Origin of the sequence: Kitasatospora sp. NPDC048545, from assembly GCF_040651155.1 — a bacterium.
Lineage (GTDB): Bacteria > Actinomycetota > Actinomycetes > Streptomycetales > Streptomycetaceae > Kitasatospora.
Map to the genome: position 1 here is coordinate 114,523 of NZ_JBEZIQ010000008.1, position 57,671 is coordinate 172,193.

The following is a 57,671-nucleotide window of genomic DNA, read 5'->3' on the forward strand; positions in this document are numbered from 1 at the left end:
TGAAGGCGGACGCGACGTTCAAGAACATCAACATCGGCCAGGACGCGTCCACCCTCAAGGGCAGCGCGACCCAGGGCTGGGCCCCCCACGCGGGCGTCCAGGCCGCGGGCGGTGGCAAGGGCCTGCCGACCGGCGCCACGGGCTTCGCCCAGGCAGCCGACTCGGCCATCCTGGACAACGTCCAGCAGACCGCGCGCGCCACCTCGGCCGGCAACTTCGTGCTCAGCGGCCTCAACCTGTCGCTCAAGCAGGGTGACGGTCCGGGCATCGAGTGCTTCTGAGCCCTGTCTGACGGTGCGCCCGGCGGCGTACCGGAGTGACGGGTCTCCCAGGGCCGGGGGCGGCGGACCGTTCGCCGTTCCCGGCCTCACGCCAATATGTTCTCCCCCTCGTAGAGACATCGAGGAGCTGCACCATGTCCAGCGCAACGGTCGAACCCCGGACCGGCCACCAGAACCCGATCAACTGGCTTTGGCGGCACTTCCGTGTCTTCCGCCGCACGAGGCCCTTCTGGGGCGGCCTGCTGGCCATGATCGCCGGCGTCCCGATCCTCTACTTCCCGTACGCGCACCTCTCGCTCGGTGGCGTGACCATCGCGATGTCGACCACGGCCGGTGCCGGGTCGATGATCATCGGGGTGCTGCTGATGATCCTCGGACTCACCGGGTGGTTCCAGCCGGCCGTCCGGGTGTTCGCGGGCATCGCCACCATCCTGCTGACTCTGGTCTCGATCCCGGTCTCCAACCTGGCGGGCTTCGGGCTGGCGCTGCTGCCCGGCCTCATCGGCGGCGGCCTGATGGTCTCCTGGGCGCCGCTGCCGGAGCCCGAGGAGGGGGCGCAGGCCAAGGCCGGCCGTCGTCGCCGTCGGGGTGAGGGTGCGGACGACACGACGGCGGAGAACGCCGTGGCGCAGAGCGTCGCCACAGCGCCGGTCACCGCCACCGAGCCGACGACCGCCACGGAGCCGACTGCCGAAGCTGCGGTGGAGCCCGCCGCCGAGGCGCCGACCGCCCAACTCCCCGCTCAGGCAACGCTGCAGGAGCCGGCCGCCGAGGCCGCCCCGAAACAGCCCGCCGAGGCCGCCGTCCCGAAGCAGGCCGGCGCCGCCGATCCGGAGGGGGCGCGGTGACCGGGCCGGCCGAGCAAGCCGACGGTACGGCCGTCCCGGCGCAGCGCGGCCGGCACGCGGCCCCGCGCACGCCCGTACGGGTCCGGCTGAGAGGTCGCGCGCTGGCGATGGCCGCGGTGCCGACCGCGCTGCTGATGGCCGCCGCCTACACGCCCAGCCCGGCGATCGCCGAGTCCGCGGCGGGCAAGCCCTGCGGCAACGCCCCGGTCGCCGTTCCGGACGTCGCGCCGATCGAGACGCCCGTCCCGAAGAGCGAGCTGCCCGAGCCGCCGCCGGGGCCGTCCCCCGAGCCGACCACGGCGCCGACCGGGGCGCCGACGGCCGGGCCCTCGACCGGCCCGACCGCGGTGCCGACGCAGGCCCCGACCCAGGCGCCGACCCAGCAGCCCACCTCGCCGGTGAAGCCGCCGGCCGCCGCGTCGCCGGCCGCCCAGCCGCCGGCCGCCCGTTCGGCCGCCACCGGCGGCGACGCGGTCGCGTCGGGCATGGACCGGCAGGGCGCCGGGAGCGGCCCGGGCGCGGTGACCCAGGCCGGGCTGATCGACGACATCGTCGGCGGTATCAACCACCTGCTGAACCCCACCGCCTCGCCGAGCCCCGGCCCGACCCAGACCCCCAAGCCGGGCGCGACCGCGTCGGCCACGACCCCGGCGCCTGCTACCACCCCGGCCGACCCGGCCTCGGCCCAGGCCCCGCGATCCGGCCCCCCGGCCCAGCCGCAGGCGGCGGCCGCCACCCCGGATGCCGCGCCGACCGCGGCCCGGCCGTCCGGCGGCGCGCCCTCGCCCGCCGCGACGCCGAGCGGGAAGGCGAGCCCCAAGGCGACGCCCTCCGCGGGTTCCTCCGGTACGGCCTCGCCCACCGCGGGCGCCACCGGCACCCCGTCGGCCACGCCGACCGACAACCCCAACTGCGCTGTGGACGCCCGGAGTCTGACGGCCGGCGCGGCCGCCTCCGGGCACGTCGTCCCGGAGCAGAACTGGACGCTGAAGACGAGCCGGCTGGCCCTGCACGGCGCGGCCTTCCACGGTGTCTACGACGTGAAGACCCCGACCGGCAGCAAGCGGGTGCTGAAGTTCGTCGTCGACAGCGTGGACATCGACAACCTCGACATGTCGACCCTGGAGGGCAACGGTGTGACCTTCCACGTCCAGGGCGCTCCGGGTTCCACCTCGACCATGCGCGACGGCCAGGTCACCATGTACGTGGAGCGGCTGTCCGGTCACCTCTCGAAGGTGCTGGGCCTGCCGATCCCGATCGACCTGGGCGAGATCACCCTCACCCCGGACACCCTGCCGCGCTGGCTGTACGACCTGATCGGCGCCATCCCGATCCCGCTGGACCTGGAGCTGACCGGCGTCACCGCCAAGCAGGCCGGCCAGTTCGGCGGCACCCTGCACATCCCGGGGATGCACCTGTTCAACGACGACGCGCCCTACAGCGACAAGTAGCGGTGCGGCGGACGCCGTGACGCCCGTGGGGCGGCCCTCCGTACGGGAGGACCGCCCCACGGGCGTTCTGACGGGCGGGTGCTCACTCGCCCCGGGTGCCGAGGTGGTGCACCTGCACCATGTTGGTGGTGCCGGGGATGCCGACCGGGACACCGGCGGTGACGATGACGGTCTCGCCCTCGGCGAGCCGGCCCAGCCGCAGCAGCTCACGGTCGACCTGGGCGACCATGGCGTCGGTGGTGGCCACCTGCTCGGTGACGTACGCCTCGACGCCCCAGCTCAGCGACAGCTGGTTGCGGGTCGCGGAGTCGGGGGTGAACGCGATCACCGGGATCGGCGAGCGGTAGCGGGACAGCCGGCGGGCGGTGTCGCCGGACTTGGTGAACGCGACCAGCGCCTTCCCGTCGAGGAAGTCGCCCAGCTCGCACGCGGCGCGGGCGACCGAGCCGCCCTGGGTGCGCGGCTTGCGACCCGGGTTGAGCGGCTGCAGGCCCTGGGAGACGAGCTCCTCCTCGGCCTTCTCGCAGATCCGGCTCATGGTGCGGACGGTCTCGACCGGGTACTTGCCGACGCTGGACTCGGCGGAGAGCATCACCGCGTCGGTACCGTCCAGGATGGCGTTGGCGACGTCGGAGACCTCGGCGCGGGTCGGGCGCGAGGCGTGGATCATCGACTCCATCATCTGGGTGGCGACGATGACCGGCTTGGCGTTGCGGCGGGCCAGGGTGACCAGCTGCTTCTGGACCAGCGGCACCCGCTCCAGCGGGTACTCGACGGCGAGGTCGCCGCGGGCGACCATGATGGCGTCGAAGGCGAGGACGATCTCCTCCATGGCCTCGACGGCCTGCGGCTTCTCGATCTTGGCGATGACCGGCACCCGGATGCCGACCTCGTCCATGACCTCGTGGACGTCCTTGATGTCGTCCGCGTTGCGGACGAAGGACAGGGCGACCATGTCGACGCCCAGGCGCAGCGCGAAGCGCAGGTCGTCCTTGTCCTTCTCGGACAGGGCGGGCACGTTCACGGCCGCGCCGGGCAGGTTGATGCCCTTGTTGTTCGAGAGCACGCCGCCCTCGACCACCACGGTCTTCACCCGCGGGCCGTCGACGCTGACGACCTCCAGGGCGATGACGCCGTCGTTGATCAGGATCGGGTCGCCGGGCTTCACGTCGCCGGGCAGGCCCTTATAGGTGGTGCCGCAGATGTGCTGGTCACCGGGGACGTCTTCGGTGGTGATGGTGAACTCGTCGCCGTTGTCGACGGTCACCGGGCCGTTGGCGAAGGTCGCCAGACGGATCTTCGGACCCTGGAGGTCGGCCAGGACGCCGATGGCCTTGCCGGTGTCCTCCGAGACCTGGCGGACCTTGTGGTACCGCTCTTCGTGGTCCGCGTGGTTGCCGTGGCTCATGTTCAGTCGGGCGACGTTCATGCCCGCCTCGACGATGGCCTTCAGCTGTTCGTAGGAGTCCGTCGCCGGACCCAGGGTGCAGACAATTTTCGCTCGGCGCATATGGATCAGTCTATCCGTTCGTGTTATGGGTGCATTCGGCACGGACCGGGAGGAATCGCCGACGAATAATTCCGAGGAGTGAGACGATTCCGTGTCAGTCCTCGGACCCCTGGTGTTCCCGGTGCACCAGTGCGAAGGTCTGCCGGGCGATCTCCAGCTCCTCGTCGGTGGGCACCACCGCGACCGCCACCCGGGCGTACGCGGGCGAGACGATCCGGGCCTCGCCGGAGCGCACCGAGTTCAGCTCCGGGTCCACGGCGATGCCCAGCTCCTCCAGCCCCGCGGTGGCCGCCGCGCGCACCGGCGCCGCGTTCTCCCCGACCCCCGCGGTGAACGCGATCGCGTCCACCCGGCCGAGCACCGCGTAGTAGCCGCCGATGTACTTGCGCAGCCGGTGGACGTACGAGTCGAAGGCGAGCTGCGCGTCCGCGTCCCCCTCGTCCGCTCGGCGCATGATCTCGCGCATGTCGTTGTCGCCGCACAGGCCGCGCAGGCCGCTGCGGCGGTTGAGCAGGTCGTCGATCTCGTCGATCGACAGGCCGCCGACCCGGTGCAGGTGGAACACCACGCCGGCGTCGATGTCGCCCGAGCGGGTGCCCATGACCAGGCCCTCCAGCGGGGTCAGGCCCATCGAGGTGTCCACGCAGCGACCGCCGCTGACCGCCGAGGCGGAGGCGCCGTTGCCCAGGTGCAGCACGATCACGTTGACCTCGGCCGGGTCCTTGCCGAGCAGCCGGGCGGTGGCCCGCGAGACGTACTGGTGCGAGGTGCCGTGGAAGCCGTAGCGGCGCACCCGGTGCTCGTCGGCGACGGCCTTGTCGATCGCGTACCGGGCGGCGGACTCGGGCATCGAGGCGTGGAAGGCGGTGTCGAAGACGGCCACCTGGGGGAGGTCGGGGCGCAGCGCCCGGGCGACCTCGATGCCGGTGATGTTGGCCGGGTTGTGCAGCGGGGCGACCGGGATCAGCCGGCGGATCTCCCGGAGCACCTCGTCGGTGATGACGGTCGGTTCGGTGAACCGCTTGCCGCCGTGCACCACCCGGTGGCCGATCGCGGCCAGCTCGGGGGAGTCCAGCCCGAGGCCGTCGGCGGCCAGTTCCTCGGCGACGGCCTTCAGCGCGGCGCTGTGGTCCGGGAAGACCTGCGAGGCCTCGCGCCGCTCGCCCGTGCGCGGGGTGTGCACCAGGCGGCCGCCGGCCTCGCCGATCCGCTCGACCAGCCCGGAGGCCAGTCGGGCGCCGTCCAGCATGTCGATCAGCTGGTACTTCACCGACGAGGAGCCGGCGTTCAGCACCAGGACGCGGGTGCCGTCACTCATGCGCCCACCTCCGCGACGCGCGCGGCGGTCGTTCCGCGGAACGTGCACCTGCCGATGGTCCTCCCCCAGCCCTCGGCCGGGGGGCCTCCACGCTCCGCTCACTCATGCCTGCGCCTCCTTGCGGTCCTGGGACTGAATGGCGGTGATCGCGACCGTGTTGACGATGTCCTGCACCAGCGCCCCACGCGACAGGTCGTTGACGGGTTTGCGCAGCCCCTGCAGCACCGGTCCGACCGCGACCGCGCCGGCCGAGCGCTGCACGGCCTTGTAGGTGTTGTTGCCGGTGTTGAGGTCCGGGAAGATCAGCACGGTGGCCCGACCGGCGACCGGCGAGCCCGGCAGCTTGGTGGCCGCGACGTGCTCGTCCACCGCCGCGTCGTACTGGATCGGGCCCTCCACCAGGATGTCCGGCCGCAGCTCGCGGACGAGCTCGGTGGCCTTGCGGACCTTGTCGACGTCCGCGCCCGAGCCCGAGGTGCCGGTCGAGTACGAGAGCATCGCGACCCGCGGTTCGACACCGAACTGGGCGGCGGTCGCGGCGGCCTGGATCGCGATGTCGGCCAGCTGCTGGGCGTCCGGGTCGGGGTTGACCGCGCAGTCGCCGTACACCAGCACCCTGTCGGCCAGGCACATGAAGAAGACGGAGGAGACGATCGAGGCGCCCGGCGAGGTCTTGATCACCTCGAAGGCGGGCCGGATGGTGGCCGCGGTGGAGTGCGCCGCGCCGGACACCATGCCGTCCGCGATGCCCTCCTGGACCATCAGGGTGCCGAAGTAGGAGACATCGGTGACCACGTCCAGGGCCAGCTCGACGGTCATCCCCCGGTGGGCCCGCAGCCGTGCGTACAGCTCGGCGAACTGGCGGCGCAGCGGGCTGGTGGTCGGGTCGACGATCCGGACCTGCGCGCGGTCGGCGGCCGGGTCTTCCCCGGCCCGGCTGCCGGCAGGTGCCCCCACCTGGGGCAGTTCGATGCCGAGGCCGGCGGCCTTGCGGCGCACCGCGTCCGGCTCGCCGAGCAGGGTGAGGTCGCAGATGTTGCGGCGCAGCAGGATCTCGGCGGCGCGCAGCACCCGCTCGTCGGTGCCCTCGGGCAGCACCACGTGCCGACGGCCGGCCCGGGCGCGTTCCAGCAGCTCGTGCTCGAACATCATCGGGGTGACCCGCTCGGACCGGCCGACCTCGATCAGGTTGGTCAACTCGGCGGTGTCGACGTGCAGTTCGAACAGGCCGAGGGCGATCTCGGCCTTCCGTGGGCTGGCCGCGGTGAGCTTGCCCTCCAGGTGGGTCAGGGTGGCGGCGGTGGGCCAGCTGCCCTCCGGGACGACCGCGACCGGGGTGCCCGGGGCGAGCCGGGCGGCCAGCGCCATCACGTTCGGGCCGGGGTGCTGGCCGAGTGTCAGCAGCACGCCGGCGATCGGCGGGGCGCCGGCGGCGTGCGCGGCCAGGGAGCCGATCACCAGGTCGGCGCGGTCCCCGGGGGTGACGACCAGCGCGCCCTCGGTCAGCGCGTCCAGGAAGGTCGGCAGCATCGCGCCGCCGAAGACGTAGCCGCGCACGTCCCGGGCCAGGCCGGAGGCGTCCCCGAGCAGCACCTCGGCGCCGGTCGCCTCGACCAGCTGGGAGACGGTCGGCGCGGCCAGCGCCGGCTCCTCCGGGATGACGTAGGCGGGGATGGGCAGCTTCTCGGTGAGTTTGCGCTGGATCCGCTGCTTGCCGCCGGGGGCGACCCGGTTGGCGATCATCGCCAGGGTCTCGCAGCCGAGGTCGGTGTACGCCCGGTGGGCGTTGCGCACCTCGGCGATCACGGCCTCCGGGTCCCCGGCGTGCCCGCCGACCACCGGCAGCACGGCGGCGCCGAACTCGTTGGCGAGGCGGGCGTTGAAGGCCAGCTCGTCCGGGATGTTGGTGTCGGCGAAGTCGGTGCCGAGCACCAGCACCGCCTGGCAGCGCCGTTCCAGCGCGCGGAACCGGTCGACCAGGACGGAGACCAGCTCGTCCTGTCCCCGGGCGGCCTGCAGGGCGGCGGCCTCCTCGTAGGTGAGGCCGTACAGCTCGGTGCCCGGCAGGTCGATCCGGTAGCGGCCGCGCAGCAGCTCGACCACGTGGTCCGATCCCGGCTGCCCGGGCGCGGCGGCGTGCACCAGCGGGCGGAAGACCCCGACCCGGTCCACCTGGCGGGTGAGCAGTTCCATGACCCCGAGTTCGACGGCCTGGCGGCCGTCCCCCCGGTCGATCCCGGTCACGTACACGCTGCGCGCCACGCGGATGTCTCCGTCCCGTCGTCTCGGTGGGTGGTCATCTCGACCATACCTTCGCACCGCGAACGGCCGTCCGCGAGCAGAGGCGGGCCGGGTGGGCAAGGGACGAAGGTCATGCCGGGAGGCGGCGGAGGTCGGGAGCGGGAGGCGACGGAGGCAGGGCCCGCGCCGCCGGGGTCAGGGCCGGGTGTCGGCGAGCTCCGAGCCGGACAGCTCCACGGTCACCCCGCCGAGGAAGACCTCCGACACGCGCCGGTCCACCAGCCAGCCGTGCGGATGCACGAGGGCGCTGCCTCGGCCGGGGGTCCAGCCGTCGGCGGCGAGCGCCGCCCGTACCCGGGTCTCCACCTCGGACGCCGGTAGCCCGGTGGTGCTGCGGAGGGTGAGGGTCCGGGAGCAGAAGTTCGAGCCGCAGTAGCCCTCGTCGACGTGGTCGAGGGTCACCCCGGGCGGCAGCGGCACCTCGGCCGCGCTCGGGAGGAAGGAGCCGTAGGCGACGAGCTGGTAGGCGAAGGCGATGACCATCCCGACGACGGAATGGGCGCAGATCGCGACGGCGGCCCCGCTGACCGGGTCGACGAACCGGTTTTTCGGCCGTGGGCCCCGCAGCCGCGTCTCGCCCAGCACGCCCACGAGGATCGCCAGGGCCGCGACGAACGGGTACCCGGCCTCCAGCTCGGCGGTGAACCGGACGAAGAACCACTCGCGCTCCAGGCCCACGATGGCGCCGGCCAGGCCCGCCAGGACGGTGAAGACCGCGGCGCCGATCGCCCGGGTCCGCACCACCACCGCCCAGCAGGCGAAGGGCACCAGGAGGTAGAGCCACCCCAGCAACGTCCACGGCCACACGAGCAAGCCCCCCGCCTGCCGGCGATCAGTTCCAGGCGGGGAGCTTAGGGCATGCCGTCGATCCGCGGGCAGGATTCGGCGACAGGCCCGGGCGCTCAGGCCGGGCGGAGCCAGAGGGTGGAGAGCGGCGGGAGGATCAGTTCGGCGGAGCGGGGCTGGCCGTCCCATTCCACCGCTTCGGCCTTGACCGGGTGGGAGTTTCCGATGCCGCTGCCGCCGTACTCCTCGGCGTCGGTGTTCAGCAGTTCCTCCCACAGCTGGTCCCGGCCAGCCAGCCGGGGCAGGCCGACCCGGCGGCCGTGCCGGACGACGGGGGAGAAGTTGCAGACCGCGACCAGCGGGGTGCCGTCGGCCGCGTAGCGGACGTAGGAGAGCAGGTTGTCGTCGGCGGCGCCGCCGTCGAGCCAGCGGAAGCCGTCCGGGGTGGTGTCCAGCTCCCACAGGGCGGGGGTGTCGAGGTAGCGCCGGTTGAGGTCGCGGACCAGGCGGCGCACGCCGCGGTGGTCCCGGTGGGCCGGCCACTGCTCGTCGAGCACCCACCACTGCGGGCCCTGCTCGTGGTCCCACTCCGCGCCTTGGGCGAACTCCTGCCCCATGTACAGCAGTTGCTTGCCCGGGTGGGACCACATGAAGCCCAGGTAGGCGCGGTGGTTGGCGCGCTGCTGCCACCAGTCGCCGGGCATCTTGGAGACCAGGGCCTGCTTGCCGTGGACGACCTCGTCGTGCGAGATCGGCAGGACGTAGTTCTCGGAGTAGGCGTACACCATCGAGAAGGTGATCTCGTTGTGGTGGTACTTGCGGTGCACCGGCTCCTTGGACATGTAGACCAGCGAGTCGTGCATCCAGCCCATGTTCCACTTCAGCCCGAAGCCGAGGCCGCCGGCGTCGGTGGGACGGGTGACGCCGTCCCAGGCGGTGGACTCCTCGGCGATGGTGATCACGCCGGGGCAGCGCCGGTAGACGGTGGCGTTCATCTCCTGAAGGAAGGAGGCCGCGTCCAGGTTCTCCCGGCCGCCGTACTGGTTGGGCGTCCAGGCGTCACCCTCGCGGGAGTAGTCCAGGTAGAGCATCGAGGCGACGGCGTCCACCCGCAGGCCGTCGATGTGGAACTCCTCGCACCAGTAGACCGCGTTGGCGACGAGGAAGTTGCGCACCTCCTTGCGGCCGTAGTCGAACTCCAGCGTCCCCCAGTCGGGGTGTTCGGCGCGCTGCGGGTCGGCGGGCTCGTACAGCGGCTCGCCGTCGAAGCGGGCGAGCGCGAAGTCGTCCTTGGGGAAGTGCGCGGGCACCCAGTCGACGATCACGCCGATGCCGTGCCGGTGCAGGGTGTCGACCAGGTACCGGAACTCGTCCGGGCCGCCGAGCCGGGCGGTGGGGGCGTAGTAGCCGGACACCTGGTAGCCCCAGGAGCCGCCGAAGGGGTGCTCCATCACCGGCATGAACTCCACGTGGGTGAAGTTCAACTCCTTCAGGTACCGGGGGAGTTCCTCGGCGATGGCGCGGTAGTCGGTGAGGTCGGGGCGCCAGGAGGGCAGGTGCAGCTCGTACACCGACATCGGTGCCCGGTGGTGCGTGGCGCGGGCCCGGCGGGCCATCCACTCGTCGTCCTGCCACGTGTAGGAGGAGGAGGTGACCACCGAGGCGGTGCCGGGCGGGCACTGGGCGGCCCGGGCGAGCGGGTCGGCCTTGTCGAGCACCCAGCCCTGCCGGGTGTGGACCTCGTACTTGTACGTGGCGCCCTCGGCCAGGTCCGGGACGAACAGCTCCCAGATCCCGGACGAGCCGAGCGAGCGCATCGGGTGCCCGGTGCCGTTCCAGTGGTTGAAGTCGCCGATCAGCCGCACTCCGACCGCGTTGGGCGCCCAGACCGCGAACGCGGTGCCGGCCACGCCGTCGACGGTGCGCACGTGCGAGCCGAGCGCCCGCCACAGCTGCTCGTGCCGGCCTTCGGAGATCAGGTGCAGGTCGAGGTCGCCGAGGGTGGGCGGGGTGCGGTAGCCGTCATGCTGGCGCAGTGGCTCACCGTCCGGGTAGGACACCAGCAGGGAGTAGTCCGGGAGGTCGCCGCCGACCAGCAGGCCGGTGAACAACCCGCTCTGCTGGTGGGTGAGTTCGGCCGGGCCCTCGGGGGTCTCGACGACCACCCGGTCGGCGAACGGGCGCAGCACCCGGATCGCCGTGCCGCCGTGCACGGGGTGCGCGCCGAGCAGTGCGTGCGGGTCGTGGTGCCGCCCGCCCACCAGCCGGTCCACCTCGGACGGCGGCAGCGGCGCCTCGGGCAGGCGCAGGGACCCGGACGGCGCGGTGGGCGGGACGGCGGGCGGCGAGGTGGCCGGCCCGCTCGCCGCCGGGGCCTCGGCCCCGGGCGGGAGGGCCTCCTGGTCCTCGGCCGGGGGCGTGCCCGGGCCAGCCGTGAAGGTGGCCGGAACTGGGCGGTTGGGGCGGCCGGTCGGGTCGAGCGGCGTCACGGCGTGGTCCTCCTGCGGCGGGGGTGGGCGAACTCCTGCGGGCGGTGCGGGGAACGGCGGTGCGGGGCGGGCGAACGGGGGCGGGCGAGCGGGGCGGCGGGGTCGGCGGTCAGACGGACAGGGCGAGCCGGTTGATCGCGGCCAGCGGGATCGGCAGCCAGCTCGGCCGGTGCCGGGCCTCGTACACCACCTCGTAGACCGCCTTGTCGATCTCCAGCGCCCGCATCAGCTCCGGCGAGGCCGCCGGGTCGGCGCCGCCCCCGGCGGTGTAGCCGGCGCAGAAGGCGGTGCGGTTGCGCTGCGCCCAGGCGGCGGCCAGGTGGGCGAGCTCCGGGTCGACCGGGCCGCCGGCCAGCAGGTGGGCGGCGGCGTAGTCGAAGGAGCGGAGCATCGCGGCGACATCGCGCAGGGCGGGCTGTGGTTCGCGCCGTTCGTTGACCGACTTGGCGGGCTCGCCCTCGAAGTCCAGCAGCACCCAGCCGTGCGGGGTCCGCATCGCCTGGCCGAGGTGGAGGTCGCCGTGGATGCGCTGGACCGGCAGGCCGTCCGGGTGGGCGTCGGCGAGTTGCTGGAAGGCGGTGCGCAGCGCGGCCCGGAAGCGCAGCAGTCCGGGGACGGCGGCGACGGCGCTGTCCAGCCGGTCGGCCATCGCGGTGGCGAGCCGACCGGTCTGGGTGCGGTCGAGCCGGGCGACCGGCATCGACCGGGCCAGGACCCGGTGCACCTCGGCGGTGGCCCGGCCGAGCCGGTGCGCCTCGATGGCGAAGTTGCCGGGGGAGCGGTCGCCCTTGAGTCGGCCGACCTGGTCGAGGGCGAGCTCCCAGCCGTCCTCGGCGTCCGGCAGGTAGCGCTGGAGCAGGCCGAGGGTGGCGGGTTCGGCGCGTTCCATCCGGCTCTCGAACCAGGCGGCGACCCGGGGGATCCGGGTGGAGCCGGCCCGGGAGAGGGCGAGCGAGAGTTCGAGGTCGGGGTTGGTGCCGGGGTGGATGCGCCGGAACAGTTTGAGGATGTACGAGGTGCCGTAGATGACCGAGCTGTTGGACTGCTCGGCGGTGGAGGCGCGGCCGGGGAGGTTGGCGGGCAGTCCGGAGCCGGGGGTGCGGCGGAAGGACAGCGAGCCGAAGCGGTCGCCGGTGGCCAGGTGTTCCAGCAGGCGGCCGGTGAGTTCTGGGTCGTGCACCGCGTCGTAGAGGGTCGCGCCGTCGTACGGGCCCTGGCTGAGCCGGCCGAGCACGGCGCCGGGCCCGATGTCCCCGAGCCCCTGCGAGCGGATGCCGAGCAGCAGCTGGTAGATGTCGCCGTGCGGGGCGCCGGCCGTCGTGGCGTGCTCGACCCGCAGCAGCAGGTGCAGCAGGGCCGGGTCGCCGACCTGGAGCGGGGTGCCGACCACGGGGGTGAGGCCGGTGATGGGCCGTCCCTTCCCGGCGTACCAGCGCTGGGTGGGCAGCCACGCGGCGATCAGCGGCAGCGCCGCCTGGACGAGTTCGCTGACCCCCAGGGCTGTTCTCCGGAGCCCGGAGCCCCGCGCGCCGGTCGGCGCGGTGGAGCCGGCCGGGGCGTCGTGCTGCACATGGGCTTGAGAACGGGAGGTTTCGGACATGACTCCCTTTCCCCGGAAGCACGCGGACTGCCCGACGGGTCGTGGCCGGGTCCGTCAGTCTTCCGGATTTCGGCGGCGCGGCGGTCGCGGCACGCGAGCACGGCTCGGGTGTCACGCCTTCGTGTGGGTGGCCGTTGGGCTGTTCTCCGTACGCGGCGGTGCAGAGAACTCCGGGGGCGCTGGGGTTCGACCGGCGCCCCCGGAGGGTTCGGTGGTGCGTCGTGCGGGGTGTGGCTGGGCGCGGCGGATCGTTACTTCGACCGCCTGGTCCCGCTCAGGCGCGGGGGCTGCCGGAGCTGGAACCAGTAGAAGCCGTGCCCGGCCAGGGTGAGCAGGTAGGGCCACTCGCCGATCGACGGGAAGCGCACCCCGCCGATCAGCTCGACCGGGTACCGTCCGCCGTACTGCCGCAGGTCCAGTTCGGTCGGTTGCGCGAACCGCGAGAAGTTGTTCACGCACATGACCAGGTCCCCCTCGTACTCGCGCACGAAGGCCAGCACGGCGGGGTTGCTGGACGGCAGTTCGGTGTAGCTGCCGAGGCCGAACGCCGGATTGAGCTTGCGGATCTCGATCATGCGACGCGTCCAGTGCAGCAGGGAACTCGAACTGCTCTGCTGCGCCTCGACGTTGGTCACCTGATAGCCGTACACCGGGTCCATGATGGGCGGCAGACTGAGCCTGCCCGGGTCGGCGGAGGAGAAACCCGCGTTGCGGTCCGGGGTCCACTGCATCGGCGTGCGCACGCCGTCCCGGTCGCCGAGCCAGATGTTGTCGCCCATGCCGATCTCGTCCCCGTAGTAGAGCACCGGAGAGCCGGGCAGGGAGAACAGCAGGGCGGTGAACAGCTCGATCTGGTTGCGGTCGTTCTCCAGCAGCGGGGCGAGCCGGCGGCGGATGCCCACGTTGGCGCGCATCCGGGGGTCCTTGGCGTACTCCGCGTACATGTAGTCGCGCTCCTCGTCGGTGACCATCTCCAGGGTCAGCTCGTCGTGGTTGCGCAGGAAGATGCCCCACTGGCACCCGTTGGGGATGTGCGGGGTCTTGGCGAGGATCTCGGACACCGGGTAGCGGGACTCGCGGCGCACCGCCATGAAGATCCGCGGCATCACCGGGAAGTGGAACGCCATGTGGCACTCGTCGCCGCCCGAGGTGAAGTCGCCGAAGTAGTCGACGACGTCCTCCGGCCACTGGTTGGCCTCGGCGAGCAGCACGGTGTCGGGGTAGTCGGCGTCGATCTCCTTGCGGACCCGCTTGAGGAACTCGTGGGTCTCCGGCAGGTTCTCGCAGTTGGTGCCCTCGCGGGCGAACAGGTAGGGCACGGCATCCAGCCGGAAGCCGTCGATGCCGAGGTCGAGCCAGAACCGGAGCCCGGCGATCATCTCGTCCTGGACCCGGGGGTTGTCGTAGTTGAGGTCCGGCTGGTGCGAGAAGAAGCGGTGCCAGTAGTACTGCTTGCGGACCGGGTCGTAGGTCCAGTTGGAGGTCTCGGTGTCGACGAAGATGATCCGGGCGTCCGGGTACTGCTTGTCGTCGTCGGCCCACATGTAGAAGTCGCCGTACGGCCCGTCCGGGTCCGTCCGGGAGGCCTGGAACCACGGGTGCTGGTCGCTGGTGTGGTTCATGACGAAGTCGATGATCACGCGCATGCCGCGGGCGTGCGCGGCGTCGGTGAACTCCATGAAGTCGGCGAGGTCGCCGAACTCCGGCAGCACCGAGGTGTAGTCGGAGACGTCGTAGCCGCCGTCGCGCAGCGGCGAGGCGAAGAACGGGGGGAGCCAGAGGCAGTCGATCCCGAGCCACTGGAGGTAGTCGAGCTTGGCCGTGAGCCCCTTGAGGTCCCCGACCCCGTCGCCGTTGCTGTCCTGGAAGGACCGCACCAGCACCTCGTAGAAGACCGCACGCTTGAACCACTCGGGGTCCAGGTTCTTCTTCGAGGTCTCGGGGAAGGTGTCGGGGACGGGCTCGTTCACTGTCACGCTGGGTTCCTCCGAACCGTGAGGAGGTGAGCCGGCTCGGCTGAGGGATCGAGCCGGACGTAGTTGTGCCGGCCCCAGGTGTAGACGGCGCCGGTGAGCTCGTCGTGCACCGCGTACGGGCCGTCGCCGTCGAGCGTCACGGTGGCCTCCTGGACGTGGTGCGGGTCGAGGTTCACCACGGTGATGACCTGGTCGGTGAGGCCCTCGGGGGTGGTCGCGGTCTTGGAGTAGGCGAGCACCTTGTCGTTGTCGGTGGGGTGGAAGCGCAGGTCGCGCAGCTGCTGCAGGGCGGGGTGGCGCTTGCGCAGCCGGTTCAGCACGGTCAGCAGCGGGGCGAGGGTGTCGGTGCGGTTCCAGTCGCGTGGGCGCAGCTCGTACTTCTCCGAGTGCAGGTACTCCTCGGAGCCCGGGTGGGCCGGCTCGTCCTCGTACAGCTCGTAGCCGGCGTAGACGCCGTAACTGGGGGAGAGGGTGGCGGCGAGCACCGCGCGGACGGCGAAGGCGGCGCGGCCGCCGTCCTGCAGGTAGCCGTGCAGGATGTCCGGGGTGTTGGCGAAGAAGTTGGGGCGCATGTAGGCGGCCGCGTCGCCGGTGATTTCGGTGAGGTACTCGGTCAGTTCCGGCTTGGTGGTGCGCCAGGTGAAGTACGTGTACGACTGGTGGAAACCGATCTTCGCCAGGGCGTGCATCATCGCGGGGCGGGTGAAGGCCTCCGCCAGGAACACGACATCGGGGTCGGTGCGGGCGATGTCGGCGAGCACCTTCTCCCAGAACAGCACCGGTTTGGTGTGCGGGTTGTCGACCCGGAAGATCCGTACGCCGTGGGACATCCAGAACCGGAGGATCCGGATGGTTTCCTTGACGATTCCGTCCATGTCCTGGTCGAAGTTGATCGGATAGATGTCCTGGTACTTCTTCGGCGGGTTCTCGGCGTACGCGATGGTGCCGTCCGTGCGGTGGCTGAACCATTCCGGGTGCTTGTTCACCCAGGGGTGGTCCGGGGAGCACTGGAGGGCGAAGTCGAGCGCCACCTCCAGGTGCAGCTCCAGGGCCTCGGCGACGAAGTGGTCGAAGTCCTCGATGGTGCCGAGGTCCGGGTGGACCGCGTCGTGGCCGCCCTCGGGGGAGCCGATCGCCCAGGGTGAGCCGACGTCGTGCGGACCGGCCGTCAGGGTGTTGTCCGGGCCCTTGCGGAAGGCTCGGCCGATCGGGTGGACCGGCGGCAGGTAGACCACGTCGAAGCCCATCGCGGCGACCGCCGGCAGCCGCTCGGCGGCGGTGCGCAGGGTGCCCGTGCGCGGCGGCTCGACGCCGCTCGGGTCCACCACCGCGCCCTCCGACCGGGGGAAGAACTCGTACCAGGAGCCGAACAGCGCGCGCTCGCGGTCCACCTGCAGCGGCAGCGGACGGGAGGCGCTGAGCAGTTCGCGCAGCGGGTGGCGGGCCAGCAGCTCCAGCACCTCGGGGGCGAGGGCGGCGGCCAGCCGCGACAGCGGCGGCATGGTCGGGTCGCGCAGCGCGTCGGCGGCGGCCAGCACGTCGGCGCGGCCGTCCTTCTTCGGCACGCCGGCCGCGGCCTGCTCGAACAGCCGGGCACCCTCCTCCAGGACCAGCGCGGTGTCGATCCCGGCGGGCAGCTTCACCGAGGCGGTCCTGCGCCAGGTGGCGATCGGGTCGCTCCACGCCTCCACCAGGTACGACCACCGGCCGGGCGCGGTCGGGGTGACGTGCGCGCCCCAGCGGTCGGTGCCCTCGGCGAGTTCGCGCATCGGCGTCCACGGGCCGCTGCGGCCGCGCGGGTCGCGCAGCACCACGTTGGCGTTGACGGCGTCGTGGCCCTCGCGGAAGACGGTCGCGGTGACCAGGAAGGTCTCGCCGACGACGGCCTTGGCCGGGCGGCGGCCGGAGTCGACGAGCGGGCTGACGTCCAGGACGGGGATGCGGCCGATCACGGTGTCGCTCTCTGTCTTGCGGGCGGCGGTCTTGGCGGTGGTCTTGGCAGGGGGTTTCGCGGCGGTCTTGGCAGCGGCCGTCTTCGGGGCGGCCGCCTTCTTGGCCGCGGCGGTCCGGCGCGGCGCGGCGTCGGCCTTCGGGGTGGCGGCCGACGCGGCGGCGGTGGTGCGGCGCGTGGTGGTGCGCCTGCGGGGTGCCGCGGTCCGGTCCTCCTCGGCCCCGGGTCGTCGGGGCGCCGCGGAGGGCGGTGCTGCTGGGGGCTGTGCTGCGGGGGGCCGGGATTCGGAGGATCCGCCACCGACCGCCCCGGACGCCCTGGGCGCAGGCATCGGCGGATCTGTCCGAGTGTCAGAATCCATCCGTCCGGCGGATTCCGCGACCGCTGAGTCGAGGCTTTCGGCCACCGGTGTGGACTGGTCCCGCGTGTCGCCGTGCATGCCAAACTCCTGCCCGAGATCGGCGGCAGCTCCCGCGGGCCGGGTTCGGGCCAGGGGAGTACCGGGAGGACTGCTGGGTGGGGAGGACGTGCGACCGGAAGCCTGCCCGCGCCGCTGTCCCCGGCAACCTGCCCGGCGCCCGCCGAACCGGTGGCGGAACGCCCCGGAGCCCGTGCGCGTCCCGGCGCACGCCTCCGGGGGCACGCCCCTGGGCGGCCCGGTCCACCCGTGAACGAGCGGGCCGGGCGCGAGGACACGCGTCGGTGCGCGGTGAGCGCCGAATGGGCTAAGGAGAGCGGGAACGGCCAACGTGAAAAGGATTCGGACGTGCTGCTTCGAGGGGGACGCCACCCGTCGCCGGACTCCCCACAGCATCAACGACCTTCGGTCATCCTCGCATCGGCGACAAGGTTTTTGCAGCGGTACGACAGTAGTTTCGGGCCTTCTCATGAGCGGATGCGCCGGCGGAAATGGATCCGTACCGCAGAGTTCACGTATTGGTAGCGCGGGCCCCCGAAATGTGCGCCTCGCGCGCCCCCCGTGCAGACCAATGCGCCGAATGCGATCTCATCAATAGGCCGAACGGATGCCCAATAGCCCACTTGACGCACTGTCGGGCCGACCGCCGAGGCTACGCTTCACGCCGTGAAGGCAATCCGCAGATTCACCGTCCGCACCGTCCTGCCCGAACAACTCCAGCCGTTGCACGAGCTGGCCCTCAACCTGCGCTGGTCCTGGCACCCCGAGACCAGGGACCTGTTCCGGTCCGTGGACCCGGAGGTCTGGGCCGCGACCGGCGAGGACCCGGTGCGGCTGCTCGGGGAGGTCCCGGCCGGCCGGCTCGCCGCACTCGCCGCCGACCGGCGGTTCCTGCGCAGACTCGGCGACCTCGCCGACGACCTGCGCGACTACCTGACCGGCCCGCGCTGGTACCAGACCCGCCGGCCGGAGTCCGACGCCGACCCGCTGCCCGCCGCGATCGCGTACTTCTCGCCCGAGTACGGCATCGCCGCGGCGCTGCCGCAGTACTCCGGCGGGCTCGGCATCCTGGCCGGCGACCACCTCAAGGCCGCCAGCGACCTCGGCGTCCCGGTCGTCGGGGTCGGGCTGTTCTACCGGCACGGCTACTTCCGGCAGTCCCTCGGCCGGGACGGCTGGCAGCAGGAGCGCTACCCGCTGCTCGACCCGGACGAACTCGCGGTCAGCCCGCTGCGGGAGGCCGACGGCACCCCCTGCCGGATCGACCTCGTCCTGCCCGGCGGCCGCACCCTGGCCGCCCGGATCTGGAAAGCCCAGGTCGGGCGGGTCCCGCTGCTGCTCCTCGACTCCGACATCGAGGCCAACTCGCCCGCCGAACGCGAGGTCACCGACCGGCTGTACGGCGGCGGCAGCGAGCACCGGCTGCTGCAGGAGATGCTGCTCGGCATCGGCGGCGTCCGGGCGGTGCGCGCCTACTGCCGGCTCACCGGGCACCCCGCCCCCGAGGTCTTCCACACCAACGAGGGCCACGCGGGCTTCCTCGGCGTCGAACGGATCCGCGAACTCGTCGCCGAGGATCCGGCCGGCCCCGACTTCGCGGCCGCCCTGGAGTCCGTCCGGGCCGGCACCCTCTTCACCACCCACACGCCCGTCCCGGCCGGCATCGACCGCTTCGACCGCGACCTGGTCGCCCGCCACTTCGGCGGCGACGCCGCGCTGCCCGGCGTCCCGGTCGACCAGGTGCTCGCGCTCGGCGCCGAGACCTGGCGCGGCGGGGACCCGAAGCTCTTCAACATGGCCGCCATGGGCCTGCGACTGGCCCAGCGCGCCAACGGGGTCTCCACCCTGCACGGCGCGGTCAGCCGCTCGATGTTCAACGGCCTGTGGCCCGGCTTCGACTCCTCCGAGGTGCCGATCACCTCGGTCACCAACGGCGTGCACGCCGCGACCTGGATCGACCCGGCGGTGGTCCGGCTCGGCGCCGCCGAGATCGGCGCCGAGCGCGCCGAGGAGGCGATGACCACCGGCGAGGCCACCCGCTGGACCGGTCTGGAGGCGATCGGCAACGCCGAGGTCTGGGACCTGCGCCGCACCCTGCGCGCCCAGCTGGTGGACGAGGCCCGCCGCCGGCTGCGCGCCTCCTGGCGCCAGCGCGGGGCCGGCGAGGCCGAACTCGGCTGGGTCTCCTCGGTGCTCGACCCCGACGTGCTCACCATCGGCTTCGCCCGCCGGGTGCCCTCGTACAAGCGGCTCACGCTGATGCTGCGCGACCCGGAGCGGCTGCGCGCCCTGCTGCTGCACCCCACCCGGCCGGTGCAGATCGTGGTGGCAGGCAAGGCCCACCCGGCCGACGACGGCGGCAAGCGGCTGATCCAGCAGATGGTCGCCTTCGCCGACGACCCGGCCGTCCGGCACCGGATCGTCTTCCTGCCGGACTACGACATGGCGATGGCCCGGCACCTCTACCCGGGCTGCGACGTGTGGCTCAACAACCCGCTGCGCCCGCTGGAGGCCTGCGGCACCTCCGGGATGAAGGCAGCGCTCAACGGCTGCCTCAACCTGTCCGTCCTGGACGGCTGGTGGGACGAGTGGTACGACGGCCGCAACGGCTGGGCGATCCCCACCGCCGACGAGAGCGGCGGCGTGCTCGACCCGGACAGCGGCGAGGCCGAGCGGCGCGACGACATCGAGGCGGCCGCGCTCTACGACCTGATCGAGCAGCAGGTCGCCGCGCGGTTCTACGACCGTGACGCGGACGGGCTGCCGCACCACTGGATCGCCATGGTCCGGCACACCCTGGTCACCCTCGGGCCCAAGGTGCTGGCCGGCCGGATGGTCCGCGAGTACGTCGAACGGCTGTACTCCCCCGCGGCGCTGGCCCAGCGGGAGCTGGCGGCCGGGGGCAACCGCGGCGCGCGGGAGCTGGCGCTCTGGAAGACGAAGGTCCGGGAGTCCTGGCCGGCCGTGCGGGTCGAGCACGTCGAGGCGGACTGCCCGGCCGAGGCCCAGGAACTGGGCAGCTCGCTGGCACTGCGGGTGCAGGTCGCGCTCGGCACGCTGGAGCCGGGCGACGTCGAGGTCCAGGTGGTCTCCGGCCGGGTCGACGAGTCGGACGGCATCTCGGACGCCTGCCTGCTCGCCCTCAAGGCGGTCGGCGGGCCCGACCTGGACGGCCGCACCCGCTACGAGGGCGCACTGGAGCTCTGCCGGACCGGTCCGTTCGGTTACACCGTCCGGGTGCTGCCCGCGCACCCGCGGCTGGCCTCCCCGGCCGAGCTGGGCCTGGTCGCCCTGCCGGCCGAGTCGGCCGGGATGGACACGGGGCCGCTGCGCTGACGGCGCGCCGGACGACCGCCGTGCGACCGCCGCGGACGGCGGTCGTCCGGCCGTTCAGGGGGAGGGCGGCCCGGCCGGGTGCGTGACGGCGCACCCGGTCGGGCACATTCGTGGGGCGGGGCGCCGGCCCCGCCCGGACCTAGACCAGGCTGTCCCGCCAGGCCCGGTGGAGCGCGGCGAAGCGGCCGGAGCCGTCGATCAGCTCCCGCGGGGAGCCGTCCTCCACGATCCGGCCCTGGTCCATCACCAGGACGCGGTCGGCGATCTCCACGGTGGAGAGCCGGTGCGCGATGATCACCGCCGTCCGGCCGGCCAGCACCGTGCGCATCGCCCGCTGGACGGCCTGCTCGCCCGGAACGTCCAGGGAACTGGTCGCCTCGTCCAGGATCAGCACTGCCGGGTCGGCCAGCAGGGCGCGGGCGAAGGCCACCAGCTGGCGCTGGCCGGCCGAGATCCGGCCGCCGCGCTTGCGCACGTCGGTGTCGAAGCCGTCCGGCAGCGCCGCGATGAACTCGTACGCGCCGATGTCGCGGGCGGCCCGCTCGACCTCCTCGCGGCCGGCGCCGGTGCGGCCGATCGCGATGTTCTCGGCGACGGTGCCGGAGAACAGGAAGGACTCCTGGGTCACCATCACCACCGCGCGCCGCAGCTCGGGGGTGGCCAGCTCGCGCAGGTCCACGCCGTCCAGCCGGATCCGGCCGTCGGTCGGGTCGTAGAAGCGGGCCAGCAGCTTGGCGACCGTCGACTTGCCCGCGCCGGTCGCGCCGACCACCGCGACCGTCTGCCCGGCCGGGACCAGCAGGTCGAAGGGCGGCAGCACCTCCTTGCCGGTGCGGTAGGCGAAGCGGGTCCGCTCGAAGGAGACCTCCCGGCCCCGGCCGGCCGTCCGGGGCAGCTCCTTCGGCTCGGCGGGCTCCGCTACGCTCGGCTCGTGGGCGAGCAGTCCGGCGATCTTCTCCAGCGCCGCGGCGGCCGACTGGTAGCTGTTCAGGAACATCGCCAGCTGGTCGATCGGGTCGTAGAGCCGGCGCAGGTAGAGCACGAAGGCGGTGAGCACGCCCAGCTCCAGCGCGTCCTCGACGGCCAGGTAGGCGCCGAACAGCACCACGCCGGTGATCCACAGGTTGGCGGTGGCCCGGGAGAGGCCGACGTAGCGGGCGATCTCCAGCAGGCCGTCCGCGGTCGCGGTGGCGGACTGGCGGTTGACCACGGCGAACGCCGTGTCGTTGGCCTCCTCGCGGCGGAAGGCCTGCACCGGGCGGATGCCGTTCATCGTCTCGGTGAACCGGACGATCAGCGAGGCGGCCGAGGTGCGGGAGCGACGGTAGACCCGGCGCGAGCGGCTGCGGAAGGACCGGGCGATCAGTGCCAGCGGCACGGCGGACACCAGCGAGACCAGGCCGAGCCGCCAGTCCAGCACCATCAGCAGCACCGAGATGTAGCAGACCGACAGGAGGACGGTCAGCAGCTCCTGCAGACCCTCGGAGAGCAGTTCGCGCAGCGCGTCGATGTCGCTGGTGGCGCGGGAGATGATCCGGCCCGAGGTGTAGCGCTCGTGGAAGTCCAGGCTCAGCCGCTGGGCGTGCCGGAAGATCCGGCCGCGCAGCTCCAGCAGGATGTCCTGGTTGACCCGGGCGCTGATCTTGATGAACACCCACTGCAGCACCGGGCTGAGCAGGGCGCAGAAGAGGTATGCGGCGATCACCGCGATCAGCGGGCCCGAGTCGTGCGCGCGCAGCGCCGGGACGGCGCGGTCCATCGTCACCGCGACCAGCAGCGGGCCGGACTGCAGCGCGGCCTGCTGGACCAGGATCACCACCATCGCGACGGCGATCCGGGCCCGGCGCGGGCCGAGCAGCGAGCGCAGCAGCGCCCGGGGCGCACCGGGCGGGACGGGGATGTCCTCCTCGTCGGCCGGGGGCGGGGGCGGTTCCTCGCCGGTGGGCCGGACGGGACCGGCCTGCGTGGGTTCGGCGGTCGTGGTCACGGGGCTGCACTTCCTTCGGGCACGAGGGCGGCCTCGCCGGACATCAGTTCGCGGTAGTGCGCGCAGTCGCGCAGCAGCTCCTGGTGGGTGCCGACGGCCTCGATCCGGCCGTCCGCCAGGACCGCGACCCGGTCGGCGAGCAGCACGGTGCTGGGGCGGTGGGCGACCACCAGGGCGGTGGTGGTGCCGAGGACCTCGCGCAGCGCCCGCTCCACCAGGGCCTCGGTGTGCACGTCCAGGGCGGAGAGCGGGTCGTCCAGCACCAGGAAGGCCGGGTCGCCGACCACCGCGCGGGCCAGCGCGAGGCGCTGGCGCTGGCCGCCGGACAGGCTCAGGCCCTGCTCGCCGACCTCGGTGTCCGCACCTTCGGGGAGCTTGTCCACGAAGCCGGCCTGGGCGGTGGCGAGGGCGGAGTCCAGTTGCCTCCCGCTCGCGCCCGGGGCGCCCATCAGGACGTTCTCCCGGACGGTGGCGGAGAACAGGGTGGGCTCCTCGAAGGCGACCGCGACGAGTTCGCGCAGCCGCTCCCGGGGCAGGTCGCGGACGTCCCGGCCGTCCAGCGTGATGGTGCCGGCGGTGGCCTCGTACAGCCGGGGGAGCAGTGCGGTGAGCGTGGTCTTGCCGCTGCCGGTGGCGCCGACCAGGGCCATCGTCTCGCCGCTGCGGACGTGCAGGTCGATGCCGGCCAGCAGGTCGGGGCTGTCCCCGGGGGCGTCGGGGTAGCGGAAGCGGACGCCGGTGAAGCGGATGCCGTCGGGGGCGGCGAGCCCGGTGGCGGTGCCCGGGTCCGGGGTGTCCGGCTCGTCCAGCACCTCGAAGAAGCGGTCGGTGGCGGTGGCGGCCTCGTTGGCGTAGGCGAGCAGCCAGCCGAGCGACTCGACCGGCCAGCGCAGCGCGAGCGCGGTGGACAGGAAGGCGACCAGGGTGCCGGCGCTCAGCTCGTCGTGGGCGACCAGGTAGGCGCCGGCGGCGAGGGCGCAGCCGAGGGCGAGCTCCGGCAGGCCGATGATGACGGCCCAGAGCTCGGCGAGCAGGTGGGCCTTGCGCAGCTCGGTGCGGCGCAGCTCCTGGGCGAGGGCCCGGAAGCGTTCGGCCATCGAGCGGTGGCGGCCGAAGGCCTTGAGGATCCGGATGCCGAGGACCGACTCCTCGACCACGGTGGCGAGGTCGCCGTTCTGGTCCTGGGCGAGGCGGGAGGCGCCGGAGTAGCCGGACTCGAAGCTCCGGGTGATCAGGAACAGCGGGACGACGGGCACCAGGGCGATCAGCGCGAGCCGCCAGTCCTGGGTGAACATCACCACCGTGCCGGCGAGGAACATCACCGAGTTGACGACCAGGAAGACCAGCGGGAAGGCCAGGAACAGCCGCATGGTGTACATGTCGGCGGTCGCCCGGGAGAGCAGCTGGCCGGAGCCCCAGCGGTCGTGGAAGGAGACCGGCAGCCGCTGGAGCTTGGCGAAGAGGTCCCCGCGCATCGCCGTCTCCAGCCCGGCGAGCGGGCGGGCCAGCACCACCCGGCGGGTGTAGAACAGTCCGGCCTCGAAGAGGCCCACGACCAGCAGCAGGCCGGCCAGGGGCCACAGGGCGGTCAGGTCGTGCGTGGCGAGCGGGCCGTCCACGATCCGGCCGAGGATCACCGGGACGGCGAGCGTGCTCAGCATGCCGAGCGTGGCGGCGGTCACCGAGACGGCCAGCCGGCCGCGGACGGCGCGCGCGTACGGCCACAGGCGCAGCAGTGAGCGGACCGTGGAACGGCGCGGTCCGGTCGTCGGGCCGGTGGCTGTGGTGGCTGTCGTGGCTGCGCCGGGTACGTCGGATCCGTCGGGATCGTCGGCCCGGCCGGTCCCGTCGACGGGCGGGTTGTCGGTGTCATGTCGGTTCTCGGCCATCGCGGTGAGGGTAGGCAGAGAGACCGTCACTTCTCATCCGGTTTTTCGCCCCTGTCGGCGTCGCGGGTGAGAACCGGCCACTCCGGCGGGCGGCGCGGAGGCGATCGGCGGGGCGTGCGCGTCGGTTCGTGCAGGGAGGAGTGCGCTGGGCGCCTCTTGCGAGCCCCGGCCGATCGGCCGATGGAATCCCCGGGGGGACGCCCGTCGACGCCTGAGTGACAGGAGTGCCGACATGACGGTCGAGACCGAACCCACCCCGGGCCCTGGCCCGGGTCAGGCGCCCGGGGCGGGCGCGCGCAGCAGGTGCAGCGAGCGCCCGTCCAGGACGACGATGCCCTGCGGGTGCGGTCCGCCCGCGCCCGCGTCGGCCGTGTCGATCACCGTCTCGTAGGCGGCCTCCGGCGCCGCCCAGGGCTCGCCGGGCAGGGTGAACGCCGTGGCCCGGTGGCCCGCGTTGAGCAGCAGCAGGAAGCTGTCGTCCCGCAACGGCCGTCCGGCGTCGTCCCGTTCGGACATCGCGGTGCCGGACAGCAGCATGCCGAGGCAGGCGGTCGGCGCGAACCAGTCGGCCTCGGTCATCTCCTTGCCCAGCGGAGTGAACCAGGCCAGGTCGGGCTGGCCGCCGGGGGTGGCGGCCCGGCCGGAGAAGAACGCCCGCTGCCGCAGCACCGGGTGGGCGCGGCGCAGCCGGACCAGCCGGGCGGTCAGGTCGCACAGCTCACGCCAGCCGGGCTCCGCCAGCAGCGACCAGTCCAGCCAGCTGACCTCGTTGTCCTGGCAGTAGGCGTTGTTGTTGCCGCCCTGGGTGCGGCCCAGTTCGTCCCCGGCGGTGAGCATCGGGACGCCGGCGGAGAGCAGCAGGGTGGCCGTCAGGTTGCGCAGTTGGCGCAGCCGCAGCGCGTTGACCGCGCCGTCGGTGGTCTCGCCCTCGGCGCCGTGGTTCCAGGAGCGGTTGTCCTCGGTGCCGTCCCGGTTGGCCTCGCCGTTGGCCTCGTTGTGCTTGCGGTCGTAGGAGACCAGGTCGCGCAGGGTGAAACCGTCGTGCGCGGTCACGTAGTTCACGGAGGCGTACGGGCGCCGGCCGCCGCGCTGGTAGAGGTCGGAGGAGCCGGACAGGCGGTAGCCGAGCTCGCGCACGTCCGGGCGGGCGCCGCGCCAGAAGTCCCGTACGGTGTCGCGGTACTTGTCGTTCCACTCGGCCCACAGCGGGGGGAAGCCGCCGACCTGGTAGCCGCCCGGGCCGACGTCCCAGGGTTCGGCGATCAGCTTCACGCGGCTGAGCAGCGGGTCCTGGGCGACGGCGGTGAGGAAGGGGTGGTCCATGTCCACGCCGTCGCCGGCGGGGCCGCCGCGGGCGAGGGCGGCGGCGAGGTCGAAGCGGAAGCCGTCCACGCCCATCTCGGCGACCCAGTAGCGCAGCGAGTCGGTGACCAGCCGGATCACCTGCGGGTGGCGGGTGTCCAGGGTGTTGCCGCAGCCGGTGTAGTCGGCGTAGCCGCGCGGGCGGTTCGGTGGGAGGCGGTAGTAGGCGGCGTTGTCGATGCCGCGCAGCGACAGCATCGGGCCGAGTGCGCCGCCCTCGGCGGTGTGGTTGAACACCACGTCCAGGATCACCTCGATCCCGGCGGCGTGCAGGGCGCGGACCATCCGCTTGAACTCGCCGACCTGGCCGCCGCGCGAGCCGGCGGAGGAGTAGCCGGCGTGCGGGGCGAAGTAGCCGACCGTGTTGTAGCCCCAGTAGTTGACCAGGCCGCGGGCCTGCAGGTGGTCCTCGCTGGCGTACTGGTGGACCGGCAGCAGCTCGACGGCGGTCACCCCGAGGCGGGTGAGGTGGGCGATCGCGGCGGGGTGGGCGAGGCCGGCGTAGGTGCCGCGCAGGTGCGGGGGGATGTCGGGGTGGCGCATGGTGAAGCCGCGCACGTGCAGTTCGTAGAGCACCGTCTCGGCCCACGGCGTCTTGGGGCGGTGGTCGTCGTACCAGTCGTCGTCGTCGTGGACGACCACGGCCCTGGGCACGTACGGGGCGGAGTCGCGGTTGTCCCGCACGGTGTCGGCGACGTCCGCCTCCGGCCAGTTGCGGACGGCGGCGCAGGCGGCGTCGTGCGAGGTGTAACAGCCGTCCACGGCGCGGGCGTACGGGTCCAGCAGCAGCTTGGCCGGATTCCAGCGGGCGCCGGTCCACGGGTCCCACCGGCCGTGCACCCGGAAGCCGTAGCGGGTGCCGGGGCCGACACCGGGCAGGAAGCCGTGCCAGATCTGGAAGTCCTGTTCGCCGAGGCGGTGCCGGCTCTCCCGGCCGTCCTCGTCGAAGAGACACAGCTCGACGGCCTCGGCGCCGGCCGCCCAGAGCGCGAAGTTGGTGCCGCGGTGGCCGAGCCGGTCGGTGTGGAAGCGGGAGCCGAGTGGCTGCCAGCTGCCGGGCCGCGGTGGCTCGGCGGTGTGCGGGCCGCCGTCCGGCCGTACCCCGGCTTCCAGCTCCTGACCTGACGCCATGGCCGTACCCTCCCTGGGCGGGGTGTCCCGGACCCCGTTCACTTCCTCATTCCCGGATTGCGCAGATCGGAAGCCGCTGAACGGGGGCTTACCGGCGGATGGCGGGCAGGGGGGCGGGCCCGGGGGCGGGGGCTCCCGGGAGGGCGGGTGCGGGGCGGGGCGGGCGCACGGCCCGTCGCCCCGCGCGCCCGGGGTGCGGGCGTTCCGTGCCGGCGTGCGTGTCTCCCCGTCTGCGGCCGTCGTTGTTCCGGACGTCGGACACGAACGGTGGGGAGGCCCCGGGATGCGGCGCCGAGGACGGGTGTGGGCGCGGGGCGCGGCGGCGGTGGCCTGCTGCCTGGCGGTCCTCACGGGGTGTGGTGGCGGGGCGTCCCCGGCGGGGCCGCCCGGGGACGCGGTGGAGGCGGGGGAGGGGTCCGGGGCGTACACCGCGCCCCCGCCGCCGTCCCGGGCGGTCGTCACCGCGCTGCCGGTCGACGGCGCAGTGGACGTGCAGCCGGAGGGCGCGGTGCGGGTGAGCGCCGCGCAGGGCCGGCTGGTGTCGGTCCGGCTGGCCGACGCCAAGGGCACGGAGGTGCCCGGATCGATCGCCCCGGACGGTGCCGGCTGGGCGCCCGACGGGCCGCTGCCGCTGGGCACCGCGTTCACCCTGGACGCCGTCGCCGAGGACGACGACGGCCAGCGGGCCGCCCAGCACTCGGACTTCTCGACGGTGGCCCGGGCGCACACCTTCGTCGCCTTCTTCACCCCGGAGGACGGCTCCACGGTCGGCGTCGGCATGCCGGTCTCGCTGCGCTTCAGCCGTCCGATCGCCGACCGGGCGGCGGTGGAGCGGGCCGTCCGGGTCACCGCCGACCCGCCGGTGCCGGTGGCCGCGCACTGGTTCGGCAACCAGCGGCTGGACTTCCGCCCGCGGCAGTACTGGACGGCCGGCACCAGGGTCTCGGTGGCGCTGCGGCTGAAGGACGTCCAGGGCGCGCCGGGCGAGTTCGGCACCCAGAACCGGGACCTGCGCTTCACCGTCGGCCGGGCCCAGGTCTCCACCGTGGACCTGGACGCGCACACCCTGACCGTCCGGGCGGGCCAGGGCGGCAGGGTGGTCCGGGTGCTCAAGGTCTCCGGGGGCAGTCCCGAGCACTCCACCTACCGGGGGGTGATGGTGGTGTCGGAGAAGTACCAGGTGACCCGGATGAACTCGCAGACCGTCGGCATGGGCGACGAGTACGACATCAAGGACGTCCCGCACGCGATGCGGCTGACCACCTCCGGCACCTTCCTGCACGGCAACTACTGGGCGAACCCGGCGGCGTTCGGCACCGCCAACACCAGCCACGGCTGCATCGGCCTGGTCGACGCCAAGGGCGGCACCAGCAAGGACACCCCGGCGGGCTGGCTGTTCGAGCACACCGTCCCGGGGGACGTGGTGGAGGTGCGGGCCTCGACCGGGGACCTCGTGCCGCCGCAGAACGGGCTGAACGGCTGGAACCTGCCCTGGGACCAGTGGGTGGCCGGCGGCGCGCTGCACTAGGCCCCGGACAGGACCTGGCCGCCGGCACTCCCCGGGACACCCCCGGCAGCGCCCCGCCCCCCCCGGGCCACCCTTCACGCCCGGTTCACCCCGGCTTCACCCGGTTCTGTTCGACACCCCTGCAAATCCGTTCGAACGGCCCGGTTATCCTGCTCCGACGCGTCCGCAGTCCGGCGCGAAAGATCGGCGCCCGGTGCAACTCATGGGGGCACTCAACGCGTCAAGAGAGTGGATACCGGGAGGGGACAAACCGTGAAGACGGGTAAGACGGCCGGCGCCGCGATACGTACCACCAGCCGCTACGGGCGCAGGGGGGCGATGGCGTTGGTCATGGGCGGGGTGCTGCTGCTCACCGCGGCGTGCAACGACGACAAGGGCGGCGGCTCGGGGGGCTCCGGCGGCGGCAACGCGGTCGGCACGTCGGCCTCGGCGGACGCGGGCGGTTCGGGCGGTTCGGGGACGCCCAAGACCTCGGCGGCGGTGATCTCCGTCGAGCCGAAGGACGGCGCGCAGGACGTCCAGCCCTCCGGGCTGCAGGTGTCCGTCGCCAACGGCAAGCTCACGACGGTCGAGGTGACCGACAAGGACGGCAAGCCGGTCACGGGTGCGATCACCCCGGACGGCAGCGGCTGGAAGCCGGCGGCGGCGCTCACCGTCGGCATGGCGTACAAGGTGAACGCGCAGGCCAAGGACGCCGAGGGCCTGGTGGCCGCGTCCACCACCTCGTTCACCACCCTGACGCCGGACAAGAAGATCTCCACCAACGACAACATCAGCGACGGCGCCACCTACGGCGTCGGCATGATCGTCTCGGTGGAGTTCAACAAGCCGGTCAAGAACAAGGACGCCGTCGTCCAGGGCATCAGCTTCGAGACCAACAACGGCACCGTGGTCAAGGGGCACTGGTTCGGCGACAAGCGGGTGGACTTCCGCCCGGAGCAGTACTGGGCGCCGGACACCAAGGTGACCGTCAAGTACCGGCTGAAGAACGTCGAGGTCGCCCCGGGTGTCTACGGCGACGTGGACAAGGACGAGCCGTTCACCATCGGCCGCTCGCAGGTCGCCACCGCGGACGCCAAGTCCCACCAGATGACCATCGAGCGGGGCGGCCAGACCACCACCGTGCCGGTCACCCTGGGCGCGGACGCCACGCCGTCCTGGAGCGGGGCCATGGTGATCATGTCCAAGGAGAAGGTCACCCGGATGAACTCGCAGACCGTCGGTCTCGGCGGCGAGTACGACATCCAGGACGTGCCGCACGCGATGCGGCTGACCACCTCCGGCACCTTCGTGCACGGCAACTACTGGGCCAGCCCGTTCGGCAAGACCAACGCCAGCCACGGCTGCGTGTCGATGCAGGACGTCAAGGGCGGCAGCGACAGCTCGGTGGCGGGCAAGTTCTTCAACGACTCGATGGTCGGCGACGTCGTCAAGATCGTGAACAGCAAGGAGAAGACCGTCGCCCCCGACAACGGGCTCGGCGGCTGGAACCTGGCCTGGGCCAACTGGTAGGCCCTACCCGGAGGTCGGCCCGGTCAGTCCGGGCGCTCCGGTGAGTTCTCACGGAGCGGTCCGATCCTCACCCGTTGGGGTCGGGCCGCTCCGGTTTTCGGGGCGAGGAGCCCCGCGCATGGCGCAACCTTTCCGGTGGCCGGGTGCTCGCGCCCGGCCGGGTCCGTCGCAGGTCCGTCGCAGGTCCGTCGCGGATCCACGGGGAGTTCCGGGGAGTTCGGGGATGTCCGAGGAGGGGATCGGCGTGAGGTCGATACGCAGAGTGGTGACCGCGGGCCTGGTCGGCGGGGCGATGGCGCTGACGGCCGCCTGCGGCGGTGGCGGCGGGGACGGCAGCGCGGCCAAGGCCGACCTGGGGGCCGGCGCCGGCGCCTCCAAGCCCGCGGCGGCACCCACCGGCGCGGCGCCGAAGGTCTCGAAGGCGGCCGTGAGCATCGAGCCCAAGGCCGGCTCGGTGGACGTGGCACCGAACGCGCTGAAGGTCGGCGCGACGGGCGGCAGGCTCACCACCGTCAAGGTGAGCGACAAGTCGGGCAAGGAGGTGGCCGGCACCATCGCCGCCGACGGCTCCTCGTGGACGCCGTCGGCCGCCCTCGCGGTGGGCACGGCCTACCAGGTCAGCGCGATGGCCGCGGACGCCGACGGCACGGTCGCCACGGCGGACAGCAGCTTCACCACGCTGACGCCGGAGGCCCAGGCCAAGGCTTCCGACAATGTCGACAACAACGCGACGTACGGCGTCGGCATGATCGTCTCGGTGGAGTTCACCAAGGACGTCAAGAACAAGGAAGCGGTCGCCAAGGGCATCACCTTCGAGACCGACAACGGCACCGTGGTGAAGGGCCACTGGTTCGGCGACCGCCGGGTGGACTTCCGCCCCGAGGGCTACTGGAAGCCGGGCACCAAGGTGAACGTGCACTACCGGCTGAAGAGCGTGGAGATCGCTCCGGGCGTCTACGGCGGCTCGGACCGGGACGAGCCCTTCACGATCGGGCGATCCCAGATCTCGACGGTTGACGCCGCGGCGCACAAGATGACCGTCGCGCGCGGGGACGGCCAGAACTCCGAGATCAACATCACCTCCGGTTCGGACGACCACCCCACCTGGAACGGCACCATGGTCGTCATGTCCAAGGAGGGCACGGTGCGGATGCAGTCCAGCACCCTGCCCGGCATGACCGGCGCGCCCTACGACCTCCAGGTGCCGCACTCGATGCGGCTCACCACCTCCGGCACGTACGTGCACGGCAACTGGTGGGCCAGGAACAGCATTTTCGGCGGCGACAACGTCAGCCACGGCTGCGTCGGCCTCAAGGACGCCGAGGGCGGCGGCGACTCCACCTCGATGGGCAAGTTCTACGACAGCTCGATCGTCGGGGACGTGGTGATCGTCAAGAACTCCATCAAGAAGGAGACCCTGGCGCCGGACAACGGCCTGAGTGGCTGGAACGTGCCGTGGAGCGCCTGGTAAACGCCTGGTAGCAACACGTTGGAGTCAACCCGGGCTTGACGGTCACGTCGCCCGGGTCGACCTTTCCTTGCACCCGGCATATGCCGACTCGGGGGAGATCGTTTGCTCATTGTCCGTACGCGGCTGCTTGCGTTCCGCAATGATGGTCCGCATGGCGGGTTGGGGCGAAACAGATCAGTCATCAGCTCTCGGGGTCGGCCGGGTCGCCGAGGCGTCCTGGATCGACGTCCAGGGAGCGCTCTCGGCGCTGGAACGGCTCAGCTCCGAGGAGCTGGAGGAGATGTACTCCGGCAGACTGCGCGACCAGTCCGCGCCGAGCGAGGTGCGGCTGCCGTCCCGGCCGGAGTCGGGCCCGGTCGCCCGTCGGCTGGTGCTGTCCGTCCTGGAGTCCTGGGACCTCCACCAGCACCTGGAGGCGGGTGAGTTGCTCACCGGCGAGCTGGTGGCCAACGCGGTGCGGCACGCCGCCGGCCGCACCATCGGCCTGCACGTCAGCCGCAAGCCGGGCTGGCTGCGGGTCGAGGTCCGGGACTCCTCCCGGGCGCTGCCCTGCATGATCCTGGCCGAGCCGAGGCCGGTGAACGAGCGGGGCCGCGGGCTGAAGATCGTCGACGACCTCTCCGACCGCTGGGGTGCGGACCTGCTGCCGCGGGGCAAGGGAGTCTGGTTCGAGCTCAAGGTGCGCGAGCGGCACTGAGGCGTGCTGTCCGGGGCTTGCCCCCGGATACGCGCAGGGCCCCCGAATTCGCCGTGGTCCGGCGGGTGGGGGCCCGTGCAAGTCATCGCGTCGGCCAAGGGGGTGCGTGCCGCGCGATGGGCGTCGGCAGTGCCAGGTCGGGCCCGCCGAAGTTCGATGCCTTGACTATTGCACGAATCTCAGCATGTGGGCAAACCGGGTGACTGGGAATCCAAGGTTTGTAACCTAGTTCACCTTTGGATTTTGCATAGGTTAACGCTGATACCTGTGAATATTCATGATCCCCGGCGCGGCCGTCCTCAGTTCCGCGCGGATCCGGGCAGCGTGGCGGTGGACCGCGACGGGGGAGAGGCGGGACGGAGGCGGTGCCGCCCGATTGATGCCGCCGGGGGAGCGGCAGGCGCTGCAGAGGCCGCCCAGGAGGGCCTGAGTACGGCACGGGGTGCGGCACTCGGTGCACTCGGGGATGCGGGTGGCCCGGGCGGTCGGCGCCGGGCGTTCCGGGGGCATCTTGTCGAGCAGGCGACGGCGGGTGAAGGCCACCGGACTGTGGACCGGCGTCGGCAGCCCTGCGGTGAGGGCCGCCGTGAAGAGGGCGAGGGTGGCGTCCCGGGCCAGCCACTCGGCGGCGAGCGGTTCGAGGGCGGCACAGTCGGCGGCGGAGAGGGCGAGACGGGTGTCCGCGACGCCGAGGCCGGCGAGGGCGGCGTAGGCGGGGGACGCCGGGGAGGGCGCGGTGGCGTTTCGCTCCTCCGGGGGATCGGGTGCGTCTTCCGTTGACTCGCGTGCCTCGCCGGTGGCGAGGAAGTGGTTCCACCAGGCGTCGCTGCGAGGCGTCCGGGAGAAGTAGGTGCGGAACACCCACTGAGGACGGTCGGCGTTCACGCGCTCGCGGACGCGGCGCAGGTGGCCTGCGGCGGAGAGCCTGTTGAGGGCCGTACGGACCGCCATCTGCCCGAAGAGGGGCTGATAGGCGGCGAGCGTCTTGACGTCCATGGCGGCGCCGTCGGGGAGGTGGTCGATCAGGCCGGCGAGGTACGCCTCGCGGACCGGGAGGTTTGCGAAGTCATCGGCAGCCGGAGCAAGTTGCCCCGGGGCGGACTGCTTGCCGTATCCGGGCGAGGCCATGGGGAAGGTAGAGTCGTGGGCAGCCACAGGATCGAGTCCTTGTCGATCGGGGTGGTCAGACCCCCGCTCGGTGTTCCCGCACCGGTCGGGGGTTGATTCGTCAGTGGGCACGCTACACGGCGCGACGGGCCGTGGTGAACTGGCGACGATTAGTCATATCTGCTGCGTGCAGGGGTGGTTGGAAGGTGGTTGCCCACCCATTCCACCAAGGGATCACTCGGACTCGGCGGCTTGAGCTTCGGCGGCGAAGGCGACGAAGGCGGACCACGCCTCGGGGGAGAAGGCGAGGGTCGGGCCGGCCTTGTCCTTGGAGTCCCGGACGCGAATGGCGGCGGGGGAAGGGGCGATCTCGACGCAGGCGCCGCCTTGATCGTTGCTGTAGCTGGACTTGAACCACTCAGGTTGGTCGCTCAAAGCTCCTCCGCTACCTTTCTGACGAAATCCGCTGAGCCCTCAGCGCTGAGAGCCTGCTGGCTGATCATTCCATGGCGGCGCGCCAGGACGCTTACCTTGTCTGGGTCGGCGTAGAGCACCCCGGTTTCCTGCCCTTCGATGTACGCGAAGTGATCGTGCTCGGGTGACTCCAGCAGGATGAGAGAGCCGCCGAGTCCTTGGTAGGCGCCGCGTCCGACAGGCAGCACCTGTACCGACACGTTCCGCAACTTGCCGACCTCCAGTAGGTGGTGGAGCTGGCGCTTCATGCAAGCCCGCCCTCCGACCATCGATCGAAGCGCGGCTTCATAGATGACGAAGCCGAACATCACCGTCAGTGAGCGATTCAGCTTCTCCTGGCGCTGGAGCCGTGCAGCTACTCGCGCATCGACCGTCTCGTCATCCAGTGGCGGGCAGCTGTGGCTCAGTAGCTCTCGGGCGTACTCCTCGGTTTGGAGCAGGCCGGGGATGAGCAGCCCTTCGTACCACTGAATTGCGATCGCTCGGCTCTCGGCATCTGTGTAACCCTGCGAGTAGGAAGGGAACTTCTCCGGCTTCAGGAAGTCGGCTGCCCCCAGCAACATACCCCTCGCGTTGCACAACTCATCTGCCACCTGAAGCAACTTGAGCGACGGCTTCCGCCTCCCCGCCTCCATCGACCGCACGCTCTCGTAGTCGTAGCTCGCCGCCTGGCACAACTGCTCGCGCGTGACCCCGGCCTGCTCCCGCCACCGCTTGACCTGATCGCCGCAGTACTTCCAGGCCATCGGGTTCTGCTTCGGCGTGGTCATCCCGAACCCCCTCATCGTCCCTGGTCATCCAGCGGTCGACTCTCACGCTGTACCAACGGTGTGACTACTGAGGGTAGGTCCGGCTCCCGACTCTTGAAGGGTGAAACGGCCGAACTCAGCCCTTGTGAGTGAAGCCTTCCGTACACCCCCAAGGACTCCGATGATCACTCAGCCCGTCGATGCCGTCGAGTGGATGTTCCCCCGACTCCCCCGCAGCGCCGGCCGTGCCCGTCTCCGTCTGCTGCGGCAGGCCTTCAGGTGGGAGGTGCCGATCGAGTCCACCGAGATCGCCCTGATCCTCCTGAGCGAACTCGTCACCAACGCCTGTCGCCACGCCCGCACCCCGCGCGACCGGCTCATCGGCGTCCGCCTCCTTCTCCCCACCTGCTCCGTGCTCCGCATCGAGGTCTCCGACGCGAGCCCCGAGCTCCCGGCCCTTCGCCGGGCAGCCCTCGACGACGAGTCCGGCCGAGGCCTCGAACTCGTCGCAGCCCTCGCCACCTCCTGGGGTGCCCACCCGCGCGGCGAGGGCTTCATCGGCAAGACCACGTGGTGCGAACTCGACCTTCCCGTGCCGGCCAACCCGCACGACTGAGCACGGTTCGCCGACCGCGCGGGAAGTCGGCCCGGCCGATGTCTCGCGCGGCACCGTCTTCCGCCCGGGTAGCATCGGGCCCGTGAACCTGTACTGGCACGTCGTGCTGCCACCGCTCAGCGCCTGATCGGGCGCGCGCGTAGGTGGCTTGATCCCTTCGTCCCCGGCTCGGCCTGGTGAGGCCGCCAGGGGTTGCGGCGTGCGTCCGTTCCGAAACCAGCTCCCCTGATGGTCTTCGACGACGGAAGTTCACGACTGTGCCGAATCGTTTGTCTTCGCCTACCCGTTCCGTTCCCACGGCTCCCCGACGCGCCCGCTCGCTCGGCGGCGCGGTGCCCATCCTGACCGCCGCCCTCCTCTGGGGCACCACCGGGACCGCCGCTTCGCTGGTGCCCGCGGGCACCCCGGCGGCCGGGGTCGGGGCCGCCGGGCTGGTGCTCGGCGGGCTGCTGCTGTTCCTGTCCGACCGCTCCGCCCGGGAACTGCCCCGGATGTGCGGGCCGCACGAGCGCCGGCTGCTCGCGCTCGGCGCGGTCGCGGTGGCCGGCTACCCGCTCACCTTCTACCCGGCGGTGAACCGGACCGGGGTGGCGGTGGCGACGGTGATCGCGCTGGGCAGCGCACCGGTGTTCACCGGGCTGCTCGGTCTGCTCGCCCGGCAGGGGCGGCCGGGAGGCCGGTGGGCCGTGGCCACCGCAGCGGCCGTGCTCGGCTGCGCGGTGCTGGTGCTGGGGCCCGAACTCTCCGGCGGCGGTGCGGCGGTGGACGCCCTCGGGGTGCTGCTGGCGGCGCTCTCCGGGCTCTCGTACGCCGTGTACTCGCTGATCGGCGGGCGGCTGATCGCGGCGGGGCGCCCGTCCGGCGGGGTGATGGGGGCGATGTTCGGCGGAGCGGCGCTGCTGGTGCTGCCGGTCCTGCTCCTGGGGCCGGTCGGGTGGCTGCTCTCGGTGCGGGGCGCGGGGGTCGTGCTGCACCTCGCCGTGGTCACCACCTACCTCGCGTACCGGATGTTCGGCTACGGCCTGCGGCACGCCAGCGCGCAGACGGCCACCACGCTGACCCTCGCCGAGCCGGCCGTCGCCGCCGTGCTGGGCGTCGCGGCACTGGGGGAGCGGCTCCCCGCCGTCTCCTGGTGCGGTCTCGCCGTCCTGGCCGGTGGGCTGGCCTGCCTCGCGCTCCCGGCCCGCCGCCGGGGCTGAGTGGCCGCCGGTGCGCGGGAGGCCGGGCGGTCCGACCTCCCGTGCCGGTGCCCGGCCGGGCCTCAGATGCCGAAGTGGGCGGCGATGCCGTCGAGGACGCAGTCGAGGCCGGTCCCGAACTGCCAGTCGGCGTCGTCCTTGCGGGTGGCCTCGTGCAGGTAGCGCTGGTAGCTGGGGTAGCGGCCGGTGCTCATCAGCCAGCTCATCCGGGGGGCGAGTCCGGCCCGGGTCTGGTCGCCGTCGGACCAGCCGCGCTCGCGGCGGAGGTTCTCCAGGGTGACCTCGGCGGCGACCGAGCCGTGCACGTAGCCGGTGACGGTGCGGAAGACCGCCATCGTGGTGTCGGCGTCCAGGCCGTGCTCGGCCAGTACCGCGAACGCGCGTTCCGGGACGGCGAGTTGGTTGGGACCGAGGGCGAACGGGGTGGCTGCCCGGACGCTCCACGGGTGCGCCAGGTGCATCGCCCGCAGGTGCACGGCCAGTGAGCGCATGGCGTCCCGCCAGTCGTCGGCCGGTTCGTCCAGGGGGAGCCGGCCGTACACGAAGTCGACCATCAGCTCGATGAGTTCGTCCTTGCCGGAGACGTACCGGTAGGCGGCCATCGGGGCGACGCCGAGCGCGCCGGCCAGGCGGCGCATGGTGACGGCGTCCAGGCCCTCGGCGTCGGCGAGGGCGACCGCGGCCTCGGCGATCCGCTGTGGGGTCAGCGTGGTGCGCGGCGCGGGGGCCGGGCGGGCGAGGCGCTCCCAGAGCGAGACCTGGGGCTTGTCGTCGTCGGCGGGGGTGTCCCCGGCGGGGGCCTGCTGAGCGGGCACGGGGCGGGCTCCTTCCGTCTGGGGCGGTCCCACCGTACCACTTCGGCGTGTACGGCGTATCTGGAGTGTACGACGTATCCATGGTGGACGATGTACGCGCCGGTGTGTACGTTGTATCTGTCAAATACGCCGTACACATCGGCGTGCCGTCCATCGCATCCCGAAGGGGGACCCCCATGTCCACGGAGCAGCACCTGAAGATCGCGGTCATCGTCGGCAGCACCCGCGACGGCCGCTTCGGTCCGGTCGTCGCCGACTGGCTGCTCGGCCACCTCGACGCCCGCGGCGACGCGGCCGTCGACCTGGTCGACCTGGTGGAGACCCCACTGCCGACCGCCTTCCCGTCCTTCGGCGGCGAACTGCCCCCGGGCGACGCCGACCTGCTGGCCGCCGTGTCCCCCCGGCTGGAGGCCGCCGACGCCTTCGTGATCGTCACCCCCGAGTACAACCACAGCTTCCCGGCCCCGCTGAAGAACGCCATCGACTGGCACAACCGGCAGTGGCACGGCAAGCCGGTCGCCTTCGTCTCCTACGGCGGCCTCTCCGGCGGCCTCCGGGCCGTCGAGCAGCTGCGGGTGGTCCTGGCCGAGCTGAACGCGGCGACGATCCGCAACACGGTCAGCTTCCACGGCGCCGCCCAGTGCTTCGACGCCGACGGCAAGGCCCTCGACCCGGCCGCCGACGCCGCCGCCAAGACCATGCTCGACCAACTGGCCTGGTGGGCGCACGCGCTGCGCGACGCCCGGCAGGCCCGCCCGTTCGCGGCCTGAGCCGGCCGGCAGCAGGGGGTGGACGACCATGACCACGGACACGGACACGGACACGGACACGGACACGGACGCAGGCGCGGGCAGGAGCACGGACCCCGGATCGGGGCCGGGGCCGGAGCCGGCCGCCGAGGAGCAGACCAAGCCGCCGCTGCTCGGCGTGATCGGGCTGATGCTCGGCTTCTTCCTCTCGGCCCTCGACGGGCAGATCGTCGGCACCGCGCTGCCGACCATCGTCGGCGACCTCGGCGGACTGGCGCACCTCTCCTGGGTGGTCACCGCCTACCTGCTCACCTCCGCCGCCGCCACCCCGCTCTGGGGCCGGCTCGGCGACCTGTACGGCCGCAAGGGCGCCTACCAGTGGGCGGTGGTGGTGTTCCTGGCCGGCTCGGTCCTGTCCGGGCTGGCGCGGGGGATGGGTGAGCTGATCGCCTTCCGGGCCCTGCAGGGGGTCGGTGCGGGCGGACTGATGGTCGGCGCGCTCTCGGTGATCGGGGTGCTCGTGCCGGCGTCCGACCGGGGGCGGACGCAGTCGGTGATCGGCGTGCTGATGCCGGTCGCCTTCGTGGGCGGGCCGCTGCTCGGCGGATTCCTCACCGACCGGCTCAGCTGGCGCTGGGCGTTCTACGTCAACCTGCCGGTCGGGCTGTTCGCGCTGCTCGCGGTGGGCGTCGGGGTGCGGCTGCGGACCGACCGCGTGCGGGCACCCTTCGACCTGGCCGGGGTCGTCCTGCTGACCACCGGCATCCTCGCGCTCACCCTGGTCGGCAGCTGGGGCGGCACCACGTACGCCTGGACGTCCCCCTGGATCCTCGGGACGGCCGCGGTGGCGGTGGTGGCGCTCGGCTGGTTCGCCGGGGTCGAGCGGCGCGCCGCCGGGCCGCTGGTCCCGCCCGGGCTGTTCCGCAGCCGCAACTTCACGGTGGCCCAGGTCCTCGGCCTCCTCACCGGCGCGGTGATGCTCGCCCTGATCGGCTGCCTGCCGCAGTACCTGCAGCTCGTCCAAGGCGCCTCGCCCACCACCGGCGGCCTGCTCCTGCTGCCGCTGATGCTCGGCATGATGGGCGCCCAACTGGTGACCGGGCGGGTGATGGCCCGGCCGGGCGGCGAGCGGCGTTACCCGCTGCTGGGCGGGGCGCTGGTGCTCGCCGGGTCGGCGCTGCTGCTGCTCCTCGGCACCGACACCCCGGTCGCGCTCGCCTCCGGCCTGACCGCCGTCGCCGGGACCGGCCTCGGCCTGCTGATGCAGAGCACCCTGCTGACCTCGATGGGCGCCGTGCCCCGTCGGGACATGGGCGCCGCGATGGGCGTGGTCACCCTGCTCCGCAGCATCGGCGGCTCCCTCGGCATGGCCGGCCTCGGCGCGGTCTACACGGCCCGCCTGACCGGCTCGCTCACCCGGCACCTCGGCCCGGCCGACGCCGCCGCCCTCACCGGTGGCGGCCACCTCACCCCGGCCGCGCTGGCGGGCCTGAGCGCCGCCACCCGCGACGCCGTCGGCACGGCCGTGACGGCGGGCCTGCACGGCGCGGTGGCGGGCGGTGCGGCCCTGGCGGCGGTGGCGACCGCGGTGGCCTGTCTGGCCCGCCCGCAGCCGACGGCGGAGGACGCCGACCCGGCCGGCGGCGGGGGCGGGGCCCGGGTGGGGGCGGCGTAGCCCCCTCGGGCGTCCCGGGTCAGCCGGTGCCCGCGGGGCACCGGGCGGTGAAGCAGAAGCCGGTGAGCTCCGCCTCCCGGAGGCCCTGGAGCAGGGCGGGCCAGTCGTCCTCGGGGCCGGCCACGATGATCGAGTAGGCGACGCCGTCCGGGCCGACGAGGATGTGGTCGACGGCTCGCCGGCGGGTGCCGGTCTCGGCGTTGTCGTAGGCGTACTCCAGTTCGGCGGTGTCGCCGGCGGTCTGCTCCAGCCGGATGCGGCGGTAGCCCGGCAGGTTCGACCCGACCAGGTCGGCGTCGGTGGCGGCGGCCATCTCGTACGGGGGCTTGGCGTCCATCGAGTACACCTGGACCAGGCTGTGCCGGTCCGGGGTCCGGTAGAACGTGGAGTTGTTCTTCTCCTCCCGCTGCCATCCGTCCGGGACGAGGAGGGTGAATCCGTTCGGGTCCTGGACCCGGTTGAGGTGCGGCCCGGTGGGGGGCGGCGCGGGCGCCGGGGAGGTGGGCGCGGGGGAGGGGGACTCCGTGGCCGCGGGGGACGGAGCGGCCGAGGCGGACCCGGAGCCGGGGGCGGTGGTCGCCGGGGTGCCCGGCGGGGTCGCCGCGGTGGCCGGCCCGCCCCCGTCCTCGTGCCGGGTCAGGAGATACCTGCCGCCGCCCGCGAGTGCGCCGAGGAGCACCCCGGCGAGGGCGGCCACCAGCACCCGCCGGCGCCGTCGGGCCCCGGGCGTCGGCGGACGCCCGGGCCGGGGGCCGCGCGGTGCCGTGATCAGCGGGGGTTCACCCGGAGGCGGAGGCGGAAGCGGAGACGAGGGCGGGAACGACGGAGGCGGGAACGACGGGGGTGGGGGCGTCGTCGGCGACGAGGGAGTCGGCGGAGCCTCCCGGCCCGCCGGCGGCCGGGTAACCCACTGCTGCCGGTTCTTGTCCCAGTACGTGCCCGCCATTCCCGCTCCCCCGTCTCCCCTGGTGCCCGATACCCGACACCCGATGCCCGCCTGCCACCCGGTGCCTGCGGCCCGGGTCCCTGCCACCCGGTGCTTGTCGCCCGCTGCTCGTCGACCGGCGACTCCGCTCAGGGCAGGAACTGCTCGATCGCCTGCACGACCGCCAGCGCCGAGGCAAGCCCGGACACTGCCGTGGCCGAGCTCCGCAGGAGGTCGCGGAGGCGTTCCAACCGGGTGCGCGGGGCGGTGCCGGTCTGTTCGAGGGCGGTGCCGACGGCGTCCAGCTCCTGTTCCACCTCGGCCACGCCGTTGCCCTCGACCCGGGTGAACATCGGCAGGTGTCCGCTCAACTCGCGGACGGCGGCGAGCAGTTCGCGGCCGGAGGCGTCGAGGCGGACCGAGGCGTCGACGGCCGTCGCGTCCTCGCCGGTGGCGACCGCCCCGCCGGTCATCGCGCCGATCGAGACGCCGCCGGGCGCCGGGGCGGGCACCGTCACGCCGCTCACGTCGGGCAGCGGGCCGGGCACCCCGGCCCGCTGCGACCGGTCCTCCGCGCGGGCACCGGGCCCGGTGGCGACGGCACCGCCGGTCATCGCGCCGATCGACACCCCGCCGGGCGCCGGTGCCGGGGGAGTGCTCTCCTCGTCGTGCTGCACGTGCTGCTCCTCGCTCGTTTCGATCCCGAACTCCCCCGCCCTGGTGGCGAACGGAGGCACTAGGAGGGCTTGCCGCCGGACGGCGGAGCCTCCGGGGCGCCGGACCGGGCCGTGCCCCCGTTGGTGGCGACGGCGCCGCCGCTCATCGAGCCGATGTGGATCCCGCCCTGCATCACCTGGATCACGGTCTGCTCGAAGCGGTCGGTCTCGTACCCGGCCTGCTCCAGTGCGGCCCGTACGCCCCCGGTGATCCGCTCCTCGATCGACTTCACGTACCTTCTGACGTCCAGCTCCTGGAAGATCGAGACGGTCGGTGAGGCGGCGGCCTCACGCAGCGAGACGACCGGTCGGGCGGCCACCGGGAGCAGTCCGCCGTCGTCGGCCGGAACACCCGCCGCCCGGCCGCCGCCCGGCCGCAGCAGCGAGCGGAGCGCGGCCGGCCCGGCGGTGAACGCGGACATCGCCGGGCCGCGGCGTCCCGGTCGGGTGCCCTGCTGGGCCACCGTGTCCGCCAGCAGTTCGTAGTCGCGCCGGACCGGACCGAGCACGTGCGGGACGACCTCCACCATCAGCAGGCTCCCCTGGGTGTGCACCCGCAACTGCACGGTCAGCACCACCTGTTCGTCCCAGGCGCCGACCCGCACGCGCAGGAAGTGCCGACGCCGTTCGCCGCCCTCGTCCACCGCTTCGGCGATGTGCCCGCCGATCTCCTCGGGCGCGCGCGAGACCTCGCCGCGCGCCGGACCGTACGGGAGGTAGACGACGTGCTCGATCTCCAGGTCCTTCAGCCGGTCCAGGCTGGTCTCGGCGGCGGCCTGCCGCAGCCCGGCCAGACGCGGGATGACCAGGTCGAGGACGGCCCGGGCCGTGAGGGCGCTTTCGGGGGCCACCGGCCCGGTCCTGCGGCGTTTCAGCTCCAGGGTGAACTGCCAGGCCTGGAAGGGGAATCCGGCGCCGAGGAAGGGGGCGGCCGGGTCGTAGACGATGAGCTGCGAGTACTGTTCGGCGGCTATCGCCCGCCCCAGCGCCCGGTAGTGCGGCCGGGCGGGCAGCGGGCGCGGATGCTTCGGGAACCCCTCGCGGGTCAGTTCCGTCCGGATGACCTGGGCGACCTTCAGGCGGTGCAGGCCGACCGTCGCCGCCAGCGCGAGCGGGAACAGCGCGCCCTCCCAGACCCCCTCCTTCAGCGTGACCAGCGCCAGTGCCCAGTAGAGGATCTGGGCGATCACGGCGACGACGGCGAGGAACCCGCCGGCCGTGCGTCGGACATCGGACGTCCGGGAACCGGCGGACCCGGCGGGGGCGTAGAGCGCGTGCTCCCGGACGTCCGCGGGTTTGGCGTACCAGGACAGCAGGCAGACCAGGGCGTACAGGACGGGGAAGGTCGCCGTGAACGGCGGCATGTAGTGGGAGAGCACGCCGAACACGGCGTCGGCCGCCGACTCCTGGCCGTAAGGATCGCCGTAGTACCCGCTGGTCAGCCCCTCCCCGTACGACTTCCAGTAGCTGCCGTCCGGCGGGTTCCGGATCAGCGGCCAGTAGACGGTGCAGAAGAAGCCGAGCCAGACCGTGGCGAGCGCCGCGCCGGTGCGGACCTCCAGGGCCCGGGCCCGGAGGGCGTGCGCGAGGACGGTGACCAGGTCGAAGCCGAGCGACGGCGGGACGGAGCGTTCGTGGTGCTCGACCAGTTCGCCGATGACGCGCCGGCGGTAGTCCGGGTCGAGGTAGACGCCGGCGCAGAGCAGCCGGGTGGCCTCGGACGTCGCGTACGGTGACGTGGGTGGTGGTGGTCCGTCGGGTGGTGGGCACGGTGCGGGCGGCTCGTCGGGCCGCACCGGCCCGGGCTGGAAGGTCATCCGCCTCCCCCTCTGGCGTGAACCGACTGGCCGTGATTATGGACCTCCTGACGGGCCGTCGGCCAGTAAAAAAGCGCATGGGCATAGCGAAGGCCCCCGGGCGGAGGGGAGCTCCGCCCGGGGGCCGGGGCGCGCCGGACCGGCGCACGGTCCGTGACCGGTCAGTTCGGGGTCAGCACTCGATGACGTTCACGGCGAGGCCGCCGCGCGAGGTCTCCTTGTACTTGATCTTCATGTCGGCGCCGGTCTCCTTCATCGTCTTGATCGCCTTGTCCAGCGAGACGTGGTGCCGGCCGTCGCCGCGCAGCGCCATCCGGGCCGCGGTGACGGCCTTGACCGACGCCATGCCGTTGCGCTCGATGCAGGGGATCTGGACCAGGCCGCCGACCGGGTCGCAGGTGAGGCCGAGGTTGTGCTCGATGCCGATCTCGGCGGCGTTCTCGACCTGCTCGGGGGTGCCGCCGAGGACCTCGGCGAGGCCGCCCGCGGCCATCGAGCAGGCGGAGCCGACCTCGCCCTGGCAGCCGACCTCGGCGCCGGAGATGGAGGCGTTCTCCTTGAACAGCATGCCGATGGCGCCGGCCGCGAGCAGGAAGCGGACGATGCCGTCGTCGTCGGCGCCCGGGATGAAGTTCAGGTAGTAGTGCAGTACGGCCGGGATGATGCCCGCCGCGCCGTTGGTCGGCGCGGTGACCACCCGGCGGCCGGAGGCGTTCTCCTCGTTGACCGCCATCGCGTAGAGGGTCACCCACTCCATCGCGTTGGCCGGGCCGATGCCCTCGGCGCGCAGCGTCCGGGCCGCCGCGGCGGCCCGGCGGCGGACCTTGAGACCGCCCGGCAGGATGCCCTCGCGGGTCATGCCGGCCCGCACGCACTCCTGCATCACGGACCAGATCTCCAGCAGCCCGGTGCGGATCTCCTCCTCGCTGCGCCAGGCCTTCTCGTTCTCCAGCATCAGGCCGGAGATGGACAGCCCGGTCTCGCGGGTGAGCCGCAGCAGCTCCTCGCCGGTGCGGAAGGGATAGCGCAGCGCGGTGTCGTCGGGCTTGACCCGGTCGGCGCCGATCGCGTCCTCGTCGACGACGAAGCCGCCGCCGACCGAGTAGTAGGTCTTCTCCAGCAGCGTGGAGCCGTCCGCCGCGAACGCCCAGAGGGTCATGCCGTTGGCGTGGTACGGCAGCGAGCGGCGGCGGTGCAGGACCAGCTGGTTGGCCGGATCGAAGTCGATGGTGTGCTCGCCGAGCAGGTTGATCTTCTTCTCGGCGGTGATCCGCTCGACGTCCTTGTCGGCCTGGTCGACGTCGACGGTGCGGGGGGAGTGGTTCTCCAGGCCCAGCAGGACGGCCTTGGGCGTGCCGTGGCCGTGGCCGGTGGCGCCCAGGGAGCCGTACAGCTCGGCGCGCACGCCGGTCACCTGGGTCAGCAGGCCTTCGGTCCGCAGTCGGCGGGCGAACATCCGGGCGGCGCGCATCGGGCCCACGGTGTGGGAGCTCGACGGGCCGATGCCGATGGAGAAGAGGTCGAAGACGCTGATGGCCACGGGGGACGTCCTTGTCTGGTCTCGTGGAAGGACTTGCTGGCATGGGGGCACAGGACGGGGCACCCCGCACTGTCCAGTGTGCGGGGTGCCCCGGGGTGCCACGTACGCGGGAGGGGTGAGCCCGGTCACCTACCGGCCGGTCACCCGCCGGCCGGTGGGCCTGCCGGCGGGTCGCCCCGCCCGCCGGTACCTACTCCTGGTTGGCCAGGGTCGGGTACAGCGGGTACTTCTCGGCCAGCGCGGTGACGCGGGCCTTCAGGGTGTCGGCGACGGTCTCGTCGAAGGCGGGCTTGAGCGCCTCGGCGATGATGTCGGCGACCTCGCGGAAGTCCTCGGCCTGGAAGCCGCGGGTGGCCAGGGCCGGGGTGCCGATGCGCAGGCCCGAGGTGACCATCGGCGGGCGCGGGTCGTTCGGGATGGCGTTGCGGTTGACGGTGATGCCGACCTCGTGCAGGCGGTCCTCGGCCTGCTGGCCGTCGAGCTGGCTGTTGCGCAGGTCGACCAGGACCAGGTGGACGTCGGTGCCGCCGGACAGGACGGACGCGCCGGCCTCGGCGACGTCGGCCTGCAGCAGGCGCTCGGCCAGGATCCGGGCGCCGTCCAGGGTGCGCTGCTGGCGCTCCTTGAACTCCTCGGAGGCCGCGACCTTGAAGGCGACCGCCTTGCCGGCGATCACGTGCTCCAGCGGGCCGCCCTGCTGGCCGGGGAAGACCGCGGAGTTGATCTTCTTGGCGTACTCGGCCTTGGACAGGATGACGCCGCCGCGCGGGCCGCCCAGGGTCTTGTGGGTGGTGGTGGTGACCACGTCCGCGTAGGGCACCGGGTTCGGGTGCAGCCCGGCGGCCACCAGGCCGGCGAAGTGCGCCATGTCCACCATGAGCAGCGCGCCGACCTCGTCGGCGACCCGGCGGAACGCGGCGAAGTCCAGCTGGCGCGGGTAGGCGGACCAGCCCGCGATGATCAGCTTCGGCTGGTGCTCCTTGGCGAGGCGCTCGACCTCGGCCATGTCGACCTGGCCGGTCTTCTCGTCGACGTGGTACGCGGCCACGTTGTAGAGCTTGCCGGAGAAGTTGATCTTCATGCCGTGGGTCAGGTGACCACCGTGGGCCAGGCTCAGGCCCAGGATGGTGTCGCCCGGCTGGATCAGCGCGAACATCGCGGCGGCGTTGGCCTGCGCACCGGAGTGCGGCTGGACGTTGGCGTGCTCGGCGCCGAACAGGGCCTTGACGCGGTCGATCGCGATCTGCTCGACCACGTCGACGTGCTCGCAGCCGCCGTAGTAGCGACGGCCGGGGTAGCCCTCGGCGTACTTGTTGGTGAGCACCGAGCCCTGGGCCTCCATGACCGCCACCGGGGCGAAGTTCTCGGAGGCGATCATCTCCAGGGTGGTCTGCTGGCGGTGCAGCTCGGCGTCGACCGCGGCGGCGATCTCCGGGTCGAGGGCGTGCAGGGACTGGTTGAGAACCGTCATGGTGTGTTCTTCCCGGTGGAGGAGGAAAGGGGGCCCCGGTGGGGGCGGGCCGACGCGTGGGCGGCCCGCCCCGGTCACGAACGGGTCAGGCCTTGATGAAGGCGTTGTACTCGTCCGCGGTGAGCAGCTTGCCGGTGGACGCGACGCGCACCTTGAACAGCCAGCCGCCCTCGAACGGGGCGCTGTTGACCAGACCGTTGTCGTCCAGGACGTCCTGGTTGACCTCGGTGACCTCACCGGTCACCGGCGAGTACAGGTCGCTGACCGACTTGGTGGACTCCAGCTCGCCGCAGGTCTCGCCGGCGGTCACCTCGTCGCCGACCTCGGGCAGCTGCACGTAGACGATGTCACCGAGAGCGTCGGCGGCGTGCTGGGTGATGCCGATGGTGGAGACGCCGTCCTCGGCGTCGGTCAGCCACTCGTGCTCTTCGGTGTACTTCAGGTGCGAGGGGTTGCTCATGGCGTCATTCTCCAGGATGGGAAGCGGGTACGACGAAGCGGGCCGCCGCGCGGAAAGCTTCGACGTGCGGGTACGGGGAAAGGGGACGGTCGGCGGGGTCGCTCAGCGGGCGCGCTTGTAGAACGGCAGCGCCACGACCCGGACCGGCTCGTGCTTGCCGCGCACGTCCACCGCGACGGTGGTGCCGGGGGCGGCGTGGGCCGCGTCGACGTAGGCCATCGCGATCGGCTGCCCCAGCGTCGGGGACGGCGCACCGGAGGTGATCCGGCCGATCGGGGCACCGTCGGCGGAGACCACGGTGTACTCGGCGCGCGGGACGCGCTTGCCGTCGGAGACCAGGCCGACCAGCACCCGCGGTGCCCCACCCTCGGCACGCAGCGCCTCGGCCGCGGCGGCGGCCTGCTCCAGCGCCTTGCGGCCGATGAAGGCGCCCTCGTTGGTGGTCTTGTCGAAGCGGACGACCCGGCCCAGGCCCGCGTCGAACGGGGTGAGGTCGGTGGACAGCTCGTGCCCGTACAGCGGCATGCCCGCCTCCAGGCGCAGCGTGTCGCGGCAGGACAGACCGCACGGGACCAGGCCGCGGCCCTCGCCGGCGGTGGTCAGCGCCTGCCAGATCTCCTCGGCGTCGACCGGGTGGCAGAAGATCTCGAAGCCGTCCTCGCCGGTGTAGCCGGTGCGGGCCAGCAGCACGTCGCGGCCGGCCACCCGGGCCGGGAGGATCGCGTAGTACTTGAGGCCGGGCAGGTCGGCGTCGGTGGTGTCGGCCAGGATCGCGGTGGCCTCCGGGCCCTGGACGGCGATCAGCGCGTAGGTGTCGCGGTCGTCGGTGACGACGGCGTCGAAGCCCTTGGCGCGGGCGATCAGCTCGTCGAGGACCAGCTGGGCGTTGGAGGCGTTGGCGACGACCAGGAAGGCGTCCTCGCGCAGGCGGTAGACGATCAGGTCGTCCAGGATGCCGCCGTCCTCGGCGCAGATCATGGTGTAGCGGGCGCGCAGCACGCCCAGCGCGGAGACGAAGCCGACCAGCGCGTGGTCCAGCATCTCGCCGGCCTGGGGGCCGGTGACGGTGATCTCGCCCATGTGGGAGAGGTCGAACAGGCCGGCCTTGGTGCGGACGGCGAGGTGCTCCTCGCGCTCGCTGCCGTAGCGCAGCGGCATGTCCCAGCCGGCGAAGTCGGTCATGGTCGCGCCGAGGGCGCGGTGCAGCGCGTCGAGCGCGGTCAGGCGGAGGGACGACATGGCCAGGAACTCCTCGGTCGGGGCACTCAGGGGTGCACGCGCCGGACCGGACCCGCTCGGGGACCGACCCTGCGCGCGGGCATGCGGCGGCGTGGGTCTCCCCATCTGTCGTCGAACCTGAGAGCTTCACCGCACGCCGGCCCGCAGCTGATTCCAGCTTGGGGGACAGCATGGCGGCTTGCACCGTGGGTGGGCGTACGACAGGGCCGTGCGCCGCTTTCCAGATGTGCCTAACCCGTGCGGTAGGGGGGCCTGAGAGATTCCGGGGAGGACTTGCTCCTTCGGCGCCGGCCGTACCGCTGCTGCGGCACTCCGGGCTCTCCCGCGCGGGTTCGAGCGGCCGGTATGGAGTTGTGGGGCCCGCGGCGCATGCCGTCGGACGCGCACATCATGGCACGTCCCGGGCGAGGAAGGGAGGGGGGACCCGGTCACACGGCGGCCGCGCGCCCGGGCGGACCGCACCCGCCCGAACACGTGCCCCCGTCCCCGCTGCCCCGGGCCCCGGGGCCCGTCTTCAAACCCTCCGGGCGGACGACGGGGGTTTGAAGACGGGCCCTAGACTGCTCCGCGTCGGCGCAGCAGAGGGCGGCCGACCGGCAGAGGGCGGAGTCGGCGGCGCATGGGGTACCCGGTGGAGCAGCAGCAGGGGTGGGGCGGTCCTGAGGGCGCGCCGGCGGGCGGTACGTGGCCGGCCAACGAGCTGGAGCAGGTACTGACCGCGGCCCTGGGTGATCCGGGCGCGACGCCGCGGGTGATCGAGGTGCTGGCCCGCAGCCAGGTGTGGGTGCCGCTGCCCGCGGGAGCGGACCCGCAGGGGCAGTCGCTGGACCTGCCGACCGTCGAGCTGGCCGGTGAACCGTACGTGCCGGTGTTCTCCTCGCAGGAGGTGTTCCTGCAGCAGGCGCCGGGGATGGCCTTCGCGATCGCGCCGGTCTGGGAGTTCGCCCGCGGACTGCCGCTGGGCGTGGGGATCGCGGTGAACCCGGAGGCGGCGGTGGGCATCCCGGTGCCGCCGGAGGGCGTGGCCGAGCTGCGGCGCGGTCCGCGCGAGGACCGCTGGGAGGGCGCCGAGGATCCGGCGCCGACCGGCGGCCGGGTCGCGCTGCGCGAGCCGGTGCCGGGCGAGGACCCGGAGCACTTCCTGGCCGCCTGTCGGGCCGAACTGTCGGCCCTTCCCGGAGTGTTGACCGCCCGCAGGGCGCTGGCCAGCATCGAGGGCGAGCCCACCGTGATGTTCGTGGGCGTCCAGTTGGATCCGGCGGCCCCGGCCGACCCGGCCGCGGTGAACGACGCGCTCGGCCGAGCGCTGGGAACCGCGCCGCTGCCGGGCGGCGTCCACCTCGTACTGCTCGACCTCGCCGACGACCCGGTGGTCGAGTGGCTGCTCACCCGGGTACTGCCTTTCTACACGCGGGTGTGAGCGGGTTCGTATCACAGGCACGTCGCCGTGGCGGTGGCCGGTGCCGCGCCATAGGGTGCGTGCAGACGGCCGACGGGCCGGCGGGTTCGAGGAAAGAGGCGCGGCGAGGTGGGCGCATGAGTGCGGGAACGGGAGCGGGCGGGGTGCCGGGGCCCTGGAGCCACCAGGCACCGGCCGGGCGCCCGGGAGCGGATCCCGGCGTGTTGGAGCACGCCCTGCGCGAGGTCGCGCCGGAGCGCTACGACGCGTACGAGCGACTGCTGCACGCGCTGGCGGACGGCCGGGTCTGGATGCTGCTCTGGCACGGCACGCCGGGCAGCCCGGACGCGCAGTACGGGAACATGGAGATCAGCGGCCACGGTTACGCGCCGGCCGTCACCTCGCCCGAGCAACTGGCCGCCTCCGGCTGGGCGCGGGCCCACGAGGTCATCTCCGGCCCGGAGATCGCCGCCTCGCTGTACCGCACCCGCTGGGGCCTGTGGCTGAACCCGCACGCGCCCGGCGGCGGCGTCGGCGTGCCCTGGGCCGATCTGCGGCGGATCGCCGCGGGCCTGGACCGGCTGCCCGCCGGGCCGCTGAAACTGAGCGAGCCGCAGCTGAACGCCCCGCAGTTCTTCGCGTTGCTGGAGCGGCAGGCCGCCGAGGTGCGCGCGGTCCGGGCGCTGCGCCGGGCCTGGGTGCAGCCGGCGGTGGGGGAGCCCTACCTGGCGATCGGCCTGGACCTGTACGAGAGTTCGCCGCCCGCGGTGGAGGCGGTGCGTGCGCTGATGCAGCGGGCGATCGCGGTGGCCCCGGAGGGGCTGGCGGTGTCCACGGTGGCGATGTCGGACGAGTACGACCCGGTGGCGCTGTGGATGCGCGCCAACGCGCGGCCGTTCTTCGACCGGGAGGCCGGCCGCCCGGCGACCGGTCCGTACCCGCCGGTGCCGCCGCCCGCGTACCCGGGGCCGTCGATGCCCGGCCAGCCGACGCCCGGGTGGGCGTACGGCACGCAGCCGCCCGCGCAGGGCTGGCAGCAGCAGCCCCAGCAGCAACAGCCCCAGCGGCCGTGGCCCGGTTACCCCGGGCGCTGATTGCCACCACCGTTTCTCGCCGTAATCTCCACCGCGAAGCCGACTTGATTGTCCGTCAAGTCGGCTTCGATGCTTTTTGGACGAATTTCCGGGTTGGGCGTCCGGTCATCTTGACATGCCTGTTACAGCCATGTGAAGAGGGTTATGCCGGAGATCGTGGAGGTGCATGCCTGCAGATCACAGTTGGGCATCTGTCGGTTGTCAGGTCTGGCGTAAGCCAGTTCGCATGGCAGAGAGTTCTGCGCAACGCACCGCGCGTACTGGAACCCCACAAAGGTGATCGCGCACGCCGACCTGCTTGTCCACGCGAAGCCCATCCCGCGTGTGGCAGTGCCCGTGCACGACGCACTGCCGCGAACACCCGCTCCTCCTAGCACCTTTCGCACGTCCGCAGCCGCACCGCCGAAGCCGGCGACCGGCACCCGTGGGCCGGCCACCGTCGGCGAGGGGACCAACTGACCATGACCGCATCCGTGACCACCGCCGGGAACGAGCCGGAGGCAGCAGCCGCCGAGAGCCCGGCCAAGAAGATCGAGGGCCGCTCCCTCGGCCAGATCGCCTGGACCCGCTTCAAGCGGGACAAGGCCGCCGTCATCGGCGGCGTCGTGGTGATCCTGCTGATCCTGCTCGCCGTGCTGGCCAAGCCGATCGAGTCGATGTTCGGGCTCGACCCGGACGCCCTCCACCAGGACCTGCTGGACGCCGACCTCGGCGGCCTGCCGCTCGGCGACTGGGGAGGCATGAGCTGGGACCACCCGCTCGGGGTCGACCCGCTGCAGGGCCGCGACCTGCTCACCCGCGTGATCGAGGGCTCCTGGGTCTCCCTGCTGGTCGCGTTCGGCGCGACCGTGCTGTCCAACACCATCGGCACCGTGCTCGGCATCATGGCCGGCTACTACGGCGGCTGGGTGGACACGCTGATCAGCCGCGTCATGGACGTCTTCCTCGCCTTCCCGCTGCTGCTGTTCGCGATCGCGATCTCGACCTCGCTGCAGGGCGGTGCGTTCGGCCTGCACGGCCTCCCGCTGCACATCCTGGTGCTGATCTTCGTGATCGGCTTCTTCAACTGGCCCTACATGGGCCGGATCGTGCGCGGACAGACGCTCTCGCTGCGCGAGCGCGAGTTCGTCCACGCAGCTCGCTCCCTCGGCGCCCGCGGACCGTTCATCCTGTTCAAGGAACTGCTGCCCAACCTGGTCGGTCCGATCCTGGTCTACTCGACCCTGCTGATCCCGACCAACATCCTCTTCGAGGCCGGGCTGAGCTTCCTCGGCGTGGGCATCCAGCCTCCGCAAGCCTCCTGGGGCGGAATGCTCCAGGACGCGATCCGGTACTACCAGGTGGACCCCCAGTACATGGTGGTCCCCGGTCTGGCGATCTTCATCACCGTGCTCGCCTTCAACCTGCTCGGCGACGGGCTGCGCGACGCCCTCGATCCCAAGAGCAACTGACTCCACGTCAGGACCCTCCACCGTCTCCACATCCTCAAGGGGTTGATCTTTCCCATGCGTAGGTCCCGTACCGTCGCCCTGACCGCGGCGGCCGCCGCCGCGGTCCTGGTCGTTACCGGTTGTTCCAGCTCGTCGAAGAGCGGCGACGCCTCCTCCTCGTCCACTTCGGGCGGCGGCGGCGCCAACGCGGCCACCAAGAACATCGTGAACGCCTCGGACAAGAAGGGCGGGACGGTCACCTTCGAGATGAAGGGCACCCCGGACTCGCTCGACCCGGGCAACACGTACTACGCGTACATCTACAACTTCTCGCGGCTGTACGCCCGTCCGCTCACCACGTTCAACCCGGCCGCCGGCGAGGAGGGCAACAAGCTCGTCCCGGACCTCGCCGAGTCGATGGGCCAGCCCAGCGCGGACGGCCTGACCTGGACGTACAAGATCCGCAAGGGCCTGAAGTACGACGACGGCACCCCGATCACCTCGAAGGACGTCAAGTACGCCGTCGAGCGCTCCAACTTCGCGCCGGACGTGAACTCCAACGGCCCGACGTACTTCCACGACCTGCTGGTCGACAACGACACGCCGTACGCCGGTCCGTACAAGGACAAGGCCGGCGGTCTGAACTCGATCGAGACGCCGGACGACACCACGATCGTCTTCCACCTGAAGCACCCGTTCGCGGACTTCGACTACCTGGTCAGCGCCCCGCAGACCGCGCCGGTCCCGCAGGCCAAGGACACCGGTGCCGACTACGTGAAGCACATCGTGTCCTCGGGCTCCTTCAAGTTCGAGTCCTACGAGGACGGCAAGCAGGCCGTCCTGGTGCCGAACACCAACTGGGACGCGAGCACCGACCCGATCCGGAAGCAGCTTCCGGAGAAGATCCTGCTCAAGATGAACATCGACCAGGCCACCATCGACAAGGACCTGCTGGCCGGCAACGCCCAGGTCGACCTGGTGGGCGGCGGCGTCGACCCGCAGACCCAGGCGCAGATCCTGCAGAACCCGAAGCTCAAGGCCAGCACCGACAACGCCTACGGCGGCCGTCTGGTCTACCTGGCGATCAACTCCAAGGTCGCGCCGTTCGACAACGTCGACTGCCGCAAGGCCGTCCAGTTCGCGATCGACAAGGTCTCGGTTCAGACCGCCGAGGGCGGCCCGATCCGCGGCCAGATCGCCAACACGGTGCTCCCGCCGGACATCCCGGGCCACCAGGACTTCAACCAGTTCGAGACCAAGGACAACAAGGGTGACGAGGCCAAGGCCAAGGACGCCCTGAAGGCCTGCGGCAAGGACAGCATCAACACCGTCATCTCGGCCCGCACCGAGCGCGCCACCGAGGTCGCCGCGGCCACCTCGATCCAGGCCGCGCTGAAGAAGGTCGGCATCAACGCCGAGATCCAGCAGTACCCGCAGGGCAAGTACCTGACCGACAGCGCCGGTGCCCCGCAGTTCACCCAGGACCACAACATCGGCCTGATGATGATGCAGTGGGGCGCCGACTGGCCGACCGGCTACGGCTTCCTGCAGCAGATCGTCGACGGCCGTGCGATCAAGCCCTCCGGCAACAGCAACCTGTCCCAGCTGAACGACCCGGCCGTCAACCAGCTGCTCGACGACGCCGCCGTCAACCCGGACAAGGCGGCCCGCGAGAAGATCTACGGCGACATCGACAAGAAGGTCATGGACCAGGCGGTCATCGTCCCGCTGACCTACTTCAAGGTCTTCCTGTACCGCCCGGACAACGCCACCAACATCGCCTCCACCCCGGCGTTCTCCGGTGAGTACGACTACCTGAACATCGGCACCACCAAGTAAGAGCCTGGCTCCGCATCCCTGAAGGCAGGTGAAGGCAGCGGCGCCCGCCGCCGTCCGGAAGATCCCGGACGGCGGCGGGCCGCCGGAGCCGCCCAACTGTGTTTGCCTACATCATCCGCAGGATCTTCGCGGCGGTGATTCTGCTGCTGGTCGTCAGCGCGGTCACCTTCGCGATCTTCTTCCTGCTCCCCCGCGTCGCCGGCGAGACGGCCGACCAACTGGCCGCCCAGTACATCGGGAAGAACCCCTCACCCGACGCGATCGCGGCGGTCAAGCAGAACCTCGGTCTCGACCAGCCGCTGTACACCCAGTACTGGAACTTCCTCAAGGGGCTGGTCAGCGGCGCCGAGTACACGTTCGGGCCGGAACCGGCCACCTGCCACGTGCCCTGCTTCGGCTACTCCTTCAAGAACCACCTGGAGGTCTGGCCCGAGCTGTCCAAGCGGATCCCGGTCACCATCTCGCTGGCCGCGGGTGCGGCCGTGCTCTGGCTGGTCTCCGGCGTCGCCACCGGCGTCGTCTCCGCCCTGAAGCCGCGGTCGATCTTCGACCGCCTCTCCATGGGCGTCGCCCTCGCCGGCGTCTCGCTCCCGGTCTTCTTCACCGGCGCGCTGCTGCTCACGCTCTTCAGCTACGAGTGGCCGATCCTGGACAACCTGCAGTACGTCGACTTCACGGACAACCCGCTGATGTGGGCCCGCAACCTGATCCTCCCCTGGATCTCGCTGGCCTTCCTCTACTCCGCGCTCTACGCCCGGCTCACCCGCGCCGGAATGCTGGAGACGATGAGCGAGGACTACATCCGCACCGCGCGGGCCAAGGGCCTCGCCGAGGGCAAGGTCGTCACCCGGCACGGGTTGCGCGCCGCGCTCACCCCGATCGTCACGATCTTCGGCATGGACCTCGGGCTGCTGCTCGGCGGCGCGCTGATCACCGAGCAGGTCTTCTCGCTCCAGGGCGTCGGCCAGTTCGCCGTCCAGGCGATCTCCGACAACGACCTGCCCAAGATCCTCGGCGTCACCCTGCTCGCCGCCTTCTTCATCGTCGCCTGCAACCTCGTGGTCGACCTCCTGTACGCCCTCGTCGACCCCCGCGTGAGGCTCTCGTGACCGACCTCCAGAAGACCACGGCAGCCGATGCGCAGGTCCCCTCCGGGGACCCCTTCCTCTCCGTGCGCGACCTGCGGATCCACTTCGACACCGACGACGGCCTGGTCCGCTCGGTCGACGGGGTCAGCTTCGACCTGCACAAGGGGCGCACCCTCGGCATCGTCGGCGAGTCCGGCTCCGGGAAGTCCGTCACCTCGCTCGGCATCATGGGCCTGCACCGCTCCAAGCGGGCCCGGATCAGCGGCGAGATCCGGCTGAACGGCGAGGACCTGATCGCGGCCGGCCCGGACCGGGTGCGCCAACTGCGCGGCCGCGAACTGGCGATGATCTTCCAGGACCCGCTGACCGCGATGCACCCCTACTACACGGTGGGGCAGCAGATCGTCGAGGCCTACCGGGTGCACCACCCCGAGGCGAACAAGAAGCAGGCCCGGGCCCGCGCGATCGAGATGCTCGACCGCGTCGGCATCCCGCAGCCCGACCGCCGGGTGGACGACTACCCGCACCAGTTCTCCGGCGGCATGCGCCAGCGCGCGATGATCGCCATGGCCCTGGTCAACGACCCCTCGCTGCTGATCGCCGACGAGCCCACCACCGCCCTGGACGTCACCGTCCAGGCGCAGATCCTGGACCTCATCCGCGACCTCCAGGAGGAGTTCGGCTCCGCCGTCATCATCATCACCCACGACCTCGGAGTGGTCGCCGAACTGGCCGACGACATCCTGGTCATGTACGGCGGCAAGTGCATCGAGCGCGGCCCGGCCGACACCCTCTTCGACGCGCCCGAACACCCCTACACCTGGGGCCTGTTGGGCTCGATGCCGCGCCTCGACCGGGAGCTGCAGGACCGGCTCGTCCCGGTCAGGGGCACCCCGCCCAGCCTGATCAACGTGCCGAGCGGCTGCGCCTTCCACCCGCGCTGCCCGTACGCCGCCCTGACCGACGGGCGCTCCACGAGCGAGGTCCCGGTGCTGGCCGAGGCCGTCCCCGGGCACCTCGCGGCCTGCCACCTGCCGGCCGACGAGCGGCACCGCATCTTCGCCGAAGAGATCGCGCCCCGGCTGTGAGCCCGGCCTCGTACCACCTTTCTGGAGAGAACCGATGACGGACACTCAGGCGGCGCCGATCCCGTCGCCGGCCCCCGCCCCCGACCGCGAGCCGCTGCTCCGGGTGACCGGCCTGACCCGGCACTTCCCGATCCGCAGCGGGCTGATGCGGCGCCAGACCGGCGCGGTCCGGGCCGTCGACGGCATCGACTTCACCGTCAACGCCGGCGAGACGCTCGGCGTCGTCGGCGAGTCCGGTTGCGGCAAGTCGACCATGGGCCGACTGGTCACCCGGCTCGACGAACCCACCGGCGGGAAGATCGAGTTCGAGGGCACCGACATCACGCACCTGAGCGTCGGGGCGATGCGGCCGCTCCGCCGCGACATCCAGATGATCTTCCAGGACCCGTACTCCTCGCTGAACCCCCGGCACACCGTCGGCACCATCGTCGGAGCGCCGTTCAAGCTGCAGAACGCGGTACCGGAGGGCGGGCTCAAGAAGGCGGTCCAGGAACTGCTGGAGCTGTGCGGCCTCAGCCCCGAGCACTACAATCGCTACCCGCACGAGTTCTCCGGCGGCCAGCGCCAGCGCATCGGCATCGCCCGGGCGCTCGCGCTGAAGCCGAAGATGATCGTCGCGGACGAACCGGTCTCGGCGCTGGACGTCTCGATCCAGGCGCAGGTGGTCAACCTGCTGGACGACCTCCAGCAGGAGCTCGGCCTGACCTACCTGATCATCGCGCACGACCTCTCGGTGGTCCGGCACGTCTCGGACCGGGTCGCGGTGATGTACCTCGGCAAGGTCGTGGAGATCGCCGACCGGGACTCGCTCTACCGCAGCCCGATGCACCCGTACACCAACGCGCTGATGTCCGCTGTGCCGGTCCCCGACCCGCGCCGCCGCCAGCGGTCCGGCCGTGAGCGGATCCTGCTCACCGGCGACGTCCCCTCCCCGATCAACCCGCCCAGCGGCTGCCGCTTCCGCACCCGCTGCTGGAAGGCCCAGGACGTCTGCTCCATCCAGGAACCGCCGCTGGTGGCGCTGAAGTCCGGACACCAGGTGGCCTGCCACTTCCCGGAGAACGCGCCCGGGGGAACGCCGGAGGAGACCACCGCCTGAGGCCCGCCCGGGACGCCGGGCGGACCGGGTCGGGGCACCGCCCCAGGAGGCAAGCGGAGGGGAAGATTCCGCGCAGGTCATAGTTGTGTGGTGACTTCGCAGATCTTCCCCTCCGACGTGCAGCAGTCGCTGGACCTCGTCGGCATCTTCGTCTTCGCCCTCTCCGGGGGCCTGCTCGCCGTCCGCAAGAACATGGACATCTTCGGGATCTGCGTCCTGGCCGAGGTCACGGCCCTCGGCGGCGGTGTGATGCGCGACCTGGTGATCGGGGCCACCCCGGTCGCCGCCTTCACCAACCTCGGCTACTTCGTGACTCCGCTCGTCGCCGCGCTGGTGGTGTTCTTCCTGCACCCCGAGGTCGAGCGGATCAACCGCGCCGTGCAGGCCCTCGACGCCCTCGGGCTCGGCCTGTTCTGCGTCACCGGCACCGCCAAGGCGCACGACTTCGGGCTGGGCGCCGTCGCGGCGATCGCGCTCGGCATGGTGACCGCGGCCGGCGGCGGCGTGATCCGCGACGTACTGGCCGGCGAGATCCCCTCGCTGCTGCGCTGGGACCGGGAGATCTACGCCGTGCCCGCCCTGGTCGGCTCCGCGCTGGTCGCGCTGCTGATCGGCGTGGACCGGCTCACCGGGGTGACCGGCACGGCCGCCGCGCTCACCGCCTTCGGCCTGCGGATGCTCGCCCTGAAGTACGGCTGGCGCGCGCCACGGGCCTGGCACCGCAACGGTTCTCGCACCAGCGAGGAGTAGGCGAGCCGCCGTACGCGAGCGAGATCGCCTCGGCCGTGCAGAGCAGCTCCGGCACCATCCGGGCCAGTTCGGCCGCCGGCACCTGCCCGGCCGGGGCGCTCAGCGCGCACGCCGCGACCGTCCGGCCCCCGCTGCCCGCGACCGGAGCGGCCACGCACGTCACCGCCTCCCGGTGCTCCGCGGACTCCGCCGCCCAGCCCCGGCGGCGCACCGCCGCCAGTTCGGCCTCCTCGCACGGCCCGTCCGCGGGCAGCCCGGCGAGCAGCACCCGGCCGACCGCCGTGCCCGTCACCGGCGCCCGGCGCCCGATCCGGGACGGCTCGGCCGCCGCGGGACCGGCCACCTCGTCCAGGTACAGCACCTCGCCGTCGTGCAGCACGGCGAGCCGGACGGTGTAGCCGCAGCGGGCGTTGAGCGCGGCCAGGTACGGCGCGGCGACCTGCCGGACGTCGAAGTCCTCCAGGGCGCGGTGGGCCAGCGAGAGCACCCG

Annotated in this window: 43 protein-coding genes and 1 riboswitch (2 of these 44 only partly in view); of the genes, 20 read left to right on the plus strand and 23 right to left on the minus strand. The window is 72.4% G+C overall.

Annotated features, from left to right (window positions below):
• From AB0D10_RS10680 to AB0D10_RS10690, 3 genes are all read left to right on the plus strand, one after another.
• Positions 1-281 carry the 3' end of a DUF6230 family protein gene (locus tag AB0D10_RS10680; RefSeq protein WP_360254066.1) on the plus strand. Its footprint begins 391 nt before the window's first position, so only the last 281 of its 672 coding nucleotides appear in the window; the start codon falls outside the window, past its left edge; its stop codon occupies positions 279-281.
• Between the two features lie 134 nt (positions 282-415).
• A complete protein-coding gene (locus AB0D10_RS10685; RefSeq protein ID WP_360254068.1) occupies positions 416-1,129 on the plus strand; it encodes a DUF6114 domain-containing protein in 714 nt (237 codons plus the stop codon).
• Positions 1,126-2,580, plus strand: coding sequence for a hypothetical protein (locus AB0D10_RS10690; protein WP_360254070.1), 1,455 nt, complete (start codon positions 1,126-1,128; stop codon positions 2,578-2,580). The genes AB0D10_RS10685 and AB0D10_RS10690 overlap by 4 nt, the downstream gene beginning before the upstream one ends.
• Before the next feature lie 82 nt (positions 2,581-2,662).
• On the opposite strand, the gene pyk is transcribed toward AB0D10_RS10690, so the two are convergent.
• The 8 genes from pyk to AB0D10_RS10730 all read right to left on the minus strand — a co-directional run bounded on the left by pyk (position 2,663) and on the right by AB0D10_RS10730 (position 16,512).
• Positions 2,663-4,090 carry a pyruvate kinase gene (gene pyk / locus AB0D10_RS10695; protein WP_360254072.1) on the minus strand — a complete coding sequence of 476 codons (1,428 nt, stop codon included), beginning with the start codon at positions 4,088-4,090 and terminating at the stop codon, positions 2,663-2,665.
• A 94-nt stretch (positions 4,091-4,184) separates the two neighbouring features.
• Positions 4,185-5,408, minus strand: coding sequence for an acetate kinase (locus AB0D10_RS10700; RefSeq protein ID WP_360254074.1), 1,224 nt, complete (start codon positions 5,406-5,408; stop codon positions 4,185-4,187).
• Positions 5,409-5,510: 102 nt separating this feature from the next.
• Positions 5,511-7,670, minus strand: a complete 2,160-nt coding sequence (gene pta / locus AB0D10_RS10705) for a phosphate acetyltransferase (RefSeq protein ID WP_360254076.1) — start codon at positions 7,668-7,670, stop codon at positions 5,511-5,513.
• A 174-nt stretch (positions 7,671-7,844) separates the two neighbouring features.
• Positions 7,845-8,522 carry a hypothetical protein gene (locus tag AB0D10_RS10710; RefSeq protein ID WP_360254078.1) on the minus strand — a complete coding sequence of 226 codons (678 nt, stop codon included), beginning with the start codon at positions 8,520-8,522 and terminating at the stop codon, positions 7,845-7,847.
• 89 nt (positions 8,523-8,611) lie between these two features.
• The gene (gene glgB, locus AB0D10_RS10715; RefSeq protein WP_360254080.1) at positions 8,612-10,984 is read right to left on the minus strand and encodes a 1,4-alpha-glucan branching protein GlgB; all 2,373 of its coding nucleotides are present in this window, start codon (positions 10,982-10,984) and stop codon (positions 8,612-8,614) included.
• 109 nt (positions 10,985-11,093) lie between these two features.
• A complete protein-coding gene (locus tag AB0D10_RS10720) occupies positions 11,094-12,584 on the minus strand; it encodes a phosphotransferase (protein WP_360254082.1) in 1,491 nt (496 codons plus the stop codon).
• Positions 12,585-12,835: 251 nt separating this feature from the next.
• Entirely contained in the window at positions 12,836-14,560 is a 1,725-nt protein-coding gene (gene treS, locus AB0D10_RS10725) for a maltose alpha-D-glucosyltransferase (RefSeq protein ID WP_360254084.1), read from the minus strand.
• Positions 14,557-16,512, minus strand: coding sequence for an alpha-1,4-glucan--maltose-1-phosphate maltosyltransferase (locus tag AB0D10_RS10730; protein WP_360254213.1), 1,956 nt, complete (start codon positions 16,510-16,512; stop codon positions 14,557-14,559). The genes treS and AB0D10_RS10730 overlap by 4 nt, the downstream gene beginning before the upstream one ends.
• Before the next feature lie 1,083 nt (positions 16,513-17,595).
• Here AB0D10_RS10730 and glgP point away from each other — a divergent pair.
• Complete coding sequence (gene glgP, locus AB0D10_RS10735; RefSeq protein ID WP_360254086.1) at positions 17,596-20,265, plus strand: alpha-glucan family phosphorylase; 2,670 nt, start codon at positions 17,596-17,598, stop codon at positions 20,263-20,265.
• A gap of 139 nt (positions 20,266-20,404) precedes the next feature.
• Here the strand turns inward: glgP and AB0D10_RS10740 are convergent, their stop codons facing one another.
• The 3 genes from AB0D10_RS10740 to glgX form a co-directional block, all read right to left on the minus strand.
• Entirely contained in the window at positions 20,405-22,252 is a 1,848-nt protein-coding gene (locus tag AB0D10_RS10740) for an ABC transporter ATP-binding protein (protein ID WP_360254088.1), read from the minus strand.
• Complete coding sequence (locus tag AB0D10_RS10745; RefSeq protein WP_360254090.1) at positions 22,249-24,141, minus strand: ABC transporter ATP-binding protein; 1,893 nt, start codon at positions 24,139-24,141, stop codon at positions 22,249-22,251. The genes AB0D10_RS10740 and AB0D10_RS10745 overlap by 4 nt, the downstream gene beginning before the upstream one ends.
• Before the next feature lie 273 nt (positions 24,142-24,414).
• Positions 24,415-26,634 (minus strand): glycogen debranching protein GlgX, encoded by a 2,220-nt coding sequence (glgX, locus tag AB0D10_RS10750; RefSeq protein ID WP_360254091.1) that lies wholly within the window; start codon positions 26,632-26,634, stop codon positions 24,415-24,417.
• Between the two features lie 283 nt (positions 26,635-26,917).
• Here glgX and AB0D10_RS10755 point away from each other — a divergent pair, with 283 nt between their 5' ends.
• The 4 genes from AB0D10_RS10755 to AB0D10_RS10770 all read left to right on the plus strand — a co-directional run bounded on the left by AB0D10_RS10755 (position 26,918) and on the right by AB0D10_RS10770 (position 31,842).
• Positions 26,918-28,162, plus strand: coding sequence for an Ig-like domain-containing protein (locus AB0D10_RS10755; RefSeq protein WP_360254093.1), 1,245 nt, complete (start codon positions 26,918-26,920; stop codon positions 28,160-28,162).
• Positions 28,163-28,414: 252 nt separating this feature from the next.
• Positions 28,415-29,674 (plus strand): Ig-like domain-containing protein, encoded by a 1,260-nt coding sequence (locus tag AB0D10_RS10760; protein ID WP_360254095.1) that lies wholly within the window; start codon positions 28,415-28,417, stop codon positions 29,672-29,674.
• Positions 29,675-29,918: 244 nt separating this feature from the next.
• Complete coding sequence (locus tag AB0D10_RS10765) at positions 29,919-31,145, plus strand: Ig-like domain-containing protein (RefSeq protein ID WP_360254097.1); 1,227 nt, start codon at positions 29,919-29,921, stop codon at positions 31,143-31,145.
• A 151-nt stretch (positions 31,146-31,296) separates the two neighbouring features.
• Positions 31,297-31,842 (plus strand): ATP-binding protein, encoded by a 546-nt coding sequence (locus AB0D10_RS10770; RefSeq protein ID WP_360254099.1) that lies wholly within the window; start codon positions 31,297-31,299, stop codon positions 31,840-31,842.
• A 252-nt stretch (positions 31,843-32,094) separates the two neighbouring features.
• Here AB0D10_RS10770 and AB0D10_RS10775 read toward each other — a convergent pair whose 3' ends face one another.
• From AB0D10_RS10775 to AB0D10_RS10785, 3 genes are all read right to left on the minus strand, one after another.
• Positions 32,095-32,970 (minus strand): hypothetical protein, encoded by an 876-nt coding sequence (locus tag AB0D10_RS10775; protein ID WP_360254101.1) that lies wholly within the window; start codon positions 32,968-32,970, stop codon positions 32,095-32,097.
• A gap of 213 nt (positions 32,971-33,183) precedes the next feature.
• On the minus strand, positions 33,184-33,384 hold the full coding sequence (locus AB0D10_RS10780; RefSeq protein ID WP_360254103.1) for a DUF397 domain-containing protein: 201 nt from the start codon (positions 33,382-33,384) through the stop codon (positions 33,184-33,186).
• A complete protein-coding gene (locus tag AB0D10_RS10785; RefSeq protein WP_360254105.1) occupies positions 33,381-34,193 on the minus strand; it encodes a helix-turn-helix transcriptional regulator in 813 nt (270 codons plus the stop codon). The genes AB0D10_RS10780 and AB0D10_RS10785 overlap by 4 nt, the downstream gene beginning before the upstream one ends.
• 160 nt (positions 34,194-34,353) lie before the next feature.
• On the opposite strand from AB0D10_RS10785, the gene AB0D10_RS10790 reads away from it, so the two are divergent.
• Positions 34,354-34,788, plus strand: a complete 435-nt coding sequence (locus AB0D10_RS10790) for an ATP-binding protein (protein WP_360254107.1) — start codon at positions 34,354-34,356, stop codon at positions 34,786-34,788.
• A gap of 332 nt (positions 34,789-35,120) precedes the next feature.
• Positions 35,121-35,987: an EamA family transporter gene (locus tag AB0D10_RS10795; protein ID WP_360254109.1), complete on the plus strand. Its 867-nt coding sequence runs from the start codon at positions 35,121-35,123 to the stop codon at positions 35,985-35,987.
• A gap of 62 nt (positions 35,988-36,049) precedes the next feature.
• Here AB0D10_RS10795 and AB0D10_RS10800 read toward each other — a convergent pair whose 3' ends face one another.
• Complete coding sequence (locus tag AB0D10_RS10800; protein ID WP_360254111.1) at positions 36,050-36,802, minus strand: TetR/AcrR family transcriptional regulator; 753 nt, start codon at positions 36,800-36,802, stop codon at positions 36,050-36,052.
• 176 nt (positions 36,803-36,978) lie between these two features.
• Here AB0D10_RS10800 and AB0D10_RS10805 point away from each other — a divergent pair, with 176 nt between their 5' ends.
• Positions 36,979-37,572: an NAD(P)H-dependent oxidoreductase gene (locus AB0D10_RS10805; RefSeq protein ID WP_360254113.1), complete on the plus strand. Its 594-nt coding sequence runs from the start codon at positions 36,979-36,981 to the stop codon at positions 37,570-37,572.
• Positions 37,573-37,600: 28 nt separating this feature from the next.
• The gene (locus AB0D10_RS10810) at positions 37,601-39,226 is read left to right on the plus strand and encodes an MDR family MFS transporter (RefSeq protein ID WP_360254115.1); all 1,626 of its coding nucleotides are present in this window, start codon (positions 37,601-37,603) and stop codon (positions 39,224-39,226) included.
• A 19-nt stretch (positions 39,227-39,245) separates the two neighbouring features.
• Here AB0D10_RS10810 and AB0D10_RS10815 read toward each other — a convergent pair whose 3' ends face one another.
• The 7 genes from AB0D10_RS10815 to gcvT form a co-directional block, all read right to left on the minus strand.
• Positions 39,246-39,929, minus strand: a complete 684-nt coding sequence (locus AB0D10_RS10815) for a hypothetical protein (RefSeq protein ID WP_360254117.1) — start codon at positions 39,927-39,929, stop codon at positions 39,246-39,248.
• 371 nt (positions 39,930-40,300) lie between these two features.
• Positions 40,301-40,828 (minus strand): hypothetical protein, encoded by a 528-nt coding sequence (locus tag AB0D10_RS10820; protein ID WP_360254119.1) that lies wholly within the window; start codon positions 40,826-40,828, stop codon positions 40,301-40,303.
• 59 nt (positions 40,829-40,887) lie between these two features.
• Positions 40,888-42,684, minus strand: coding sequence for a hypothetical protein (locus AB0D10_RS10825; RefSeq protein ID WP_360254121.1), 1,797 nt, complete (start codon positions 42,682-42,684; stop codon positions 40,888-40,890).
• Between the two features lie 172 nt (positions 42,685-42,856).
• Positions 42,857-44,224, minus strand: coding sequence for an L-serine ammonia-lyase (locus tag AB0D10_RS10830; RefSeq protein ID WP_360254123.1), 1,368 nt, complete (start codon positions 44,222-44,224; stop codon positions 42,857-42,859).
• A 190-nt stretch (positions 44,225-44,414) separates the two neighbouring features.
• Complete coding sequence (glyA, locus tag AB0D10_RS10835) at positions 44,415-45,695, minus strand: serine hydroxymethyltransferase (protein WP_360254125.1); 1,281 nt, start codon at positions 45,693-45,695, stop codon at positions 44,415-44,417.
• Between the two features lie 85 nt (positions 45,696-45,780).
• On the minus strand, positions 45,781-46,155 hold the full coding sequence (gene gcvH, locus AB0D10_RS10840) for a glycine cleavage system protein GcvH (RefSeq protein WP_360254127.1): 375 nt from the start codon (positions 46,153-46,155) through the stop codon (positions 45,781-45,783).
• Positions 46,156-46,257: 102 nt separating this feature from the next.
• Complete coding sequence (gene gcvT, locus AB0D10_RS10845) at positions 46,258-47,394, minus strand: glycine cleavage system aminomethyltransferase GcvT (protein ID WP_360254129.1); 1,137 nt, start codon at positions 47,392-47,394, stop codon at positions 46,258-46,260.
• Between the two features lie 230 nt (positions 47,395-47,624).
• A riboswitch (glycine riboswitch) is annotated at positions 47,625-47,729 on the minus strand.
• Between the two features lie 284 nt (positions 47,730-48,013).
• On the opposite strand from gcvT, the gene AB0D10_RS10850 reads away from it, so the two are divergent.
• The 8 genes from AB0D10_RS10850 to AB0D10_RS10885 all read left to right on the plus strand — a co-directional run bounded on the left by AB0D10_RS10850 (position 48,014) and on the right by AB0D10_RS10885 (position 57,181).
• Positions 48,014-48,814, plus strand: a complete 801-nt coding sequence (locus AB0D10_RS10850) for an enhanced serine sensitivity protein SseB C-terminal domain-containing protein (RefSeq protein WP_360254131.1) — start codon at positions 48,014-48,016, stop codon at positions 48,812-48,814.
• A 116-nt stretch (positions 48,815-48,930) separates the two neighbouring features.
• Positions 48,931-49,887 carry an enhanced serine sensitivity protein SseB C-terminal domain-containing protein gene (locus tag AB0D10_RS10855; protein WP_360254133.1) on the plus strand — a complete coding sequence of 319 codons (957 nt, stop codon included), beginning with the start codon at positions 48,931-48,933 and terminating at the stop codon, positions 49,885-49,887.
• 461 nt (positions 49,888-50,348) lie between these two features.
• A complete protein-coding gene (locus tag AB0D10_RS10860; RefSeq protein WP_360254135.1) occupies positions 50,349-51,338 on the plus strand; it encodes an ABC transporter permease in 990 nt (329 codons plus the stop codon).
• A gap of 54 nt (positions 51,339-51,392) precedes the next feature.
• Entirely contained in the window at positions 51,393-53,156 is a 1,764-nt protein-coding gene (locus tag AB0D10_RS10865; RefSeq protein WP_360254137.1) for an ABC transporter substrate-binding protein, read from the plus strand.
• A gap of 98 nt (positions 53,157-53,254) precedes the next feature.
• The gene (locus tag AB0D10_RS10870; RefSeq protein ID WP_360254139.1) at positions 53,255-54,265 is read left to right on the plus strand and encodes an ABC transporter permease; all 1,011 of its coding nucleotides are present in this window, start codon (positions 53,255-53,257) and stop codon (positions 54,263-54,265) included.
• The gene (locus tag AB0D10_RS10875) at positions 54,262-55,332 is read left to right on the plus strand and encodes an ABC transporter ATP-binding protein (RefSeq protein ID WP_360254141.1); all 1,071 of its coding nucleotides are present in this window, start codon (positions 54,262-54,264) and stop codon (positions 55,330-55,332) included. The genes AB0D10_RS10870 and AB0D10_RS10875 overlap by 4 nt, the downstream gene beginning before the upstream one ends.
• A gap of 34 nt (positions 55,333-55,366) precedes the next feature.
• Positions 55,367-56,431, plus strand: coding sequence for a dipeptide ABC transporter ATP-binding protein (locus AB0D10_RS10880; RefSeq protein ID WP_360254143.1), 1,065 nt, complete (start codon positions 55,367-55,369; stop codon positions 56,429-56,431).
• 90 nt (positions 56,432-56,521) lie between these two features.
• A complete protein-coding gene (locus AB0D10_RS10885) occupies positions 56,522-57,181 on the plus strand; it encodes a trimeric intracellular cation channel family protein (protein WP_360254145.1) in 660 nt (219 codons plus the stop codon).
• Here the strand turns inward: AB0D10_RS10885 and AB0D10_RS10890 are convergent.
• Positions 57,087-57,671, minus strand: the 3' portion of a protein-coding gene (locus AB0D10_RS10890; RefSeq protein WP_360254147.1) for an IclR family transcriptional regulator. The gene runs 183 nt beyond the window's last position; the window shows 585 of its 768 coding nt (coding positions 184-768); the start codon falls outside the window, past its right edge; it ends in the stop codon at positions 57,087-57,089. The two genes, AB0D10_RS10885 and AB0D10_RS10890, sit on opposite strands and share 95 nt — an antisense overlap.

Coding starts and splice junctions, on each gene's coding strand:
- AB0D10_RS10685 (WP_360254068.1), top strand. CDS start 416: ATGTCCAGCGCAACGGTCGAACCCCGGACCGGCCACCAGAACCCGATC.
- pyk (WP_360254072.1), bottom strand. CDS start 4,090: ATGCGCCGAGCGAAAATTGTCTGCACCCTGGGTCCGGCGACGGACTCC.
- AB0D10_RS10700 (WP_360254074.1), bottom strand. CDS start 5,408: ATGAGTGACGGCACCCGCGTCCTGGTGCTGAACGCCGGCTCCTCGTCG.
- AB0D10_RS10720 (WP_360254082.1), bottom strand. CDS start 12,584: ATGTCCGAAACCTCCCGTTCTCAAGCCCATGTGCAGCACGACGCCCCG.
- AB0D10_RS10745 (WP_360254090.1), bottom strand. CDS start 24,141: ATGGCCGAGAACCGACATGACACCGACAACCCGCCCGTCGACGGGACC.
- glgX (WP_360254091.1), bottom strand. CDS start 26,634: ATGGCGTCAGGTCAGGAGCTGGAAGCCGGGGTACGGCCGGACGGCGGC.
- AB0D10_RS10755 (WP_360254093.1), top strand. CDS start 26,918: ATGCGGCGCCGAGGACGGGTGTGGGCGCGGGGCGCGGCGGCGGTGGCC.
- AB0D10_RS10770 (WP_360254099.1), top strand. CDS start 31,297: ATGGCGGGTTGGGGCGAAACAGATCAGTCATCAGCTCTCGGGGTCGGC.
- AB0D10_RS10775 (WP_360254101.1), bottom strand. CDS start 32,970: ATGGCCTCGCCCGGATACGGCAAGCAGTCCGCCCCGGGGCAACTTGCT.
- AB0D10_RS10785 (WP_360254105.1), bottom strand. CDS start 34,193: ATGACCACGCCGAAGCAGAACCCGATGGCCTGGAAGTACTGCGGCGAT.
- AB0D10_RS10790 (WP_360254107.1), top strand. CDS start 34,354: ATGATCACTCAGCCCGTCGATGCCGTCGAGTGGATGTTCCCCCGACTC.
- AB0D10_RS10805 (WP_360254113.1), top strand. CDS start 36,979: ATGTCCACGGAGCAGCACCTGAAGATCGCGGTCATCGTCGGCAGCACC.
- AB0D10_RS10810 (WP_360254115.1), top strand. CDS start 37,601: ATGACCACGGACACGGACACGGACACGGACACGGACACGGACGCAGGC.
- AB0D10_RS10825 (WP_360254121.1), bottom strand. CDS start 42,684: ATGACCTTCCAGCCCGGGCCGGTGCGGCCCGACGAGCCGCCCGCACCG.
- glyA (WP_360254125.1), bottom strand. CDS start 45,695: ATGACGGTTCTCAACCAGTCCCTGCACGCCCTCGACCCGGAGATCGCC.
- gcvH (WP_360254127.1), bottom strand. CDS start 46,155: ATGAGCAACCCCTCGCACCTGAAGTACACCGAAGAGCACGAGTGGCTG.
- gcvT (WP_360254129.1), bottom strand. CDS start 47,394: ATGTCGTCCCTCCGCCTGACCGCGCTCGACGCGCTGCACCGCGCCCTC.
- AB0D10_RS10850 (WP_360254131.1), top strand. CDS start 48,014: ATGGGGTACCCGGTGGAGCAGCAGCAGGGGTGGGGCGGTCCTGAGGGC.
- AB0D10_RS10855 (WP_360254133.1), top strand. CDS start 48,931: ATGAGTGCGGGAACGGGAGCGGGCGGGGTGCCGGGGCCCTGGAGCCAC.
- AB0D10_RS10860 (WP_360254135.1), top strand. CDS start 50,349: ATGACCGCATCCGTGACCACCGCCGGGAACGAGCCGGAGGCAGCAGCC.
- AB0D10_RS10865 (WP_360254137.1), top strand. CDS start 51,393: ATGCGTAGGTCCCGTACCGTCGCCCTGACCGCGGCGGCCGCCGCCGCG.
- AB0D10_RS10880 (WP_360254143.1), top strand. CDS start 55,367: ATGACGGACACTCAGGCGGCGCCGATCCCGTCGCCGGCCCCCGCCCCC.